Annotated in this window: 45 protein-coding genes, 1 tRNA gene and 1 pseudogene; 23 read left to right on the forward strand and 24 right to left on the reverse strand. The window is 70.2% G+C overall.

What is annotated here, in order from left to right; genetic code table 11:
- The first annotated feature begins 41 nt into the window (after positions 1–41).
- Complete coding sequence (locus ACLF6P_RS01105) at positions 42–455, forward strand: DUF3151 domain-containing protein (RefSeq protein WP_415947365.1); 414 nt, start codon at positions 42–44, stop codon at positions 453–455.
- 89 nt (positions 456–544) lie between these two features.
- Here ACLF6P_RS01105 and fbaA read toward each other — a convergent pair whose 3' ends face one another.
- The 6 genes from fbaA to ACLF6P_RS01135 form a co-directional block, all read right to left on the reverse strand.
- Positions 545–1,567, reverse strand: a complete 1,023-nt coding sequence (gene fbaA / locus ACLF6P_RS01110) for a class II fructose-bisphosphate aldolase (RefSeq protein WP_415947366.1) — start codon at positions 1,565–1,567, stop codon at positions 545–547.
- 196 nt (positions 1,568–1,763) lie between these two features.
- On the reverse strand, positions 1,764–2,312 hold the full coding sequence (pyrE, locus tag ACLF6P_RS01115; RefSeq protein WP_415947367.1) for an orotate phosphoribosyltransferase: 549 nt from the start codon (positions 2,310–2,312) through the stop codon (positions 1,764–1,766).
- 161 nt (positions 2,313–2,473) lie between these two features.
- Positions 2,474–3,271 (reverse strand): aldose epimerase family protein, encoded by a 798-nt coding sequence (locus ACLF6P_RS01120; RefSeq protein WP_415947368.1) that lies wholly within the window; start codon positions 3,269–3,271, stop codon positions 2,474–2,476.
- Between the two features lie 96 nt (positions 3,272–3,367).
- Complete coding sequence (locus ACLF6P_RS01125) at positions 3,368–4,246, reverse strand: SRPBCC domain-containing protein (protein WP_415947369.1); 879 nt, start codon at positions 4,244–4,246, stop codon at positions 3,368–3,370.
- A 160-nt stretch (positions 4,247–4,406) separates the two neighbouring features.
- Complete coding sequence (locus ACLF6P_RS01130) at positions 4,407–6,017, reverse strand: polyamine aminopropyltransferase (protein ID WP_415947370.1); 1,611 nt, start codon at positions 6,015–6,017, stop codon at positions 4,407–4,409.
- 49 nt (positions 6,018–6,066) lie between these two features.
- Positions 6,067–6,600 (reverse strand): DUF2617 family protein, encoded by a 534-nt coding sequence (locus tag ACLF6P_RS01135; RefSeq protein ID WP_415947371.1) that lies wholly within the window; start codon positions 6,598–6,600, stop codon positions 6,067–6,069.
- A 951-nt stretch (positions 6,601–7,551) separates the two neighbouring features.
- Here ACLF6P_RS01135 and ACLF6P_RS01140 point away from each other — a divergent pair.
- On the forward strand, positions 7,552–8,736 hold the full coding sequence (locus ACLF6P_RS01140) for a pyridoxal phosphate-dependent aminotransferase (RefSeq protein ID WP_415947372.1): 1,185 nt from the start codon (positions 7,552–7,554) through the stop codon (positions 8,734–8,736).
- Positions 8,737–9,063: 327 nt separating this feature from the next.
- On the opposite strand, the gene ACLF6P_RS01145 is transcribed toward ACLF6P_RS01140, so the two are convergent.
- Complete coding sequence (locus ACLF6P_RS01145; protein ID WP_415947373.1) at positions 9,064–9,660, reverse strand: TetR/AcrR family transcriptional regulator; 597 nt, start codon at positions 9,658–9,660, stop codon at positions 9,064–9,066.
- Between the two features lie 105 nt (positions 9,661–9,765).
- Here ACLF6P_RS01145 and ACLF6P_RS01150 point away from each other — a divergent pair, with 105 nt between their 5' ends.
- The 5 genes from ACLF6P_RS01150 (at position 9,766) to ACLF6P_RS01170 (ending at position 15,047) form a co-directional block, all read left to right on the forward strand.
- The gene (locus ACLF6P_RS01150) at positions 9,766–10,689 is read left to right on the forward strand and encodes an SCO6745 family protein (RefSeq protein ID WP_415947374.1); all 924 of its coding nucleotides are present in this window, start codon (positions 9,766–9,768) and stop codon (positions 10,687–10,689) included.
- Positions 10,690–10,893: 204 nt separating this feature from the next.
- Positions 10,894–11,436 carry a GNAT family N-acetyltransferase gene (locus ACLF6P_RS01155; RefSeq protein ID WP_415947375.1) on the forward strand — a complete coding sequence of 181 codons (543 nt, stop codon included), beginning with the start codon at positions 10,894–10,896 and terminating at the stop codon, positions 11,434–11,436.
- Between the two features lie 418 nt (positions 11,437–11,854).
- Complete coding sequence (locus ACLF6P_RS01160; RefSeq protein ID WP_415947376.1) at positions 11,855–12,418, forward strand: GNAT family N-acetyltransferase; 564 nt, start codon at positions 11,855–11,857, stop codon at positions 12,416–12,418.
- Positions 12,419–13,012: 594 nt separating this feature from the next.
- Entirely contained in the window at positions 13,013–13,678 is a 666-nt protein-coding gene (locus tag ACLF6P_RS01165) for a DUF3105 domain-containing protein (protein ID WP_415947377.1), read from the forward strand.
- A 340-nt stretch (positions 13,679–14,018) separates the two neighbouring features.
- Positions 14,019–15,047 (forward strand): trypsin-like serine peptidase, encoded by a 1,029-nt coding sequence (locus ACLF6P_RS01170; RefSeq protein WP_415947378.1) that lies wholly within the window; start codon positions 14,019–14,021, stop codon positions 15,045–15,047.
- 131 nt (positions 15,048–15,178) lie between these two features.
- On the opposite strand, the gene ACLF6P_RS01175 is transcribed toward ACLF6P_RS01170, so the two are convergent.
- On the reverse strand, positions 15,179–15,736 hold the full coding sequence (locus ACLF6P_RS01175) for a type III secretion system chaperone family protein (protein WP_415947379.1): 558 nt from the start codon (positions 15,734–15,736) through the stop codon (positions 15,179–15,181).
- A gap of 159 nt (positions 15,737–15,895) precedes the next feature.
- On the reverse strand, positions 15,896–18,502 hold the full coding sequence (clpB, locus tag ACLF6P_RS01180; RefSeq protein ID WP_415947380.1) for an ATP-dependent chaperone ClpB: 2,607 nt from the start codon (positions 18,500–18,502) through the stop codon (positions 15,896–15,898).
- A gap of 231 nt (positions 18,503–18,733) precedes the next feature.
- Between clpB and ACLF6P_RS01185 the strand changes: the two genes are divergently transcribed.
- Positions 18,734–19,138 carry a pyridoxamine 5'-phosphate oxidase family protein gene (locus ACLF6P_RS01185; protein WP_415947381.1) on the forward strand — a complete coding sequence of 135 codons (405 nt, stop codon included), beginning with the start codon at positions 18,734–18,736 and terminating at the stop codon, positions 19,136–19,138.
- A gap of 135 nt (positions 19,139–19,273) precedes the next feature.
- Here the strand turns inward: ACLF6P_RS01185 and ACLF6P_RS01190 are convergent, their stop codons facing one another.
- Both ACLF6P_RS01190 and ACLF6P_RS01195 read right to left on the reverse strand, forming a co-directional pair.
- The gene (locus ACLF6P_RS01190; RefSeq protein WP_415947382.1) at positions 19,274–19,609 is read right to left on the reverse strand and encodes a hypothetical protein; all 336 of its coding nucleotides are present in this window, start codon (positions 19,607–19,609) and stop codon (positions 19,274–19,276) included.
- Positions 19,610–19,612: 3 nt separating this feature from the next.
- On the reverse strand, positions 19,613–19,855 hold the full coding sequence (locus tag ACLF6P_RS01195) for a hypothetical protein (RefSeq protein WP_415947383.1): 243 nt from the start codon (positions 19,853–19,855) through the stop codon (positions 19,613–19,615).
- A 144-nt stretch (positions 19,856–19,999) separates the two neighbouring features.
- Here ACLF6P_RS01195 and ACLF6P_RS01200 point away from each other — a divergent pair, with 144 nt between their 5' ends.
- On the forward strand, positions 20,000–20,980 hold the full coding sequence (locus tag ACLF6P_RS01200; protein WP_415947384.1) for a helix-turn-helix transcriptional regulator: 981 nt from the start codon (positions 20,000–20,002) through the stop codon (positions 20,978–20,980).
- A 211-nt stretch (positions 20,981–21,191) separates the two neighbouring features.
- Here ACLF6P_RS01200 and ACLF6P_RS01205 read toward each other — a convergent pair whose 3' ends face one another.
- From ACLF6P_RS01205 to ACLF6P_RS01235, 7 genes are all read right to left on the reverse strand, one after another.
- Positions 21,192–22,088 (reverse strand): RpnC/YadD family protein, encoded by an 897-nt coding sequence (locus tag ACLF6P_RS01205; RefSeq protein ID WP_415947385.1) that lies wholly within the window; start codon positions 22,086–22,088, stop codon positions 21,192–21,194.
- Between the two features lie 202 nt (positions 22,089–22,290).
- Entirely contained in the window at positions 22,291–22,746 is a 456-nt protein-coding gene (locus ACLF6P_RS01210) for a heat shock protein transcriptional repressor HspR (protein ID WP_415947386.1), read from the reverse strand.
- A 3-nt stretch (positions 22,747–22,749) separates the two neighbouring features.
- Positions 22,750–23,937: a molecular chaperone DnaJ gene (gene dnaJ / locus ACLF6P_RS01215; RefSeq protein ID WP_415947387.1), complete on the reverse strand. Its 1,188-nt coding sequence runs from the start codon at positions 23,935–23,937 to the stop codon at positions 22,750–22,752.
- 39 nt (positions 23,938–23,976) lie between these two features.
- Positions 23,977–24,645, reverse strand: coding sequence for a nucleotide exchange factor GrpE (gene grpE / locus ACLF6P_RS01220; protein ID WP_415947388.1), 669 nt, complete (start codon positions 24,643–24,645; stop codon positions 23,977–23,979).
- The gene (gene dnaK / locus ACLF6P_RS01225; RefSeq protein WP_415947389.1) at positions 24,642–26,504 is read right to left on the reverse strand and encodes a molecular chaperone DnaK; all 1,863 of its coding nucleotides are present in this window, start codon (positions 26,502–26,504) and stop codon (positions 24,642–24,644) included. The genes grpE and dnaK overlap by 4 nt, the downstream gene beginning before the upstream one ends.
- A 281-nt stretch (positions 26,505–26,785) precedes the next feature.
- Positions 26,786–27,619 carry an FkbM family methyltransferase gene (locus ACLF6P_RS01230; protein WP_415947390.1) on the reverse strand — a complete coding sequence of 278 codons (834 nt, stop codon included), beginning with the start codon at positions 27,617–27,619 and terminating at the stop codon, positions 26,786–26,788.
- A gap of 2 nt (positions 27,620–27,621) precedes the next feature.
- Positions 27,622–29,091, reverse strand: coding sequence for an MraY family glycosyltransferase (locus tag ACLF6P_RS01235; RefSeq protein WP_415947391.1), 1,470 nt, complete (start codon positions 29,089–29,091; stop codon positions 27,622–27,624).
- Positions 29,092–29,422: 331 nt separating this feature from the next.
- Here ACLF6P_RS01235 and ACLF6P_RS01240 point away from each other — a divergent pair, with 331 nt between their 5' ends.
- The 5 genes from ACLF6P_RS01240 to ACLF6P_RS01260 all read left to right on the forward strand — a co-directional run bounded on the left by ACLF6P_RS01240 (position 29,423) and on the right by ACLF6P_RS01260 (position 36,244).
- On the forward strand, positions 29,423–31,705 hold the full coding sequence (locus tag ACLF6P_RS01240) for a (Fe-S)-binding protein (RefSeq protein WP_415947392.1): 2,283 nt from the start codon (positions 29,423–29,425) through the stop codon (positions 31,703–31,705).
- A gap of 188 nt (positions 31,706–31,893) precedes the next feature.
- Positions 31,894–32,946, forward strand: coding sequence for a Yip1 family protein (locus tag ACLF6P_RS01245; RefSeq protein ID WP_415947393.1), 1,053 nt, complete (start codon positions 31,894–31,896; stop codon positions 32,944–32,946).
- A gap of 248 nt (positions 32,947–33,194) precedes the next feature.
- Complete coding sequence (locus tag ACLF6P_RS01250; RefSeq protein ID WP_415947394.1) at positions 33,195–35,309, forward strand: TerD family protein; 2,115 nt, start codon at positions 33,195–33,197, stop codon at positions 35,307–35,309.
- A complete protein-coding gene (locus ACLF6P_RS01255; protein ID WP_415947395.1) occupies positions 35,203–35,526 on the forward strand; it encodes a DUF5959 family protein in 324 nt (107 codons plus the stop codon). The genes ACLF6P_RS01250 and ACLF6P_RS01255 overlap by 107 nt, the downstream gene beginning before the upstream one ends.
- Before the next feature lie 34 nt (positions 35,527–35,560).
- Complete coding sequence (locus ACLF6P_RS01260) at positions 35,561–36,244, forward strand: hypothetical protein (RefSeq protein ID WP_415947396.1); 684 nt, start codon at positions 35,561–35,563, stop codon at positions 36,242–36,244.
- 21 nt (positions 36,245–36,265) lie between these two features.
- On the opposite strand, the gene ACLF6P_RS01265 is transcribed toward ACLF6P_RS01260, so the two are convergent.
- On the reverse strand, positions 36,266–36,925 hold the full coding sequence (locus tag ACLF6P_RS01265; RefSeq protein ID WP_415947397.1) for a DUF998 domain-containing protein: 660 nt from the start codon (positions 36,923–36,925) through the stop codon (positions 36,266–36,268).
- A gap of 164 nt (positions 36,926–37,089) precedes the next feature.
- Between ACLF6P_RS01265 and ACLF6P_RS01270 the strand changes: the two genes are divergently transcribed.
- Positions 37,090–38,256, forward strand: coding sequence for an esterase-like activity of phytase family protein (locus ACLF6P_RS01270; protein ID WP_415947398.1), 1,167 nt, complete (start codon positions 37,090–37,092; stop codon positions 38,254–38,256).
- Positions 38,257–38,351: 95 nt separating this feature from the next.
- On the opposite strand, the gene ACLF6P_RS01275 is transcribed toward ACLF6P_RS01270, so the two are convergent.
- Positions 38,352–39,470, reverse strand: a complete 1,119-nt coding sequence (locus ACLF6P_RS01275; RefSeq protein WP_463315314.1) for a DNA polymerase III subunit beta family protein — start codon at positions 39,468–39,470, stop codon at positions 38,352–38,354.
- Positions 39,471–39,600: 130 nt separating this feature from the next.
- On the opposite strand from ACLF6P_RS01275, the gene ACLF6P_RS01280 reads away from it, so the two are divergent.
- Positions 39,601–40,182 (forward strand): SMI1/KNR4 family protein, encoded by a 582-nt coding sequence (locus tag ACLF6P_RS01280; protein WP_415947400.1) that lies wholly within the window; start codon positions 39,601–39,603, stop codon positions 40,180–40,182.
- Between the two features lie 529 nt (positions 40,183–40,711).
- Here the strand turns inward: ACLF6P_RS01280 and ACLF6P_RS01285 are convergent.
- Both ACLF6P_RS01285 and ACLF6P_RS01290 read right to left on the reverse strand, forming a co-directional pair.
- Positions 40,712–41,029 (reverse strand): Imm51 family immunity protein, encoded by a 318-nt coding sequence (locus ACLF6P_RS01285; protein ID WP_415947401.1) that lies wholly within the window; start codon positions 41,027–41,029, stop codon positions 40,712–40,714.
- Positions 41,010–41,465 (reverse strand): hypothetical protein, encoded by a 456-nt coding sequence (locus ACLF6P_RS01290; RefSeq protein ID WP_415947402.1) that lies wholly within the window; start codon positions 41,463–41,465, stop codon positions 41,010–41,012. The genes ACLF6P_RS01285 and ACLF6P_RS01290 overlap by 20 nt, the downstream gene beginning before the upstream one ends.
- 803 nt (positions 41,466–42,268) lie before the next feature.
- On the opposite strand from ACLF6P_RS01290, the pseudogene ACLF6P_RS01295 reads away from it, so the two are divergent.
- The 3 genes and pseudogenes from ACLF6P_RS01295 to ACLF6P_RS01305 form a co-directional block, all read left to right on the forward strand.
- Positions 42,269–42,487: pseudogene (locus ACLF6P_RS01295) on the forward strand (esterase-like activity of phytase family protein); the annotation flags it as partial.
- A 190-nt stretch (positions 42,488–42,677) separates the two neighbouring features.
- Positions 42,678–43,583 (forward strand): formylglycine-generating enzyme family protein, encoded by a 906-nt coding sequence (locus ACLF6P_RS01300; protein WP_415947403.1) that lies wholly within the window; start codon positions 42,678–42,680, stop codon positions 43,581–43,583.
- A gap of 161 nt (positions 43,584–43,744) precedes the next feature.
- Positions 43,745–44,140 (forward strand): hypothetical protein, encoded by a 396-nt coding sequence (locus ACLF6P_RS01305; RefSeq protein WP_415947404.1) that lies wholly within the window; start codon positions 43,745–43,747, stop codon positions 44,138–44,140.
- A gap of 188 nt (positions 44,141–44,328) precedes the next feature.
- Here ACLF6P_RS01305 and ACLF6P_RS01310 read toward each other — a convergent pair.
- Positions 44,329–44,402: transfer RNA gene (locus ACLF6P_RS01310), tRNA-Gly, on the reverse strand.
- A gap of 252 nt (positions 44,403–44,654) precedes the next feature.
- Between ACLF6P_RS01310 and ACLF6P_RS01315 the strand changes: the two genes are divergently transcribed.
- From ACLF6P_RS01315 to ACLF6P_RS01330, 4 genes are all read left to right on the forward strand, one after another.
- Positions 44,655–44,816, forward strand: coding sequence for a hypothetical protein (locus ACLF6P_RS01315; protein ID WP_415947405.1), 162 nt, complete (start codon positions 44,655–44,657; stop codon positions 44,814–44,816).
- 87 nt (positions 44,817–44,903) lie between these two features.
- Positions 44,904–45,479 carry a dCTP deaminase gene (gene dcd, locus ACLF6P_RS01320; RefSeq protein WP_415947406.1) on the forward strand — a complete coding sequence of 192 codons (576 nt, stop codon included), beginning with the start codon at positions 44,904–44,906 and terminating at the stop codon, positions 45,477–45,479.
- A 32-nt stretch (positions 45,480–45,511) separates the two neighbouring features.
- Complete coding sequence (locus tag ACLF6P_RS01325; protein WP_415947407.1) at positions 45,512–46,009, forward strand: phosphoribosyltransferase; 498 nt, start codon at positions 45,512–45,514, stop codon at positions 46,007–46,009.
- 55 nt (positions 46,010–46,064) lie between these two features.
- Entirely contained in the window at positions 46,065–46,415 is a 351-nt protein-coding gene (locus ACLF6P_RS01330; RefSeq protein WP_415947408.1) for a L,D-transpeptidase, read from the forward strand.
- On the opposite strand, the gene ACLF6P_RS01335 is transcribed toward ACLF6P_RS01330, so the two are convergent.
- The gene (locus ACLF6P_RS01335; protein WP_415947409.1) at positions 46,318–46,875 is read right to left on the reverse strand and encodes an isochorismatase family protein; all 558 of its coding nucleotides are present in this window, start codon (positions 46,873–46,875) and stop codon (positions 46,318–46,320) included. The genes ACLF6P_RS01330 and ACLF6P_RS01335 overlap by 98 nt on opposite strands.
- Positions 46,876–47,040 lie beyond the last annotated feature (165 nt).

Genomic DNA, 47,040 nt, shown 5'->3' on the forward strand with positions numbered 1-47,040 from the left:
ACCTGCCTGGTCACAGCCGCTGTGCTGGCAGACTGGCCGCCATGGACACGCATCAGAACCTGCTCGGCGGCCCCGGCCCCACCCACCTGCCCGAGAACGAGGCCGCGAAGGCCCAGCTCGACACGGCCACCCCGGCCGAGGTGGCCGCCGCCCACCCCACGTACTCCCTGGCCTGGGCCCTGCTCGCCGACGAGGCCTTCGCCGGCGGCCGCACCGTCGAGTCCTACGCCTACGCCCGCACCGGCTACCACCGCGGTCTCGACGCCCTGCGCCGGTCCGGCTGGAAGGGCCACGGCCCGGTGCCGTGGAGCCACGAGGCGAACCGCGGCTTCCTGCGCTGCCTCGCCGCCCTGGCCCGCGCGGCCGGCGCGATCGACGAGAAGGACGAGCACGAGCGCTGCTGGCAGTTCCTGCGGGACAGCAGCGAGGAGGCCTACGAGCAGCTGAAGGCCTGACACATACGCGAAAGGGCCCGGGTTCCCGCCGTGGAGAGCATCTCCAGTCGTGGAACCCGGGCCCTTCGCGGCCCCTCGGTGCGAGCGGCCTACTTCAGCTTCGTACCCGCCGAACGCAGCGCCTGGCAGGCCTCGACGACACGGGATGCCATGCTCGCCTCGGCCAGCTTGCCCCAGGTGCGCGGGTCGTAGGTCTTCTTCGAGCCGACCTCGCCGTCGACCTTCAGGACGCCGTCGTAGTTGCGGAACATGTGGTCGGCGACCGGACGCGTGAACGCGTACTGGGTGTCGGTGTCGAGGTTCATCTTCACGACACCGTTCTCCAGGGCGGTGCTGATCTCCTCGGCCGTGGAGCCGGAGCCGCCGTGGAAGACGAAGTCGAACGGCGAGGTCTTGCCGTACTTCGCGCCGACACCCGCCTGCAGCTCCTTGAGCAGCTCGGGCTTGAGGACGACGTTGCCCGGCTTGTACACGCCGTGCACGTTGCCGAAGGAGGCGGCGAGCAGGTAGCGGCCCTTCTCGCCCAGGCCCAGCGCCTCCGCGGTGCGCAGCGCGTCGTCGACGGTGGTGTACAGCTCGTCGTTGATCTCGTGGCTGACGCCGTCCTCCTCGCCGCCGGTCGGGGTGATCTCGACCTCGAGGATGATCTTCGCGGCGGCGGCCTTCGCGAGCAGCTCCTGGCCGATCGCCAGGTTGTCGGCGAGGGTCTCGGCGGAGCCGTCCCACATGTGCGACTGGAACAGCGGGTTCTCACCGCGGGCCACGCGTTCGGCGGAGATGTCGAGCAGCGGACGGACGTACGTGTCCAGCTTGTCCTTCGGGCAGTGGTCGGTGTGCAGCGCGACCGTCACGTCGTACTTCTTGGCGACGACGTGCGCGAACTCGGCGAGCGCGACGGCGCCCGTGACCATGTCCTTGTTGTGCTGGCCGCCCAGGAACTCCGCACCGCCGGTGGACATCTGGATGATGCCGTCGCTCTCCGCCTCCGCGAAGCCGCGCAGGGCAGCGTGCAGCGTCTGCGAGGAGGTCACGTTGATGGCCGGGTAGGCGAACTTGCCTGCCTTCGCCCGGTCGATCATCTCGTTGTAGACCTCGGGGGTTGCGATGGGCATCTGCCGCTCCTTGATGTACGCGGTGTGGGTGCTTGGCGTCCCCGGCAGTCGGCCTGCCCGGAACCCCGTCACTGAGGGGATGACGTCATCGTCGACCCCATCTTTCCAGACTTGCCGAATTGCTCCAGCCCGCCCGGAGACGGGAAAAAGAGGAAACAGGGGAACAGAGGAACAGGGGAAGGGGTCGGCGGATGCCTCAGTCGAGCCCGAGCTCGTCCTTGCCGTACGCGAAGAGGTACGGCACGTCGGCGCCGGCTCGGATCTTCTCGGCCGCGCCGGTGGCCCGGTCCACGATCGTGGCCACGCCGACGACCTCGGCGCCTGCCTCCCGTACCGCCTCGACGGCGGTCAGCGGGGAACCTCCGGTGGTGGAGGTGTCCTCGACCACGAGCACGCGGCGGCCCTTGATTTCCGGCCCCTCGACTCGGCGCTGCAGGCCGTGCGCCTTGGCGGACTTGCGCACGACGAAGGCGTCGAGCCGCTGACCGCGGGCGGCCGCCGCGTGCAGCATCGCGCCGGCGACCGGGTCGGCGCCCATGGTCAGGCCGCCCACGGCGTCGAAGTCGAGGTCGGCGGTGAGGTCGAGCAGCACCTGGCCGACGAGAGGGGCGGCCTCGCCGTCGAGGGTGATGCGGCGGAGGTCGACGTAGTAGTCGGCCTCGATCCCGGAGGAAAGCGTCACCTTGCCGTGCACGACGGCCTTGTCCTTGATCTGCTGCAGCAGCGCCGCGCGTACGTCACTCATGGTGGCCAGGGTATCCGGCACCGTTCGCCCCTGCGTGGGTGCCTTCGCGGGGCTGCGCCCCGCGGGCTGCTCCGCGGCGGTCCGGGACTCCGGGGCTGACGCCCCAGGCCCCAGGCCCCAGGCCTCAGGCCCCCGGTCCCGGTCCCGGTCCCGGACCCCGATCAGAGCCGGCGCCAGCTCCACGTCATCGATGCCTCCAGCGGGTCGATCGGGGTGACCAGGCGGGGGTGGGTGTTCAGGCCGTTGGGCGGTCCCGTCTGGGGCTCGACGCAGAGCGCCTCCGGCTGCTCGTCGTAGAGCACGACCCACTGCTCCCGGCTGCGCACCCGGAGCTCCAGTTCCTCCGGCCACGTCACCGTGACGTCCACCCCGTCCGGCATCCCGAAGCAGTCGTCCCAGGGCCCGGGCTGCGGGCTGATGCGCTTGCCCGTGGGCAGGTGGTTCTCGCCGCGTTCCTCCTGCCAGGCCGCCTCGAAGGCGAGCGAGGCCTCGGCGCCGCCCTCGCGCAGGGCCCGCCTGAACCACGGGTGCCAGCCGATCTGCGCCGGGAAGGACTCCCCGTAGGTCTCGATCCCCATCGTGACCGTCAGACCGTCCTCGGCCAGTTCGAAGATCTGCGTGACGCGCCCGTCCCACGGCCAGGGGTCGGTCAGGTCGTATGTGAGGACGGCCTCGGTCGCCGAGGAGCGGGCCAGGCGCCAGGCCGCGTTCCGTACGGTGCCGTGGATCGCGTGCGGCGGGTTGTCGACGGGCAGCTGGTAGGTCTGGCCGCCGGAGAGGAAGCGGCCGTTCTCGGTGCGGCCGCACCACGGGACCATCGGGAAGCAGCCGTAGTGGCCGCCCTGCCGCAGCACCTCGGTGCCGTCGATCCGCAGCGAGCCGATCCGGCATCCGCCCGCGCCCTGCACGGTCAGTTCCGCGGCGCCTGCGACCAGTGTGATGTCGTCCTTTGTTGTCACGCCCCCGACTCTAGGCCGTGGGTACGAGGCAATGCCCGGCGGTCGGCGGCCGTCGGCGGTGAGCAGCCGTCGGAGGGCGTCGGCGGTCGGCGGCCGTCAGCGGCGACGGCGCAGGATGCGGCCGACGACGACGGCCGAGGCCACGACGAGCGCGGCCGCCGGGGCCACCCACCGCAGGGTGTCCGCCGCGGAGCCGCTGTCCGGTGCGGGTACCGGGGCGTAGCGGCCGCGCGGCGGGGCGTGGTCGACCTCCTCGGCGCTGCGGCCGATCATCGTGCGCCGCGCGTGCGTGGCCTCACCGGGCACATCGCCGAACACCTCGTCGAGCTCGTCGGCCAGGGCCTCGTGCTGGTCGCGGGCGAAGGCGGGCGGGGGGACCTCGCTGTCGAAGGCGGAGGTGGGGGTGTCGGCGGACTCGGCGGACTCGGCGGACTCGCCGGACTCGCCGGACTCACCAGGTCCGGCCGACTCGCCTGGCTCGGCGACCCCGCCGTCCCTGGCCGCAGCGGAACTCGCTGCTGCAGCGGAGCCCCCTGCCGCTGCCGAATCCGCCTCCGCCGCCACCTGTCCCAACCGCTCCGCGAACCGCCGCAGCAGCCGTCGCGCGGCCGAGTCCGCCGCGTCGGTGTCGGCCTGAGCCGCCCGCCCCTCGGTCTTCGCCCCGCCGCTGAACGCCAGTGTCGTACCGCCGTCGCCCGGGACGAGACGCAGCTGGAGGGCGAGCTGCACGGATCCGGAGCCGCGTACCTCGGTGGCGTCGCCCTCGATGGCGTAAGCATCACCGCGTTCCGTGAGCTGTGCGGTGCCGCGGTAGGTGATGGTGTGACCGCCGATCCGTACCTTGAGGCGGCCTTCGAGCGGGCCGCCGTCGGCCGCGCGCTGCAGCCCGGGAACGGACCGGGCGACCGCTTCGGGGTCCCCCAGGGCATGCCGCAGTTCGGCTTCGGGCACCGGAACGAACACCTCGGACTCCATGCCTCGCGAGCCTACCGGCGGGGTTCTCGCGGGGGCAGTGGTTCTGCGCGTTCGGGGCAACACCCGCCCCGGAACGCCACCCGGAGCGCCCCCGCAGGCGCGAACGCACAGCCGCCCCCCACCACACCGCACCCGCGCCGCACCCACCCGCACTCCTCCCTCAGAACCGCGGATGCACCAGCGACGAGGGCTCCACCGCCACCCGTGTCCGCTCCACCTCCCGCGCCCCGTCCCGCAGTGCTCCGGGGCTGACCGAGCGGTAGCGGTGGCCGGGATCGAGGGTGAGGGCCGGTTTCGCATGGCCGGCGAGGACGAAGCCCCAGTCGCGCGGCTCGGAGGGCCCGGCCGCCACCCGGTCGGGTCCGACGGTGTAGCCGGAGGGCCGGCCGTCCGCGCCGTACGGGACGGTGACGAGTCCGGCCGCCCGTACGCTCGCCTCGACCGTCCAGTACGTACGCGGCCTCGTACGCGCCGGACCCGCGTGCACCACGAAGCGGCCGTCCGGGGCGAGCAGCTGCCCGGCGAGGCCGAAGAACTCGCGTGAGTAGAGCTTGGTGGAGGCGGTGATCCCGGGGTCGGGCAGGTCGGAGATGACGACGTCGTACGCGGGCCCCGGTGCCGTACGCAGCCATTGGAAGGCGTCCGTGTGCAGGACCCGCACGCGGGGGTCGGCGAAGGCGTCCCGGTTGAGGGCGACGAGCGCGGGGTCGTGGCGGGCCAGGTCCACCACGGCGGCATCGCGTTCGACGACGTCGACGGCGATGACGCCCCGGTGGCGCAGGACTTCCCGCAGGGCCAGGCCGTCCCCACCTCCGAGCAGCAGCACACGCGCGTGCGGTCCGCTCATCGCGGGCTGCACGAGGGCCTCGTGGTAGCGGTACTCGTCGCGGCCGCTGACCCGGAGGCGGCCGTCGAGGAAAAGGTTCAGGGGGCCGTCGGCCGGGCCGGTGAGGACGACCTCCTGGACGCCGGTCTGCAGGGCGACGCGGATGTCGGGCCCGTAGACCGCGCGCCGCGCCGCCCGCTCGAAGTCGTCGACGAGGACGGCGGCGGTGGCGAGCAGGGCGAGGACGAGGGCGTTGGCGAGGAGCAGCAGGCCGCGACTGCGGCGGCTGAGATCACGCCGGAACAGGCCGAGGACGAGCGCGCCGCCCACGACGGCGTTGACGGCGCCGGTGAGCAGCGCGCCCGTCAACTGTCCGAACAGCGGAAGCAGCAGAAAGGGGAAGGCGAGCCCGCCGGCCAGCGCACCCACGTAGTCCGCGGCGAACAGGTCGGCGACCGCGCCGCCCGCGTCCTGCTGCCGGATCCGCTGGATCAGCGTCATCAGGAGCGGCACCTCGGCGCCGATGAGTACACCGATCGCCAGGGAGAAGGCCACGAGCAGGGCGCGCGATTCGCCGCCCCAGACGAACCCGGCGTACAGCGCCATCGCACTGCACCCGCCGACCAGGGCGAGCACCGCCTCGATCATCCCGAAACCGGCCGCGGCGCGGCAGCGCAGGCGCTTGGCGGCGAGCGAGCCGATACCCATCGCGAAGACCATGACGGACAGGACGACGGAGGCCTGGGTGACGGAATCGCCGATCAGGTACGAGCCGAGGGCGACGAGTTCCAGCTCGTACACCAGTCCGCAGGCCGCACAGACGAAGACGCCCAGGAGCACCAGGAACCGGGCGGTGCGCGTGGACACCGGCAGCCGCACGGCACGGGCCGGCGCCTCCCGGGGCACGGACACGCCGGGAGGTGCGGGCGCGGACGGTTCGATCACGCTGCGAACGCTACGTCACGACCTGTGGACAGCCTGTCACCCACACGGCTCAACTCGCGGCGGCCGCCGGCTGCCGGACCCCGACCCGGGTGCGGGTCGCGACCAGCTGCCCTTCCTGGGGATACGCATGCCACGTACGCCAGTGCACCTGTGCGGGATCCCCGGGCAGGCGCTGTACGAGCAGGGCGGTGAACGCGTGCGGGCTGCCCGGGAACACGCCCACGAGCCCGTTGGGGTGATCGGACACCAGCGCGAGCAGCTCCTGGGCGCGCCCGGCGAAGGAACCGCGGCCGAGCGTCTCGACGCGCGCGGCGAACTCGTACTCCCAGTCCCCCACCTGCTTGGCGACCCCCAGCGGCAGCGGTGTGCTGCTGCCCGGCATACAGGCCACAGTCTCCGAACAGGTGCCCCCCTCCTGGTCGAGAAGGACCTGGTGCGAGGCGCCGAGCAGACGTAACTGCACTTTCACGTCCGCCAGTTCGAGATCGAGCTCCGCGAGGGCCGGAAGCGGCTCACGGCCCAGCGCCCAGGCGAGATCGGAGGCGCGTGTATCGGTGTAGGTGGTCTGGAGGGTGGTGAGCATGGGTCGGCTCCGCAAACACGCAGTGGGAAGGGGATCGGACCTGGCATTCGGCGCGGCACTTGGGCTGGCTCTCGGGTCCGGGCTGCGTCAACAGGTGAAGGGAATCATGGAGGGGAGCGATACCACAGCGTTTTTACCCAACTTCGCCGGGTTTCCATCCCCCCGAGGGCCCCTCAGTTCACCTGTTCTCCACTTTTCAACAAGCAGGAGCCCGCCGGGGCCTTCCTCCGCCCCGCCGGACTCCCGCCTCCCCGTGCCGGACGCCGGACGCCTACCGCGCGCCGCGGGCACCCGGGCCGGCTGCCCCGTGTCAGCCGCCCCCGGATCACCCGCGCCGCGCCGCCTGCTTCCGCCGCCACATCCGCCGCGTCAGCCATATCCGCCGCGTCAGCCGCGTCAGCCGCCAATCCGGCGCGTCAGCTGCTCCCGCCACCGCATCCGCCGCCCCCGCCGCCACTGCTGCCGCCACCGCAGGACGAACCGCTGCCGCCACCGCAGGAGGACCCGCCGCCACAACCCCAGCCGCCCGATCCGCCCGAACTGCCGTCGGCACCACGACCGGCCCAACCGCTGCTCCGCCCGCGCCGCCTCGACTCGCCCCTCAACTGCGCGCCCCTGACCCCCACCAGCATCACCACGATGAGCACCGCGCCCACCACGATCACGAAGTCCATGAAGATCCCCCCGTCCTTCTGCTCTCTGCTCTCTGTCCGGTGTCCCCCGGCCCGGCAGCTCGCTTCTCACGTGCGGGGGAGATGCCCGGAGCCGCCGAACACGAAAGCGGAATTGAGCAACTTCTGAGCTTCAGCAGACGACAACCGCCGCCGCCCACCGGCTTGAGCGATCCGAGTCCCCCTCCCACCGGCTTGAGCAATCCGAGCCCCTCCCTCCCACCGGCTTGCGCGAGGCCTTCTCCCAACCGCTTGAGCGAACCCTTCTCCGCCCCGCAGGATGACCGTCATGACCGCACCCGCAGCGCGCCCCCTCCTCAACGCCCGCCTCGCCGAGTTCGGCACGACGATCTTCGCCGAGATGTCGGCCCTGGCCGTGAAGACCGGAGCGATCAACCTGGGCCAGGGCTTCCCCGACACGGACGGCCCCGAGGCCGTACGGGAAGCGGCGGTGCGGGCGCTGCGCGAGGGCCGCGGCAACCAGTACCCGCCGGGCCCGGGCATCCCCGAACTCCGCACCGCCATCACCGCCCACCAGCAGCGCTTCCACAACCTGGCCTTCGACCCCGACACCGAGGTCCTCGTCACCGCGGGCGCCACCGAGGCCATCGCCGCCACGATGCTCGCCCTGCTCGAACCCGGCGACGAGGTCATCGCCTTCGAGCCGTACTACGACTCGTACGCCGCCTCGATCGCGATGGCCGGTGCCAAACGCGTCCCGCTGACCCTGCGTGCCCCGGACTTCCGCCCCGACCTCGACGCGCTGCGCGACGCGGTCACCGACCGCACCCGCCTGCTCCTCCTCAACTCCCCCCACAACCCGACCGGCATGGTCCTCACCCGCGACGAGCTGACGGCCATCGCGGAACTGGCGGTCGAACGCGACCTGCTCGTCGTCACCGACGAGGTCTACGAACACCTCGTCTTCGACGGTGAACACATCCCGCTGATCTCCCTCCCGGGCATGCGCGAACGCACGGTCTCCATCTCCTCCTCCGGCAAGACCTTCTCGTTCACCGGATGGAAGGTCGGCTGGATCACCGCGTCCGAATCGCTGGTGTCGGCCATCCGCACGGCCAAGCAGTTCCTGACATACGTCTCGGCGGGCCCGTTCCAGTACGCGGTGGCCGAGGCCCTGCGCCTGCCGAACGACTACTTCACCGGGTTCCGCGAGGAGTTGCGCGCGAAGCGCGACATCCTCGCCGACGGGCTCACCTCGGCGGGCTTCGAGGTCTTCCGGCCCCAGGGCACGTACTTCATCACCACCGACATCAGACCCTTCGGCGAAAAGGACGCCTACGCCTTCTGCCGCGCCCTCCCCGAACGCTGCGGCGTCGTCGCCATCCCCAACTCCGTCTTCTACGACGACCCCGACGCCGGACGCAGCCAGGTCCGCTTCGCCTTCTGTAAAAGGGACGGCGTTCTCACCGAAGCAGCCAGTCGACTGCGAAGCCTGGCCGAGTGAACTGACGCCGAGCTACGACGCATTGATGTGGGAAGGGCAGCGTCTCGTGCTCGTCGGGGGCGGGTCCGGCCGGGCAGTCGAATGCTGCAGACGCCTCGGCTCAGGTGGGGAATGCGCCGAGCCATGCCCGGTTGAGCCGGTCTTACGAGTCACTCGCCTACCTCGAGATCCACACGAGCCTCAAGAGGTCAGGCCGCTCGATCGACCCGACCGCTGCCCTACGAGCTCATGCCCTGGGCCGGTGCTCGGACTGACCGGACACCACGGCCCGCCGTACGTGAACGACTGCTGAGGCAGTGGGCCGGGGCATGAGGCGTGCGCTCTGGGCTATTCCCGGCCGCCGGAGAACAGCAGCTCGGTCAGCGCGCGGAACACGTCCTCCGGATCCCGCTCGCCCACCGGCCCCCGCAGGTTCTCGGCAAGGAGCAGCGTGGTGAACCCATGGGCGAGCGACCAGGCGGCGATCCCCGCGAGCCGGGCGCTGTCGCCACGCCCGGCTTCCGGCATCCCGGCGACGCCGGCGACGCCGGCGACGCCGGCCCGCAGTTCCGCGCCCGCGCGGGCGCGGGCCGCGAGCAGGGCGGTGTCGTCGCCGTGCAGCAGGTCCGGGCGGAACATGACCTGGAAGTGCGCGGGGTGCTCGATCCCGAACCGGACGTAGCGCACCCCGCGTTCGCGCAGATCGGCGGCGTCGGCGAGGGCGTCCGCAAGCAGCCCGTAGCCCTCCTCGGCGATCGCGGTGAGCAGTCCCGTGCGGTCCTTGAAATGGTGCGCGGGCGCCGCATGCGAAACCCCGGCGCGACGGGCGAGATCGCGCAGGCTCAGGGCGCCCGGGCCCTCGGCGGCGATCACGTCGAGGGCCGCGGTCAGGACGGCGCGGCGCAGATCGCCGTGATGGTACGCGCCGCTCTTGGTGGTGGTCATGCCCAGCAGACTACGCCTCATCTAGTCATTGACAAGTTGGGGTGGAGGTCGCAATCTAGGCAGTGTCAAGTTTGTGGGCATGGGTGGCGCAGGACGGAGAGGGCCATGTCGGATCAGAAGGATCAGGTGGGTCAGGTGGATCAGGTGGGTCGGAAGAGTCAGAAGGGTGAGATCGAGGTCGGGCGCGTACGGCAGTTGTGGCATCTGCTGGAGCCGCTGCACGCGGTGGCCTATTTCGCCCCGGAGGCCTTCGACGAATCGGGGCGGCTCGGCATCGGGTCCGGCCGTTGGCCGACCTACTTCGCCTGGCGGGCCGCACCGCTCGGGGCGGTGGGGTGCGAGCAGGTGACGTCCGCCTTCTACAGCTTCAGCCCGGGGACGGTCGGGGAACACATCCCCTCCGTATGGGACGCCGCGGACCCCGAGGCCGTCCTGGCCGCACGCCATCGCGCCGTCGACCGCGCGTACCGCGCGCTCTTCGGTGACCTTGTCGACTCCCCCGAGCTGGCCGAGGCCGCCGCCCTGGCCCGCCGCGCCGCCGCGGCCGCCGTACACGCGGGCCGGCCGCTCGCTGCCGCCAACGCGGCGCAGCCCTGGCCCGAGGCTCCGCATCTGGTGCTCTGGCAGGCCGCGACGATCCTGCGCGAGCACCGTGGGGACGGTCACCTCGCGGCGTTGCTGACCGCGGAGCTCGACCCGGTGGAGTCACTGGTGTCGTTCGCGGCGATCGGGGCGGCGCCCGAGGAGACCTTCGCCAGCCGGGGCTGGAGCAGGCAGGAGTGGGCCGCGGCGCGCGAACGGCTGTCCGGGCGCGGCCTGCTGGAGCCGGACGGCACCGCGACGGACGCGGGGCGTGCGCTGCGCGCCGAAGTCGAGCGCCACACGGACATGCTGGCGGCACCGCCCTGGCAGGCACTGGGCGCGACGGACATGAACCGGCTCGGCGACCTCCTGGGGGACTACTGGGTCGCGGTCATCGGATCGGGAATGCTGCCCGGCACGAACACGCTGGGCATCGGCAAGGTGTGACCGACGGCCTGCCCCGCGCTGCCGTTGGACGCCGCTCAGCCGCCCGGCCGCCACGACCCCGTGCCGACCAGGTGCCGAGCAGGTGCCGACCAGGTGCCGAGCAGGTGCCGAGCAGATGGTGCCGACACCACGGTGCGGCGGCCGGCGTCACCCGGAGGCTCGGCGAGCCTTGTCCGGGCGGCCCGTACAGCAGAATGCTCGGGCATGACCTACACAATCACCGCCGCCCGCCCGGAAGACGCAGCGACACTGGGCCCCCTCCACCTGCACAACTGGCTGCGGAACTACCTCGATCCGGCCGCGGGCATCGACGAGGCCTGGATCCGCGAACACCGCGGTTCGTCCGCCACCGCCGAAGGCATCGCGCAGTGGCGCGACTTCATCGAGGCGGCGAACCGGCACCCGGACGCCCCGCACTTCTGCCGAGTCGTCCGGTCCGACACGGAGATCGTCGGCTACCTCTGCGGCCACTGGGAGGGGTCGGAGTCCATCACCCTCGGACCCATGTATCTCCTGGACGACGCCCAGGGCCACGGCCTCGGCACCCGCATGATGACCGACTTCCTCACCTGGGCGGGCTCCGCACGGATCCGCCTGGGGGTCGTCGACTGCAACAAGGGCGCGATCCGGTTCTACCGGCGCCACGGTTTCGATATCGCAGGCGAGCGCTACCTGTGGCGCGACCGACTGCCCACCATGCCGATGATGCGCGAGCCCCTGTCAGCCTCCGCCGCCACCTCCGACTGAGCGCAGCGCCGGGCCCAGCACGGGAACGTGCCCGGAGCGGTCACCCACTCCCAACTCGTCGCGCGGTGTCGCCGTGGCCGTGATCATGGAGTGGGCGACGGTGCGACCGACCCGCTCCCGGGTGCGCGGCTCGAACGAAAGGTGTTCAGTGGCCTCGGGGTTGCCGTAGATCGCGTGGACGGCGCCTGCGTCGTCGATGCCGATCTCCCGCAGGAGCAGGCGAAGGGACCCGTTAGGCGGAGAGGAAGACTCTTCGATGCGCATCCGGCGCAGCGCGCGCACGCGTCGGGGTGGTCGGAGCGGTCGGGGTGGTCGGAGCGGTCGGAGCGGTCGGAGCGGTCGGAGCCTGACCCGGAGAGCGCCTGTATCCGAACAATTCGCTTTCCGGCGCGCTGGATCGAGACGCACCATGGTGCGCATGACGCTGACCACACCCACCCTGCACACCGACCGCCTGCGACTGCGGCCCTTCACCGACACCGACGCCGGGCAGCTCTTCAAGCTGCACAGCGACACCCGTGTCATGCGGTACATGGACTCCCCGCCATGGGACGACCCGGCGCGGGCCGGGCGGTTTCTCGCGAAGTGTGCGGAGATGGCCGAGGAAGGCACGGGGGCCCGGGTGGCCATCGAGCGGGTTTCCGACAGGGAGTTCGAGGGGGAGTTCGTCGGGTGGTGCGGGCTGTTCGGCTGGAATCCGGACTACCGCAGCGCCACGTTGGGTTACTGCCTCGGCGAGGCCGCGTGGGGGCACGGATACGCGACGGAGGCGGCGCGTGCGTTGCTGACGTGGGGGTTCGAGACGCTGGACCTCAACCGGGTGCAGGCCGAGGCCGATACGCGCAATGCGGCTTCCGGCCGGGTGCTGGAGAAGGTCGGGTTCGTGCGGGAGGGGACGTTGCGGGAGGACTGCATCGTGAACGGCGACGTCTCGGACTCGTGGGTGTACGGGCTGCTCAGGCGGGAGTGGCGCACAGGTTGATCTGGTAGGTTCGCCGCCGATATCACCTAGGGAGGTTAGGTGATGGCGGTGGAGGGGGTGGCTGGGTGCGGGTGAATCGCCTGCTCGTGGTCGTCCTCACGGTGCTCGCCACCGCCACGTTCCTGTGCGGGACCGCTTCGGCCGCCGCCGATGCGCGGATGCCCGCCGCTGCCGTGAGTGCCGCCGGTGCGGCCGGTCCCGCCGGTCCCGCGAGTCCCGCAGGTGCTGCCGGCATCGCAGGTGCTCCCGGCGTCGCCATCTGTGAGCGGTGTCCGGGCGAGGGCGGGCCGCCGTACTGCGGTGATCTGGATCATCAGGCGGTACGGGCCGCGTCCGGCGAGGCGGCACCGAGGGGCGTCCCGGGGCCGGAATCCACAGGTGTGTGCGCGTGTGCGCCGGATTCGTCCGCCCATGCCGTCTCCGCCGTCTCCGCCGTTTGCCTGCGGGGCTCTCCGGCGACCCGCGCACCCGACCTTCATCTGCTGCAGCTCTGGCGCGTGTAGAGGGAGCGAGCGACCACACGCCCAGCAGCCACCCATCAGCAGCACCGTCGTGCCGTAGTACGTCAGCGGCGCGGCGGGAGAAGGACATGCCATGGCAGCAAACGCCCGTTCCAAGAACCAGAGCGCAAAGGCGCAGAAGGAGGCCCGGCGGGCCCGGATCGAGGAGATGCGGCGGGCCGAGCAGGCCCGTGACCGCCGTAACCGGATCATCGCGATCACCGCTTCCGCACTCGTTCTCGCCGGGATCGCCGGAGGCGGCGGGTACCTCTTCCTGTCCGTCGAGGAGCAGGAGCAGGCGCGGGAGAAGGCGCGGGCCGCGCCGGTCCGGGGCGAGAAGACCTGGGCGGATCTGAGCCAGAACCATGTCGAGACGGAGGTCGACTACCCGATGGCCCCGGCCGCGGGCGGCGACCACCGGCCGGTCTGGCTCAACTGCGACGCCCAGGTCTATACGGAGGAGGTCGGCGAGGAGAACGCCGTGCACTCCCTTGAGCACGGCGCGGTCTGGATCACGTACAACGGTGACGCCTCCGAGGCGGATGTCGAGAAACTCGGCGAGAGGGTGGCGAAGACCCCGTACACGTTCCTCAGCCCGTACAAGGACCAGTCCTCGCCGATAGCGCTCACCGCCTGGGGCCGTCAGCTGAAGGTCGATTCGGCCGATGACGACCGAGTGGGCGCGTTCCTGGAGAAGTACGTCCAGGGTCCGCAGACACCTGAACCGGGTGCGGCCTGCAGCGGCGGGAGCATGGCGTGAGGGATGACGGTACGAGGGGTCACGGCGTGAGGGATGACGGCGTGAGGGGTGCCGTCGTGAGGGATCACCGCGTGAGGTGAGGTCGCCCGTGTCAGGTGCGGCCGGGCGCGGCCATCGTCGTGCCCGGCCGCCGCGACCGTTGCGGCAACTCACGCATCAGCAGGCCCTCTTGACGGCCCATCAGAGCGTCACCACACTCACCTGAGTGAGACGGCAGCGGCCGCACCCCGTGTCGTTCACCGCGCACGCACCACGCTCCACAGCACGGCCGGGACGCGCACCCGCGCGCTCCCGTACGCAGCCGGGCAGCATCCCCGCCCGGCCCAGCCAAGGAGTACGAGTGAGACGCACCCCCACAGCCGGCCGCACACTCGGGACCGCCCTCGGCGCCCTGGTCTCGGCCGGAGCTCTCCTCTTCGCCGGATCCGCCACCGCGACCGCCGCCGCGACCGCCGCCGCGGAACCTGCCGCCGGCACCCCGTCCGCTGCCGTTCACGAGCAGTCGGCCTCGGCCGAGTCACTCGCCTCGTTCTGGACGGCGGAGCGGATGCGTTCCGCCGAGCCGCTCGACGTACTGCCGCTCGGCGCGAGCGATCTCGCGCGCCTGGGTCCGCAGTCCGTCGCCAAGGGCGAGAAGTCCACGGTCGCCCCCACCTCCGCGGACCGTACGGCGGTCGGTCCGACGGCGTTCCCGCAGCAGGGCGGGCCCTGGAGCGGCGGCGGCGCCGTCGTCCAGACCTCCGGCCGGGTGTTCTTCAGCTTCGACGGCCGTACGGCGTCCTGCTCCGGCAACGCGGTCACCAGCGCCAACGAGAGCACGGTCATCACGGCCGGGCACTGCGTGAAGTACCAGGGCAGCTGGCACACCGACTGGGTCTTCGTGCCCGGCTACCACGACGGCCAGGCGCCCCACGGCCAGTGGAGCGCGAGCCAGACGCTGACCACCCCGCAGTGGGAGGCCAGTGAGGACATGAACTATGACATCGGCGCGGCGGTCGTCCAGCCCCTGAACGGCAGCACGCTCACCGACGTGGTCGGCGGCCAGGGCCTGCAGTTCAACGGCGGCTACAACCAGGACATGTACGCGTTCGGCTTCCCCGCCGCCGACCCGTACGACGGCGAGAAGCTGATCTACTGCAGCGGCGCCACGTCGAAGGACTGGCTCTTCTCCAACGACCACGGCATGAGCTGCAACATGACCGGCGGCTCCAGCGGCGGCCCCTGGTTCGCCCAGTTCGACGAGGGCTCCGGCACCGGCCTGCAGGCCTCGGTGAACAGCTTCGGCTACGTGTTCTGGCCGAACCGGATGTTCGGCCCGTACTTCGGCAACGAGGCGCAGAGCCTGTACCAGACCGCCCAGAACTCCTGATCGGTCCGACGGCTACGGCGAGAGCCCGGCCGGGACACGCGGGCATGGTGCTCGCGTGCCTGGCCGGGCTCTCGCCGTACGAGGCTGCTGCCTGCTCCTCGTCGCTGCTGCCTGCTCTGCGGCGCTACTGCCTAGCCCTCGTCCTCGGGCTTGTCCTCCTGCGGCTTGTCCGCCGAGTCGACGTCCTTGACGAGGCCGAGGTGCTCGACCAGCCAGCGGTCGAACTCGATGGCGGCGCGCACCCAGCTGACCGTGGAGGACACGAAGTGCTCCAGGTGGACGCCGGTGCCGATGAGGGTCTGGGCCTCACCGATGAGGCGGACGGTCGCGGTGCCGTCCTCGTCCTCGTGGGTGTGGCTGTAGACCTTGGGCCACAGGGTGCGGCGGTTCCAGTCGTCGATGGCGTCGAGGATCTGGGTCTTGGACTCCATGGCGTGCGGGCGGTCGTAGAACGTCCGCACCGAGAACACGGCCTGGTCGCCCTCGCCGCGGAACATGAAGTACGTACGGAACTCCTCCCACGGCGCGACGAGGTCACCCTCGTCGTCCACACCGTGCTTGAGCTCCATCTGGTCCAGAAGCTGCTTGACCAGATCCTGGTCCGGGACGACGGCACCCGCCGGTCCTTGGGCCTGCTGCTTCTTGGGCTGGCCCCCGAAGTTCGGAATCGAGGACGGGTCGATGCTCACGCGGGATTTCCCTTCGTACGGATTGACCCATCCTCCCCCATGCCGGGCGGGGCTTGTAAAGCCCCGCCCGGGGCGGGTCCGGAGGTTCCGCTGCGGGCGGACGCGCACAGCGCGTCCAGGGCGGCGGTCCCGGCCTCAGGTCCTCAGGGCCTCAGGGCCTCACGCCGAGGCAGGCCCGACGATCAGGCCGTCCGCCGCCGTGTCCCCGGCCACGTCCACCCGTACCGTGTCGCCGTCCTTGACCTCCCCCGCGAGGATCTCCTTCGCGAGGCGGTCGCCGACGGCGGTCTGGATGAGGCGGCGCAGGGGGCGGGCGCCGTACGCCGGGTCGTTGCCCTCCTCGGCCAGCCAGGCGAGGGCCGCCGGGGTGACGTCGAGGGTGAGCCGGCGTTCGGCGAGTCGCTTGGCGAGACGGCCGATCTGCAGCTCGGCGATGTGCGCCAGCTCGTCCTTGTCCAGCGCCGAGAAGACCACGAGGTCGTCGAGGCGGTTCAGGAACTCCGGCTTGAAGGAGGCCCGCACCGCTTCCAGGACCTGCTGCTTCTTCTGCTCGGCGCCGGTCGTCGGGTCGACCAGGTACTGGCTGCCGAGGTTCGAGGTGAGGATGAGGATGGTGTTGCGGAAGTCGACGGTCCTGCCCTGGCCGTCGGTGAGGCGGCCGTCGTCGAGGACCTGGAGCAGGATGTCGAAGACCTCCGGATGCGCCTTCTCGACTTCGTCGAGCAGCACGACGGAGTACGGACGCCGGCGTACCGCTTCCGTCAGCTGTCCGCCCTCCTCGTATCCGACGTAGCCGGGAGGCGCACCGACGAGCCGGGCGACGCTGTGCTTCTCGCCGTACTCCGACATGTCGATACGGACCATCGCCCGCTCGTCGTCGAAGAGGAAGTCGGCCAGCGCCTTGGCCAGCTCGGTCTTGCCGACACCGGTCGGTCCCAGGAACAGGAACGATCCGGTGGGGCGGTCGGGGTCGGCGATTCCGGCGCGGGTGCGGCGTACGGCGTCGGAGACCGCCTGGACGGCCTCGGTCTGGCCGATGAGCCGCTTGCCCAGTTCGGATTCCATCCGGAGGAGTTTCTGGGTCTCGCCTTCGAGGAGGCGTCCGGCCGGGATGCCGGTCCAGGAGCCGACGACCTCCGCGATGTCGTCGGGGCCGACCTCCTCCTTGACCATGGTGTCCTTGGCCGCCTCCTGCTCGGCCTCGGCCTCGGAGGCCTCCTGGAGTTCGCGCTCCAGGGTCGGGATCTCCCCGTAGAGCAGCTTGCTCGCGCTGTCGAAGTCGCCGTCGCGCTGGGCGCGCTCCGCCTGGCCGCGCAGGGCGTCCAGCCGCTCCTTCAGCTCGCCGACGCGGTTGAGGGAGGACTTCTCCTTCTCCCAGCGCGCGGTGAGCCCGCGCAGCTCCTCCTCCTTGTCGGCGAGGTCGCGGCGCAGCTTCTCCAGGCGTTCGCGCGATGCGGGGTCGGTCTCCTTGTCGAGGGCCAGCTCCTCCATGCGGAGGCGGTCGACGGCGCGTTGGAGTTCGTCGATCTCGACGGGCGAGGAGTCGATCTCCATCCTGAGCCGGGAGGCGGCCTCGTCGACCAGGTCGATGGCCTTGTCGGGGAGGAAGCGGGAGGTGATGTAGCGGTCGGAGAGGGTGGCGGCGGCGACGAGGGCCGAGTCGGCGATGGCGACCTTGTGGTGGGCCTCGTAGCGGCCCTTCAGTCCGCGCAGGATCGCGATGGAGTCCTCGACGGAGGGCTCGGCGACCAGGACCTGCTGGAAGCGGCGCTCCAGGGCCGGGTCCTTCTCGATCCGCTCGCGGTACTCGTCGAGGGTGGTCGCGCCGACCATCCGCAGTTCGCCGCGCGCGAGCATCGGCTTCAGCATGTTGCCGGCGTCCATCGCGGAGTCGCCGCCCGCGCCCGCGCCGACGACGGTGTGCAGCTCGTCGATGAAGGTGATGATCTGCCCGTCGCTCTCCTTGATCTCGGAGAGGACGGTCTTCAGGCGCTCCTCGAACTCACCGCGGTACTTGGCGCCCGCGACCATGGCGCCCAGGTCGAGGCTGACCAGACGCTTGTCACGCAGGCTCTCGGGGACGTCGCCCTTCACGATGCGCTGCGCGAGCCCCTCGACGACGGCGGTCTTGCCGACGCCGGGCTCACCGATGAGCACGGGGTTGTTCTTGGTACGGCGGGAGAGGACCTGGACGACGCGGCGGATCTCCTGGTCCCGGCCGATCACCGGGTCGAGCTTGCCCTCGCGCGCGGCGGCGGTGAAGTCGGTCCCGAACTTCTCCAGGGCCTTGTACGAGCCTTCGGGATCGGCCGTGGTCACCCGTCGGGTACCCCTCGTCTTCTGGAAGGCGTCGAGCAGCCGCTTGGCGGTGGCGCCCTCGTTCGCGAGGACGGTACCCGCCTGGCCGCCCTTCTCGGCGGTCCCGATCAGCAGATGCTCGGTCGACAGGTACTCGTCGCCGAGCTCCTTGGCCTGCTTCGCGGCCTCCGCGATCACCGCGAGCAGCTCACGGTTGGGCTGCGGCGGCGAGACGGTGGAGCCCGTCACGCTGGGCAGGCCCGCGAGGACGCGCTCGGCGCCGGAGCGTACGGCCGCCTGGTCGGCGTCGACGGCGGCGAGCAGGTCGGTGATGTTCTCGTTGTCCTGGCCCTCCAGCAGCGCAAGCAGCAGGTGCGCGGGGGTCAGATCCGGGTGTCCGGCGGACACGGCGCGGCTGGTCGCCGCATTGATCGCGTCCCGGCTCCTGTTGGTCAGCTCGGCGTCCACGTGGGGCTTCTCCTCCTGTTGGGGGTGGATTCGGACTCTGACTCATACAACGTGCACAAAGTTGAGTCTATTCCACTCAAGGTGGTGGGGGAAGCGCGGACAGGTCCGCGTTCCCCGGGGCGGGTCCGCTTCCCCGGGCCCGCGGCCCCCGGATCCGCATTCCCCCGGTACGCGTTCCCCGGGCCCTCATTCCCTGGGTACGCGCCGCACCCATGGCCTAGATTCCGGAGCATGGCCATCGACCCGCGCAGCCCCGACCCCGCCTACCTCAGCTTCTGGCGTGAGCGGCACATGTGCACCCTGACAACCCTGAGGCCCGACGGCACCCCGCACGTGGTGCCGGTCGGCGCGACCTACGACCCGGAGGCGGGTGTCGCACGGGTGATCACCAACAAGTCCAGCAGAAAGGTCGCCAACATCCTGGCGGCGGGCCGGAGCGGAGCGCGCGTCGCGATCTGCCAGGTCGACGGCGGCCGCTGGGCGACCCTGGAGGGCGTGGCCCGCATCCGCACGGAACCGGATCTCATCGCGGACGCGGTCCGCCGCTACGCCGAGCGCTACACCCGCACCCCGGCGCCCAACCCGGACCGGGTGCTCATCGAGGTGACGCTTTCGCGGGCGATGGGGCGAGCCTGAACACGTGAGCGGGCGGGCGGCTCCGTGGGCGTGCGGGCGGACGTGGAAATGACAGCGGCGCCACCGTGTTCAGGTCCACGGTGACGCCGCTGTTGGGGGGAGCGCCTGAGCGATGTCTGACGACGGGGGATCGCTTCAGGCGCTGCGGGGGGTGGCGGGGATGTGTTCGGGGTCGGCCAGCGGCTCCACGAGCTGGTGGTCGCGCTGGTCGAGGTTCACGAAGACCATTCCGTAGCGCACGACACACCGCACGGGCTGCGGTGCGCCACGGGGCCGGCGCAAGCACCGGAAGGCCCGGACGTCGTCGTCCTCCGCGTCACGCACCACCACCACGGGCTCACCGAACAGCGTGACCATCAACGAGTCGCCGGGCCGGGGGATGGCCGTGACGAGGTCGACGAAGTGCCAGCCGGAGCGGTAGGCCGTGGCCATCTCCCGGCGGAAGGTTCGGTCGTCCGGAGGGGTGGTCATGGATCAGCTCCAGCCGGGATCCGCGGGCTGCGCGGCGATGGTCTCGGTGACAACGTGCCAGCCGGGATCGGCGGGCGGTGCAGCGACGGTCTCCGTCGCGAAGTGCCAGCCCGGGTCGGCCAGCTGCACGGAGCCGTTCTCCGGGGGGGTGTGCCAGCCGGGGTCGTTGGCCGCGCCGGCGATCCCCGCTGCGGCGGCAGCGACGAAGGCAAGAGCAACCATTGAGCGGATCAGTCTTTTGGCCATGGCCCAGCAACCTCACTTGAAGGTGATGTCTTCGGTGATGTCTTCTTCCAACCCCAACGCTGAAGACGATGACTCAGTCTCGACCCCAGCACCACAGGGACCAGGCATCATGTTCCTGATATGCAGGAGCCTGGGGGTGTACACATGGGGACAAAACCGGAGGAAATCGGTCACCCTCACTCGCACACGGAACTGTGCGATGCCGGAGTGCGGTTGTACGCGAGTGCCCTCCGCACGGGTCGAATCGCCCGGTCAGAAGTCTCACCGGCGCCCTGTCTCGTCGATCTGGCGCTATTGCACCCCGATCCCGATGACGCACGCTGGTTCCGCCCGGTTCCCCCTTCGGCCGCGCTGGCACAGCTGCTGCAGCCCATCGAGCGCGAGATACAGGAGCGTAGGCGACTGACCGCCGAACTGGCGGACGCTTTCGAGCCGTTCATGGCCATCAGCGCCCTCGATCCGCCGACGACCCACTCGATCACCGTCCTCGAAGGCATCGGCCTCATCAACGCCACGCTGGACCGGGTGATCGCCACGTGCTCCGAGGAGCTGCTGACCGTCCAGCCGGGCGGCGGGCGCCCGGTGAAGGCGCTCAAGGAGGCCCTGGAGCGCGTACAGCCGCTTCTCGGGCGCGGCATCAAGATGCGCACCCTCTACCAGCACACCGCGCGCCACACCGAGCTCACCCTGAACTACCTCGACGAGGTCGGCCCGGAGGTCCAGGTCCGCACGCTCGAGGAGATCATCGACCGGCTGATCATCGTGGACCGCAAGGTCGCCTTCATACCGGCGCGCAGCGACCGGCAGATCGCCCTGGAACTGCGCCACCCCGGGCTCGTCGCCTACCTGGTGGGGGTCTTCGACCACTTCTGGCAGCTCGCGGTCCCCATCCGGGAGGAAATACCGTACGACCTCAAGACGGACGAGATCACGGGCGTCCAGCGCTCCATAGCGCGGCTGCTCATCGAGGGCCATGTGGACGAGAGCATCGCGCGCCGCCTGGGAATGAACGTCCGCACCTGCCGCGCCCACATCGCCAAGCTCTCCGCCGCCCTCGGCAGCACGAGCCGCACCCAGCTCGGCTACCTCATCGCCCAGTCCGGCATCCTCGAACAGGATCAGTGACCGGGTCCACGAGGCTCAGGAACCCCGCTGCCCGGCAACCCATCCCGCCAGGCCGCCCAGCCGCCGAACAGTCCGGTCTCGTCGACCAGCGTCTCCCCGACATCGAACACCACAGCCCGCACCATGCATACGGCGCTGGCCGCCACCCCGGGCGGCGCCGGCAGGCACGCGCTCGGCTGCCTCGCCGCACCGAAACCCGGCACGTGCGCGGTCACTCCGCTGCGAAGATCTCCTCGGTGCTCACGGCGGTCACGGAGCGGCGGAGCCACGTGCGCAGCAGCTCCAGGTCCTCGCAGCCGGTGATCCGCTCACGCGCCTCGTCGGACACCTCGACGCCGCGCTGCTCGAGGATCGTCAGGATGTCCTCCGCACGGCCTTCCGCACGGCCTTCCGCACGGCCCTCCGCACGGCCTTCGTCCCGGATCTCCTCCGAGATGTACGAGGTGTAGAAGGAGAGATCGACAGCCACCAGATGCCTCCAGATTTCCCTGGCCGGGCGCTTGGCCAAGCCCTGTGCGGTGAACTCGATGATCGGATCGGCGACCCCCTCGGGGACACCTTGCAACGCGGTGGACAGGGCTTTCAGTATCGCACCGATGCCCGGGTCCGCGGCGTGGGTGACAGCGGAGAGAGCCGCAAGGACGAGGTCCGCCCGAGCCTCGGCCGGGTCGGTGATCACCGGCATGCTGTCCGGCCCGGCCACCAGGGGTGTGAGGGTGAGGGTGGGCAGTTGCGGCGGGCCGCAGCTCACCGGTCTCCTGGCCCAGCGGGCCGTGGCCCGGTCCTGACAGACGACCAGCAGGGCGGTGGGCAAGCGGTACTTCGTCCAGAGGTACGAGGTGTAATACGCCCAGCTCGCGGGCTTGTCCGGGTCCTTCTTCCCCTGGGACTCGATCGCGATGAGGAAAGCCTCCCCGTCCGCCGCCTCCATCCGGAGCAGTGTGTCCACCCTGCGTTCGACGGGGCTCACCTCCGTGAGGTCGGTGGGCATGACCATGACCTTGACAGGCGTCGGGATATCGATGCCGAGGACACGTGACACGCGCTCGAAGAGCCTGGGGTCATGCTGGAAGATCCGGTGCATCGCCTCGTGCGGGGAGCTGACCATGGGAGTGAGCGGAGTCCTCTCGATACGTGGGTAACGCAGTGAGGAGTCCATCGCACGCCGGAGGCATATGCCATGCGAATGGGAAGCGTTCACCCGAACGGGTGACCGTGGGACGCATCCCTCCGCCAGCACCGTGAGAGCCCCTTCCCGGGTCAGGGAAGGGGCTCTCACGGTGGAACAGGAGCGGTGGCCGCGGGCGGCCTCAGTCCGTGGGCTTCTTCGGGCGCCAGACCACCAGCGCCGAGGTCTGCTGGACGTCCTGGTACGGGACCAGGTCACGGCGGTACGAGGCGTGGACCGCCGCCTCGCGCTGCTGAAGCGTGGCGGCCGCGCCCTCCAGCGCCGCGGAGAGCTCCGCGACGCGGGACTGGAGCGCGGCGACCTGGTTCTCCAGCTCGATGATCCGCTTGATGCCGGCCAGGTTGATGCCCTCGTCCTGGGACAGCGCCTGCACCTGCCGGAGCAGTTCGATGTCGCGGGCCGAGTAGCGCCGCCCCCGGCCCGCGGTGCGGTCCGGGGAGACGAGGCCGAGGCGGTCGTACTGCCGCAGCGTCTGCGGGTGCAGGCCGGACAGCTGGGCCGCCACCGAGATGACGTAGACCGGCGTCTCGTCGGTCAGTTCGTAGGGGTTACGGCTGCGCGGTGGCCGGCGGTCCATGTCTCATGCTCCCTTCGCGGCCTGGAACAGTTCTGCCCGCGGATCGTGCCCCTCAGTCGCCTTCGCGTAACTCTCCAGAGCTTCGCGGGCCTCGTCCGGGAGATCCTTCGGCACGGCGACTTCCACGGTCACGAGGAGGTCGCCACGGGTGCCGTCCTTGCGGACCGCGCCCTTGCCGCGGGCCCGCAGGGTGCGGCCACCCGGCGTGCCCGGGGGCAGCTTGAGCGTGACCGGCGGTCCGCCCAGGGTCGGCACCCTGATCTCGCCGCCGAGCGCCGCCTCGGTGAACGACACCGGGACGCTCACCGTGAGGTTGTCGCCCTTGCGCCCGAACACCGGGTGGGCGTCCACGTGCACGACGACGTACAGGTCGCCCGCCGGTCCGCCCCGTTCGCCGGGTGCGCCCTTGCCGCGCAGGCGGATCCGCTGGCCGTCGGCGACGCCGGCGGGGATGCGTACCTGCATGGTGCGCGAGGACTTGGCGCGGCCCGAACCCTTGCAGACCTCGCAGGGGTTCTCGGCGATCAGCCCGCGGCCCTTGCAGTCCATGCACGGGTCGGTGAGCGAGAAGCCGCCACCGCCGCCGCGCGAGACCTGCCCGGTACCGACGCAGGTCGGGCACACGCGAGGCGTGCCGTTCTTGTCGCCGGTGCCGGAACAGGCCTTGCAGGGCTGCTGCGAGGACATCCGCAGGGGCACGGTCGCGCCGTCCACCGCCTCGGTGAACGACAGGGTGACCTCGGACTCGATGTCCTGGCCGCGGCGCGGCTGGGTCCGCGGACCCGCTCCCGCGCCGCCGCGGTTGAACAGTCCGCCGAAGACATCGCCGATGCCGCCGCCGAAAGTGCCGCCGGCCGTGCCCTGGGCACCGCCGGGGCCGCCGAAGAGGTCGCCGAGGTCGAAGTTGAAGCTGCCGCCGCCCGCACCGCCGGGACCGGGGCGGAAGCCGCCGTTCCCGAAGAGGGTGCGCGCCTCGTCGTACTCCTTGCGCTTCTTCGGATCGCCGAGGACGTCGTTCGCCTCGGAGATCTCCTTGAAGCGCTCCTCCGCCTTGGCGTTCCCCGTGTTGGCGTCCGGGTGGTTCTCGCGGGCCAGCTTGCGGTACGCCTTCTTGATCTCGGCCTCGGTGGCGTCCTTCGGGACGCCGAGGACCTTGTAGTAGTCCTTCTCGATGAAGTCCTTTGTACTCATCCCCGGCGTCCCTCCTCACGTTTCCCGGTTCTGGTGATGTCAGCCCTCGTCCGGGCCACCGCTCTCCTTGCCGGAGCCTTCCTCAGCGGCCTCATCGGCCTCCTTGGTCTGCGCGCCGGGCTGCGGTTCGGCGACGGCCACCCGCGCGGGGCGGATGGTGCGCTCGCCGATCCGGTAGCCGGGCTGCAGGATCGCGACGCAGGTCGTCTCGGTGACGTCCGGCGCGTACGAGTGCATCAGGGCCTCGTGGACCGTCGGGTCGAAGGGCTCGCCCTCCTTGCCGAACTGCTGCAGGCCCATCTTCGCGGCGACCGTCTCCAGCGATTCGGCCACCGACTTGAACCCGCCCACCAGCTCGCCGTGTTCCCGGGCGCGGCCGATGTCGTCGAGCACCGGGAGCAGTTCGGTCAGGAGGTTCGCCACGGCGACCTCCTTGACCGAGACCCGGTCCCGCTCCACGCGGCGGCGGTAGTTCTGGTACTCGGCCTGCAGCCGCTGGATGTCCGCGGTGCGCTCGCTCAGCGCACTGCGGGCCTGGTCCAGCTGTGCGGTCAGTGCCACTGTCGTGTCCCCGGCCGGGGCCGCCCCCTCCTTCTCGGGAGTGGGGGCGGCCTTCGGCTCGGCGGCCTCGGGGGTGTCGCCGGTGTCGCCGGAGGAGACGTCAGTGGGCTCGTTCTGCTCGTCGAAGCCCGGGGTCTCCTCCGTCACGCGGCACCACCCTTGTCGAAGTTGGGCTTCTCGTCGTCGACGATCTCGGCGTCCACGACATCGTCGTCGGCCTTGGCCTCGCCCTGCGGCGCGCCGGCCTCGGGGCCGCCCGCGGCCTGCGCGCCCTGGGCGTCGGCGTACATCGCCTGGCCCAGCTTCTGCGCGACGACCTGGACCTTCTCGGTGGCGGTGCGGATCGCCGCGGTGTCCTCGCCCTTCAGCGACTCCTTGAGCTCGCCGACGGCGGTCTCCACCTCGGTCTTCACCTCGGCGGGAACCTTCTCCTCGTTGTCCTTGAGGAACTTCTCCGTCTGGTAGACGAGCGCCTCGCCCTGGTTACGGGACTCGGCAGCCTCCTTGCGGCGGGAGTCCTCGTCCGCGTACTGCTCGGCCTCCTGGCGCATCCGGTCGACCTCGTCCTTCGGCAGCGAGGAGCCGCCGGTGACGGTCATCTTCTGCTCCTTGCCCGTGCCCAGGTCCTTCGCGGTCACGTGCATGATGCCGTTGGCGTCGATGTCGAAGGAGACCTCGATCTGCGGGACGCCGCGCGGGGCGGGCGGCAGACCGGTCAGCTCGAACATCCCGAGCTTCTTGTTGTACGCCGCGATCTCGCGCTCGCCCTGGTAGACCTGGATCTGCACGGACGGCTGGTTGTCCTCGGCCGTCGTGAAGATCTCGGAGCGCTTGGTCGGGATCGTGGTGTTGCGCTCGATCAGCTTGGTCATGATGCCGCCCTTGGTCTCGATACCGAGGGACAGCGGGGTCACGTCGAGGAGCAGGACGTCCTTGACCTCGCCCTTGAGGACACCGCCCTGGAGCGCGGCGCCGATGGCGACGACCTCGTCCGGGTTGACGCCCTTGTTGGCCTCCTTGCCGCCGGTCAGCTCCTTGACGAGCTCGGCGACGGCGGGCATACGGGTCGAGCCACCGACGAGAACGACGTGGTCGATCTCGGAGAGCTGGATGCCCGCGTCCTTGATGACGTTGTGGAACGGCGTCTTGCAGCGCTCCAGGAGGTCGGACGTGAGCTGCTGGAACTGGGCGCGCGTGAGCTTCTCGTCCAGGTGCAGCGGGCCCTCGGCGGAAGCCGTGATGTAGGGCAGGTTGATCGTGGTCTCCGTGGAGGAGGACAGCTCGATCTTCGCCTTCTCGGCGGCCTCGCGCAGGCGCTGGAGCGCCATCTTGTCCTTGGAGAGGTCCACGCCGTGGCCGTTGTTGAACTGCTTGACCAGGTAGTCGACGACGCGCTGGTCCCAGTCGTCACCACCGAGGTGGTTGTCACCGTTGGTGGCCTTCACCTCGACGACGCCGTCGCCGATCTCGAGCAGCGAGACGTCGAAGGTGCCGCCACCGAGGTCGAAGACGAGAATGGTCTGGTCGTCCTTGTCGAGACCGTAGGCCAGGGCGGCGGCCGTCGGCTCGTTGACGATGCGAAGAACGTTGAGACCCGCGATCTCGCCGGCTTCCTTCGTCGCCTGGCGCTCGGAGTCGTTGAAGTACGCGGGCACGGTGATGACCGCGTCCGTGACCTTCTCACCGAGGTAGGACTCGGCGTCCCGCTTCAGCTTCTGCAGCACGAAGGCGCTGATCTGCTGCGGGTTGAAGTTCTTGTCGTCGATCGCGACGGACCAGTCGGTGCCCATGTGGCGCTTCACCGAGCGGATGGTCCGGTCGACGTTGGTGACCGCCTGACGCTTGGCGACCTCACCGACGAGAACCTCGCCGTTCTTCGCGAAGGCGACGACGGACGGCGTGGTCCTGGCGCCCTCGGCGTTGGTGATGACGGTGGGCTCGCCGCCTTCAAGAACGCTGACGACCGAGTTAGTCGTGCCCAGGTCGATGCCGACCGCACGTGCCATTTCATTTCCTCCTACGGACTTGAGTGGAACTGACTCAAGGATGCATGACGGATGGCAACGCGTCAACAGAGCTGAGTCAGGCCGACTCAACTTTTATCCGCTCCTTAGGTGCAGACAGGTTGGCTGCACCCCGCTCTATGGGGTGTGACCTGCTGATTTTCGGAACAGTGCGGCCCGGCGGTCGGCGCCGGCGTATCCGGTCACCGCAGACCTGGCGGGTGTGCGGGTGGCGGGCGTGGCGGATGGCGGGCGTGGTGGATGGCGGGCGTGGCGGGCGTACGTCAGACGTCGGTCCGCTGTTCGCGGAAGCACACGAGGGAGCACTGCAGCAGCCGCCCCGAACGCGGGTCGGTGAGGCCGGGGACCACCGAGGCGAGGCCGAGGCCCAGTTCCTCGCGGGCCAGTCGCAGCGCCTCGTCGAAGCCGAGGCCGCCCGCGTACAGCGGCACCAGCGAGGCCGCCACCTGCAGCCCGGCGATGTCATCCGCGTACTCCCCCAGACCGCGCAGCACGTGGGCCTCGTAGCCCTGGACGCCGAGCTTGAGGAAGATCCGCTCGCCGGGTGCCGTGACCCGCTCCCAGAGCCCGTCGAGGCGCCGCACCTCCACGCCCTGCCGAGCGACGTACGCGGAACCCGGCACGGCCTCGCGGTGCCGCGGCAGCATCGGCAGCACGGAGCTCGCGGCGCCTTCGTCGCCCGCGACGTTCAGAAGGGCCGGGCCCGGGGTGTCGCCGAGCGCGTACGGCTCGACCGTCCAGGCGTCGTCGGCCTGCGTGCGGTGCAGCAGGGCGGCGCGGGGCGCGGGCAGCGGCTCGAACGACACGATCCGCCCCCGGAAACCGCTTCTGCGCAGCAGGTTCCCGTACGCACCGGTGTACGCGCCCACGTCGATCACCGTGTCGACCTCGTTGGCCCTGAGCAGCCGGACGAGCCGCAGCCCGGTGGGGTCGGCCGGATAACGGCAGACATCGATCCCGAACTCCTGCACGGCGGTGCGGATGCGGTGGAGGAAGGCGGCGGGGCGGGTGGCGGCGGGGGTGTCGGGGCGGGCGGCGGCGGTGACACCGGGACGGGTGCGGCGGCCGGGGTGCGGGCCGTTCCTGAGGATGGTCACGGTCAGCCCCTCGCGAGGTCGGCGGCTCGCACACGACGCTCGCCGCGCGCGGGATGGGTACGGGCGGTACCGGCGGCGGCGGCACCGGCGGGGGCGGTGGTACGGGCGGGGACGACGGTGCCCGACGCCGGTGTGCCGCTGCGGCGGGTGGCCGGGACCGGCTGGGTGCCGTGGGGCTTCGTGTCGTAGGACCGGGTGCCGCGGGGCTTCGTGCGCAGGGCCAGGGTGCGCGGTCCGTCAGCGGGGCGGGCCGCCGAGGCGACGCCCCCCGGAACACCGGCCGCCCGTCTGCGGACCGCGGCCGTACGCGCGCCGCGCACCGGAGCCCGCACACCCCCGGCAGCCGCACCCGCGCCGCCCGCCGCACCCCATACACCCCCCGCAGCCGTACGCCCGGCTCCCCCGCCCGGCCGCCCCCGCTCCCCGTACACCGGAACCCTCAGGAGCGCCCAGCCCCCGCCGATCACCGCGAGCAGCAGTGGAGCCGCGGCCTTCGGGGAGGCCGTGCCGGTGTGGAGCAGGACCGTCGTCAGGGTGCCCGCGAACGTGAGGATCGCGAGGACGACCGCCGCGCCCGGGACCGTGAAGCCGATGCGGCGCAGACGGTGGGGCACGTGGTCGGGGGCGGGGCGGAGCAGGGGGCGGGCGGCGCGGTGGCGGGAGAGGAGGACGAGCACGGTGTCGGCGGTGGCCGCCAGGGTGAGGGTCAGCAGGCCCGCCACGGTCGGCAGCGCCTCGTGCCCGGTGTGCACGGCGACCGCGGCCGAGGCGAGCAGGAAGCCGGTGAAGTGCGCGCCGCAGTCGCCGAGGTGGGCCCGGGCCGGATGCCAGTTGTGCCCGAGAAAGCCGCCGAGGGAGGCCGCGAGCACGACGAGGACGAGCGCCAGGCCGGGCCGCCCCTCCGCCGCCGCGCACAGCGCGAGCCCGAGCGCGGTGATCACCCCGACCGTGCCCGTCACCCCGTCGGAACGGTCGAGCCAGCGGAAGGCGTACGTGACGAAGACGATCCAGACGACCGCGGCGGCTGCCGCGAGGACGCCGAGCCCCGTGCCGTACACGACGAACAGTGCGGCCCCGCCCGCGACGGCGAGCCGCACCCGTACGTCGAAGGGCCGCCCGGGCCGCAGATCGGCCGCGAGGCCGAGCAGGGCGACGGCGGCCGCGGCCCACAGGAGCCGTTCCGTGCCGGGCCCGAGCCCCGCGTACCCCGTACAGCTCACCAGGAGCGTGCCCGCGAACACCGCGGCGCCGCCGAGGCGCGACGCGGGCGGGCGCAGAGCCGCGCCCGCGCCGGTCCGGGCGGGCCAGGGCGAGGTCCCGGCGGGCCGGCCTGCCGCAGAGGGCGATACGGCCGCGGAGGGCGATCCGCCCGCGGAGGGCGATCCGGCGGGCCGGGCGCAGGTGCGGGCGAGGCGGGTGAGCAGGGCGGTCAGAAGGACGGCGGCGGCCGCCGCCACGACGGCGTAGAGCATGACCGCAAGCTAGTTTGTAATCTCGCAATATGTGGTGAATAACACGACTAGCCCGATTCAGCACCCGACCGGCCCCCTCCCGCCATCCCGAGAGAACTCACGGCACCCCACCGAGAGGACCCGCCCCGCACCACCCGGAGTCACCCGGCACCACCCGGCGCCCTACCAAGGCTCACCTCAGCGACGCAGATCACCGTGAGCCTGGCTACATTGCGGCATGGGAAGTGGGTAGGCTCGGACGAGCCGGGTAAGTTACCGCTTAGTAATCTCGCTGTCCCTGACCGAAGCCCGACCCCCGAAGCCCCCGCCTCGCAGGCCCGAGGAGCCCTCAATGCAACTCGCCGCGATCATCGTGTCGTTGGTACTGACCGTGGTCGGCGTCGCCCTGTTCGCGCGTGCCATCGGCCAGTTCGTCCGCTACTTCATGCTGGGCCAGCCGGTGCCTGCGGGCAGCAGGACCGACAACCCGTACGCACGCACCGTGACGCTGGTACGGGAATTCCTGCTGCACACCCGTATGAACCGCTGGGGCATCGTGGGCATCGCCCACTGGTTCGTCGCGATCGGCTTCTACACGCTGCTCCTGACGATCGTGAACGCCTTCGGCCAGCTCTTCAAGGCCGACTGGATCCTGCCGGTCATCGGCACCTGGGCTCCGTACAACATGTACGTCGAGTTCATCGGCACCATGACCGTGGTCGGCATCCTCGCGCTGATCCTCATCCGGCAGCTGAGCAACCCCGACAAGCCCGGCCGCAAGTCCCGCTTCCAGGGCTCCAAGACCGGCCAGGCCTACTTCGTCGAGGGCGTCATCCTCATCGTGGGCGTCTGCATCTTCATGCTGCACGCGCTCGAGGGCGCGATGCACCACGTGGACGGCTACGAGGCGTCGTTCTTCATCTCGTACCCCGTGGTCTCCGCGCTCGAAGGCCTGGACCTCTCCACGCTGCAGAACCTCACCTACCTCTTCGCCGGCCTGAAGATCTCGGCCTCCTTCACCTGGATGATCGTGGTCGGGCTCAACACCAACATGGGTGTGGCCTGGCACCGCTTCCTCGGCTTCCCGAACATCTGGTTCAAGCGCAACGCGACCGGTGAGACGGCCCTCGGCGCGCTGCTGCCGATGACCTCCGGCGGCAAGCCGATCGACTTCACCGACCCGGGCGAGGACGACACCTTCGGCGTCTCGCAGGTCGAACAGTTCAGCTGGAAGGGCCTGCTCGACTTCTCCACCTGCACCGAATGCGGCCGCTGCCAGTCGCAGTGCCCGGCCTGGAACACGGGCAAGCCGCTCTCCCCCAAGCTCCTGATCATGTCGCTGCGCGACCACGCGCACGCCAAGGCGCCCTACCTGCTCGCAGGTGGCGGCAAGAACATGGAGGGCGAGGAGAAGGCCTCGGCCGAGCAGCTCGCCGACGTGCCCGCCGAGGCCCTCGCCGAGGCCGAGCGCCCGCTCGTGGGCACCCTCGAAGAGAACGGTGTCATCGACCCGGACGTCCTGTGGTCCTGCACCACCTGCGGCGCCTGCGTCGAGCAGTGCCCGGTCGACATCGAGCACATCGACCACATCGTCGACATGCGCCGCTACCAGGTGATGATCGAGTCCGCGTTCCCGTCCGAGGCGGGCACGATGCTCAAGAACCTGGAGAAGAAGGGCAACCCCTGGGGTCTCGCCAAGAAGCAGCGCCTCGAATGGCTCAAGGAAGTCGACTTCGAGGTGCCGGTCGTCGGCAAGGACATCGAGGACCTCACCGAGGTCGAGTACCTGTACTGGGTCGGCTGCGCGGGCGCCCTCGAGGACCGCGCCAAGAAGACCACCAAGGCCTTCGCGGAGCTCCTGCACATGGCGGGCGTCAAGTTCGCCATCATGGGCGGCGACGAGAAGTGCACCGGTGACTCCGCCCGCCGCCTCGGCAACGAGCCCCTGTTCCAGGAGCTCGGCATGGAGAACGTCATGTCCCTGAACATGGCGTTCGGCGAGGAGATGGACGACGACGGCAAGGTGACCGACGAGTCCCGCAAGCCCAAGTCGGCCAAGAAGATCGTCGCCACCTGCCCGCACTGCCTCAACACCCTCGGCAACGAGTACCCGCAGCTCGGCGGCGACTACGAGGTCATCCACCACACCCAGCTGCTCCAGTACCTCATCGACGAGGGCAAGCTGATCCCGGTCACGCCCGTCGAGGGCCTGATCACCTACCACGACCCGTGCTACCTGGGCCGCCACAACAAGATCTACACGCCGCCGCGCGAGATCATGGACGCCGTCCCCGGCCTGCGCCAGCAGGAGATGCACCGCCACAAGGAACGCGGCTTCTGCTGCGGCGCCGGCGGCGCGCGGATGTGGATGGAGGAGCGGATCGGCAAGCGCATCAACACCGAGCGGGTGGACGAGGCGCTGTCGGTGAACCCCGACATCGTGTCGACCGCCTGCCCGTTCTGCCTCGTCATGCTCACGGACTCCGTGAACGGCAAGAAGAACGACGGCGCGGCGAAGGAGTCTCTCCAGGTGGTCGACGTGGCGCAGCTGCTGCTCGACTCCGTGAAGACGCCGGTGGACCCGGCGGGCACGGACCCGGCGGCGGATGCTCCGGAGCCGGTGCCGGTGAAGTAGGGCCGCCACCCGGAACGTACGACCCACACCTGAGGGGCCGCGATCGCGCGGCCCCTCAGGCCGTTCACGGGAGCCGCCCCGCGGTCCCGTAGGTGACTCCCGCAGGGGTTGTCACAGCTCAGCCGCAAAGGGCCGGTAATCGACCCGCCCCCGCCACCCGCCCGGCGGAACCAGGTACGTTCGATGACGTGGCTGGATTCAGGATGGGCCGCGGCAACCGGGACAACCGCCCCGGCTCCCCGCGCCCGCAACACGACCCGCAGCAACCGCCGTACGGACAGCAGCAGCAGCCGTACGGCCCACCCGCCGCGCCCCCGCACCCACAGCAACAGCGGTACGGCGGCGGCCCGCAGCAGGGCACCGCGCACCAGGGCCACCCCCGGCAGGGCGGCCACCCCGGCCGGCCTGCCCAGCAGTGGCCGCAGGCCGCCGGCGGCCACGGCGGCGCGCAGGGCGAGCCGGAGTACTTCGGCGACCCCGGCCACTCCGCCCCCACCGGCCGGCCCGGCAACCCGCAGCCGTACGGTCCGCAGGGCGGCGGGGGCCACGACCCGTACGGTCCTCAGGGCGGCGGGAGCCACGACCCGTACGACCCGTACGCCGCGAACAACCCCGGCCACACCCGCGCCTTCTCCATCAACGAGGACCCGTACCACGAGGGCGACACCTACCGCGCGGGCTCGGCCCCCGCACCCGTCGGCCCGGCGCTGCACTGGAAGCAGCTGCTCAGCGGCGTGATCCTGCGCCCGGGCCCGACGTACCTGCAGATGCGCGACCACACCATGTGGCGCCCGGCCCTCCTGGTCACCTTCGTCTACGGCCTGCTCGCCATCTTCGGCTTCGACGGCGCCCGCGAGGACGCGCTCGGCGCGGCATTCGCGACGAGCGTCCCGATCGTCCTGACCACCGGCGTCGCGATCGTCCTGAGCGCCTTCGTCCTCGGCGTCGTCACCCACAGCGTCGCCCGCCAGCTCGGCGGCAACGGCGCATGGCAGCCGACGGTCGGCCTCTCGATGCTCATCATGTCCCTGACGGACGCGCCCCGTCTGATCTTCGCCATGTTCCTCGGCGGCGACGCCACCCTCGTCCAGATCCTCGGCTGGGCCACGTGGCTCGCGGCGGGCGCCCTCCTGACGACCATGGTCTCCAGATCCCACGACCTGCCGTGGCCACGCGCCTTGGGCGCCTCGGCAATCCAACTGATCGCCCTGCTCTCGATCATCAAACTCGGCACGTTCTGAGGCAGTTTTCGCCGCGTCGGGTGCCCTGCCGCACCACCCTTGTCACCGGGTGCGCATCCGGCCCTTGTCACCGCCTGCGCGCCCCGGCCTTTCGTCCGGTACCGCCCCATGCGGTGCAGGTCCGGCACTATAGTGCCGCTGTTCATCGAGTGTGCAGCACGTCACACCGGGTGGCGGCGCGCGTCAAGAGGCGGTGCACGTCGGGAGACAGCCGCCCACCGTGCGCGTGCGTCATAGGGGTGGGGGTTATGCACGAGTTGATCAAGGGTGCCAACGTAGGTCTGGCGGCCCTCAGTGAAAGCGTCGAATCCGTCATCATCAGCCTGGACTGGACCAGCCCGACGGGTGAGGGCGACGCGGACGTCTCCGTGCTGCTGCTGGACGCGAACGGCAAGGTACGAAGCGACGCCGACTTCTACTTCTACAACAACCCGGTCGCCCCGGACGGAAGCGTGCAGCTCCTGGGCAAGACGCCGACGGGCAGCGGCAACAGGGACCGGATCAGCTTCGACCTCACCGCAATCCCGGAGGACATCGACAAGATCGTGGTGTCCGCCAGCCGCTACGGCGGAGCCCACTTCGGGGAACTGGACGACCTGCAGCTGACGTTGGCCGACGGCTCCGGCGAAAGCCTGCTCCGGTTCGCGATCGAGGATGCCGGACCGGTGTGCGCCTTCATCTTCGGCGAGCTGTACCGCCGCGGCGGGGAGTGGAAGCTACGGGCCATCGGACAGGGCTACGAATCCGGACTGGCGGGCCTCGCAACGGACTTCGGTGTCAACATCGAGGACGACGAGGAAGCAGAGGAAGCCCGCGACGCGGCAGCGGAGAAGGCCCGCGATACGACAGCCGAGGAGGCGCTCGACGCAGCTGCGGGGACGGCTCCGGGCACAGCGACGGGCGAAACACGACCGGAGATGACCGGGTCGAAGATCGGCGCCGATCGCGAAGTGGAAGCACCCTCGCAAGCCGTACCGGCACCGCGGCAGCCCGAGAAGGACGCCGAATCGAAGAAGTCGGCCGCACGGCCCCGCACCGCCAGGAAGAAGGTCACCCTGCCCAGGACCGCCAAGAAGTCCTTGGCGGAGAACGAATCCTGGAAGGATGCCAGGCTCTTCCCGGTCTCGGCGCTCAAGAGCGACCGGGACCGCGAAATGCGGGCCACCTCCGTACTGTTGTCCGTGATGACCCAGATCCCGGAGTTCGGCCGGCGGCTCACCGCCGCGTTCGGTGCACCCGCGGGCCGTATGGAGGCGTTCACCGAGGTCTCGCTGCCGCACGGCGACAGCCCACGGCGCCCCGACGGCGTGATCCGCGTCGAGAGGGCCGGGAAACTGTGGACGGCGCTCCTCGAGACCAAGACGAACGGGAACGCTCTCAAGGCCGAGCAGGTGCAGGCGTATATGGACATCGCCGCCCGCCGAGGCTACGAGGCCGTCATCACCCTGTCGAACGACGTCGCCTTGGAAGGCAGCCCGCTGGTCGACGTCAGGATCGACGGACGGCGCAAGCACAAGGTCGCTCTGTGGCACCTTTCCTGGGCCGAAGTGGCCCATCAGGCCCAGATGTTGATCCGCCACGAGGGCGTGGGCAACATGGCACACGCCTGGCTGCTCCAGGAACTGCTGCACTACCTCCAGCACGAGAACTCCGGATGCCACGGCTTCCAGAACATGGGCGCCGCCTGGGTCCCCGTACGCAACGGAATCGACGACGAGACCCTGTGCCAGGGAGATCCGCGGGCCCTTGAGGTCGTGGAGAGCTGGGAGCGGCTCGTCCGCCAGGTCTGTCTGCGGCTCGGCGGCGAACTCGGGCACAGGGTGCTGCCCGTCCAGCGCACCAAAAGGGGAACAGATCCAGGGACCCGCCGAACCCTCCTCGCCGATCAGCTCTGCCTCGAAGGCAGGCTCCGGGCCGAACTGCGCATCGAAGGCACCCCCGGCGTTCTCGCGATCGTGGCGGACCTTCGTACCAGCAAACTCCGCACCTCCATCGAGATTCCGGCGCCCGAGCAGGGCTACCCCCTCTCCTGGGCCAAACGGCTCGTCCGGCGCCTCGCGGAAGCGCCTGCCGATCTCCACGTCGAAACCCTGGTGGAGGGTGAGACCGGGGGCCCGCGCGGCACGCTGGAACGCCTGCGCCCGGAGCCGGCGGACATGCTGCCGAAGCACGGCACACAGATCACCGGCTTCCGCCTGTCCCTCTTCAAGGGCATGGGCAGCAGCCGGGGCAATGCCGAGTCCGGCTTCATCCGCAGTGTGGACGACGCAGTCCACCGGTTCCACGCCACCGTGGTATCCCACCTGGACCGCCCGGCCGCCCGACGCACACAGTCCGCGCCGCAGCCATCTGCCACGGGCTGAGGCCGACTCGGTCGGACACAGAGTCCATTGGCTGCGCTCACCTGGACGCCGTCGAGGAAACCGAAGGAGAAGACCCCGACGACCCATACTCGTCGAAATCCACGACGGGACCGGCACGGGTATCGTCGTCGCCGTGCCGCTCGACCTACGCGAAGGGTGGACAGCCGAAGCCAGGGAACGCCTCGCCGCGGCGCGCGTCGCGCTGGGCGAGACCTGATCTGTGCCGCAGCACGAACCAGGGGGCGCTACGCGTGAGCAACGTACTGACCATGAACGACGGTCCCAGGAAGAAGGACGACGACCGTGGCCCGGCGAGAGTGGGGGCCACGATCTGCTTCACCGACACCTCGGGACCTGCCCCGTCGGTCGTGTACGTGGAGCGCGAGTTGCCGTCGGGAGGCATACCCGCGTACCGCAAGGCGCGGGAGAGCGGGGCCCGTTCCCTCGTTCTGTGGGCTGACGACCTGCGTGCGGCGCGGGTGGCGACCGTGGTGACCCGGTCGGCCCGCCACGGTGTCGCGACGTTCCAGGTGCTCGGCGCGCACGGCGAGGTCGTCGGCACGCTCAAGCGCGAGAAGGCACTGCGCGGCAGAGGCCTGCGCACCCGCTGGACCGTGCACCCGACCGGCGCCCCGCAAGCAGTCGGCTTCAAGGGGCGGATCGTGTGGTGGTGGATGTGGTGGCTGCTGCTTCCCCTCATGGCGGTGGTGTCCCTGATCAGCATCTTCGACGCCGCCGCGGGCAACGAGGTCGGCGTCGCCCGTGCGCCGCGCCGCATCCGGTGGCGTGCGAACGGGCAGGTCCCGCTGGAGTTCCGCTCCAAGGACGACAAGCTGCACCTCCACGCGCCCGGCGTCGACTGGCGGCTCGCGGCCGCGTTGCTCGCCCTCGTACGCAGCTTCAAGGTCGGCGCGTGGGACTCCACGAAGAAGTAGTCCCCCCGTTACAGGGATCTCTCACCTCCCCGTACGGGGCAGGTCCCCCTCCTGCCCGCCTCCCTCCTGTCCGCCTCCCGCCTGTCCGCCTCCCGCCCGTGCGCCACGGTGGATGAGGCAGGAGGCGACGACCACGAGCGGCCACAGGGACTGGAAGGACGTCACCACGCGTTCGGCGACACCGTCGGCACCGCCGCGATGCATCTCGAACATGAACCAGGCCGCTCCCGCGCCCATCGACGCGGTCGCCGCGAGACAGGGAGCAGGCCGCAGCCCCCACGGTGCCGCTCCGCTGCGATCGGCGGCAAGAACCGGCCAGACCGCCAGGAGCACGAAGCCGACCGCGGCGGCTGAACCATGGCGCAGGGAACCTCCACTGCTCGGTGCCGGAACCAGGGCCACCACCAACGCCGCCACACCGCCACCGCCCAGCGCCAGGCGTCCCGCGAGCGTGGCCGCACGCAGCCCGCAGGCCGTCAGCAGGTGACAGACACCCACGGCGAACAGCGCCCCGGTCATCGGCCAGAATCCCGGCGCCCCATAGGCCGCAAGCACGCTGATCGTCTGAGCAGCAGGGTCGTAGTCGGGCCCTTCGAGAAGCGCCGCGATCGTCCAGCCGCCGATCAGCAGGACGGGCGCGCACCCCGACGAAATCAAGGCCCACCAGGGCACACGTCGCACGGTTTCACCGTAGAACGCCCGGTACTGCGTGCGACGGCGCCGCGCCCACCGTACGGGTGGCGCAGGGTGATGTTGAGTCACATCATCGGTGCGGATGTCTCGTTGGGGGCATCACGCGCGTGGCTGCCCCTGTCGCGGGCGAGGGCAGAGCCATGATCACCAGCATGAGGAACTCCCTGCTGCGCCGCGCGTGCACCGCCGCCGCCCTGCTCCTGACGACGACACTGATCCCCTCGGCCGCCGCAGCCACGCCCCAACCCGACTCCCCGGCAGGGAAGTCGGCCTCCGCCGCCCGTCTGCTCGGCGAAACGACCGTCCCGCACAAGATGGACTTCCGAGGCACCACAGTCGGCGGCCTGTCCGGTATCGACCGCGACAGCTGCACCGGCGGCTACGTGTTCATCAGCGACGACCGCTCGTACCTGCAGCCCGCCCGCTTCTACACCGCCGAAATCGACGTCGACGAGGACGGCGTGCACTCCGTCGACTTCACGGACACGCACCCGTTCCGGCAGCCGGACGGATCCGTCCACCCCTCCCCGGCCGTCGACGTGGCGGGCGCCGTCGACCCCGAGGAGATCCGCGTCGACCCGCGCACCTGCCGCTACTGGTGGGGCCAGGAAGGCAACCGTCCCAAGACCGCCGACGAGCCCGTCGTACAGCCGTCCCTGCAGTTCGCCTCCCGCAGCGGCGCCTACCGGGGCCAGTTGCCGCTCCCCCGCAACTACACGATCACACGCGACGAACAGGGGCCGCGCCGCAACCAGAGCATCGAGGCGTTCGCCTTCGGGCTGCGCGGCAGGATCGTGACCAGCGTGCTCGAAGGCCCGCTCATCCAGGACGGACCGGTACCCGACACCGAGCACGGCGCACTCGTCCGCCTGACCCGGCAGACCCGCACCGGCCGCGTCCTCGGCCAGTACGCCTACCCGATCGAGAAGATCTTCGCCGAGTCCGACCCCGACAGTCCCTGGGGCCCCGACACCGGCGTCCCCTCCATCCTCGCCTTCCCGGACGACCCGCGGCGCTTCCTCGTCCTGGAACGCACCTGGGTCGCCGGCTCCGGCTACAAGATCCGCCTCTTCGAGGCCACGACCCGCGGCGCCACGGACGTACGGGCCGTGCACTCGCTCGGCGACCACCCCGTCGTCCCCATGCGCAAGAAACTCCTCGCCGACTTCGACACCCTCGGCCTGTCCACCGTCGACAACACCGAAGGCATGACCTGGGGCCCCGAACTCGCCACCGGCGAACGCACCCTGATCCTGGTCAGCGACGACAACTTCGCCCCCGAAGCGGTCACCCAGATCGCGGCCCTCGCGGTGCGCTGAACGACGAGGCCTCCGGGCTGTGTTGACGCGCGACCGTCGGCCCGGACCGCCAAAGCGGTCCCGGCCGACAGACCTGAAGCCGGAGGAAGCAGAGCCTAGTTCCCCAGACGAACCGGCATCAGGATCGAGAACGTGTCCTCGGTGTCGGGCCGGCGGATCGCGAGGGGCGCGGTGGCGGCGCCGAGCTCCAGGATCAGCTGGTCCCGGGATGCGGCGGCCAGCGCGTGCAGCAGGTAGTCGCGGTTGACGGCGACTTGGTCCGGATCGTCGTCATCGTCCCCGCAGATGGTCACCGTGTCGTCGGCCGTCACCTTGAGCACGCTGAGGTCACAGGACACCTCGCCCGGCTTGCACACCTCGCTTGCGCGGATCGGGCCGGTTTTCAGTGCGTCCTGAAAGGCCGGGACATCGACGAGGGCACGGCGCCCGGCCGGCAGGCGGACGAGGCGACGATAGTCGGGGAAGTCGTGGTCGAGACACTGACCGGCCGCCTGCCGGCCCGCGATCTCCAGGGTCACGCGGTCACCGTCCACAACGAGTTCGGCCGCTGCTTGCTCGTTCTCCGCGTTCTCCTCGCTCTCCTCCTCCATGCCGCCGAGCAAGGCCCGCATCGCGTCGGCGAGCGGAACGGGTACGACGGCCTGCACCCGGGTCCCTCCGTACCCGCAGGTACCCGCTCGCGCGACGGCCATCCGGTACCGGTCGGTAGCCACAACCTGGAGTGCCTCGCCCTCGATGTCGAACAGGACGCCCCCGAGCATCGGCAGCTCCGGATCAGCACCGGCGGCGAAACGTACCGCGTCCAGCGCTGCGGCGAGGTCGGGGGCGAAGACAGTCAGTCGGACGGCAGTGGTGCTCGGCAAAGCCATGGGATTCTCCTTGCGTTCAAGTAGCTCTTGGACCGTGGAGAACTCGCTACGGGCGTCGGCCAGACCACGTTCAAGCCGACGCAGATGCGTCTGAAGCAGTCGCCGCACCAGATCGGTGTTCGCACTCGACCAGCCCGCCAGGACCAGCCGGATATCCGCCAACGGCAGTCCGGCTCGACGCAGCCGGGCCAGCAACCGGGCCTCCTCGACTTGCTCAGGCCTGTACCAGCGGTAGCCGCTCACCGGATCCACCCAGGCAGGAACCAGCACGCCCGCACGGTCATAGAACCGCAGGGCACTCACGCCGAGCCCACTGTCCCGGGCCACCTCACCAATGCTGCGCATCTCGCTCGCCACACCCAGAACCCTGGGCCCTCCACCAGGTCGAGGGTCAAGCTGCGAAGACGGTGGACCGAAGGACGGGTCGGTTCGTGGCGGTGGGGCGATGTCAGACCGTATGGACATGATGCTCACCATGACTGACGACCTGATCGGCACGCAGACTCCGCTATGCAGGATCCTGAACCCGGAGGAAGCGGTCGCCGCGCTGGAGCGTGCCGTGCCGGGACTGGACGACCACCGGAGGCCGCAGCCTGCCGTGCTCGACTGGGAGTCGCTTGAAGGGGAGCAGGGCCTGGGAACAGAGCTACCGGCCGACTACAAACGCCTCGCCGAGTGGTACCCCACCTTCGCCCTCGGCGACTTTCTGCTGGTGGGGCTTCCAGAGCCGGGCGAGGAGCAGTCGTGGCTGCGCGGCACACGCAGTGAGCTGACCGGGGTCGTCCAGGACTGCTGGGAGAGGGAAGCGACGGTTGGTCTCCCTCCGCACCCGGCGGCGGGGGGTCTGCTGCCGTGGGCGGGGTCGAACGAGGGCGACGGATTCCTGTGGACCACGGCAGGGGACGGACCCTGGCAGTGGCCGGTCACCATCGCCTCGCGCAACGGCGGCTGGTGGCACTACGAGGCCGGCGCCGTCCAGTTCCTCACCGACTACTGTGCCGGCACGCTGGAACCCTGGGGCCTGCCTCCGATTCATCCGGAGGTCACCCCGTGCTGACAGCGGCACCGGTGTCTCGTTATGACTGTGGTGGAGCCGTTGGTGTGACAACTCTTCCATGGTGGCGACGCCAGCGCATTTGACCAGAAGGAACGCTCGGTGCCGCCCGTCAGGCCAGTCCTCGGAAAGATCTGCAGGAGCAGGACTTCAGGGTCACCACAGTCGCGGATCCGGCCACCCTGCCGGTCCGCCGACTGACGGACTCGGCAGGGCACGGCATCGCCTGCTGCGTGGGCGGGATGGAGCGCGCGTGCCGCTGATATCGGAATGCGCACAGGCGCGGGAGAGTGCCACAGTCGACGGCGTGACCTTGATGAACGTGCGCGTCGACTTCGCCCGAACCGGCCGGATCGGGCCGCCTCACTGCGGTCTGCGCCGTCTTCTGCCTGCCCGGCTGGGATCACCGGGTCCGGCACCGCGATCGGCACCACCTCGACGTGATGCACAAGCAGGCCGCTTGATCAGGCATGCCGCGAACCCCCCATGGGCACGCACCCCCGCTCGACATGGCGGGGGATACGTCGAGTCCTCAGTCGTCGAACTCGAAGCCGGAAGCCTTCGCGCGGGCAATGATGTCGCGGACTGCCTCGGGACTTGTGATGAGAGCCTCCATGGCGGCTTTGAGTTGTGTGAGGTCGCTTGAGCTACCGAGTGCGCAGAACATGCCGCTCTCGCTGTCGAATTCAAGTCGCTCGGCAATCTCTGGCCAGACGAACTGGACGAGTCCTTCCCAGAAGTACCCGTTCGGCTCGTGACCGGCGGCCACTACCGCGGCATCCGCGACCTGGCCACCGGCAGTCAACGTAAGCGAGTACTCGCCGTCGAAGTCACGCAGATTCATGGTCATGGCGGGACTCTCCCACCCGGCGTGGAGGAGCTGTTCGGCGGGCAGCGTCTTCGACGTAGATCGGTGCCGGTGACCAGCCTGACGGCAGGTCTCGCCCCAGCTCGCCCGTGATACGGCGTGGATACCGGCTGTGCCACCACCGGCCGTTCCTCGTGAACGGCGAGCCGTCGGCCCGCAGTACTGGCAACGTGGCCGCGATGAACCGCCGGTCCCAATCGGTCAGGAACAGGTGGCGCAGCTCGCGCACGCGTGGTTTCAGAAGCGGCCAGGCCGCATGCAGCCAGTCCCGTGGGACAAGCTCGTCGTGGTACTCCCAGATCCACTCCGTGTCGAAGCTGCCTTCGAGCTCGATGACCGTCAGGCGCCATCTGCTCAGAGCCTCGTTGAGTGTGCACCTGCCGTAGGTCCCGGAAAGACTCTCGGTCGCTCCGAGCACGGACGCGTAGTCCTCAGCGGTCAGCCCTGGGCCCTCCGCCTCGTCGCCCCCTACCTCGTCGCTCCCTCCATCGCCACTCCTCACACGAGCACCGTAGCGCCGAGTCGGAGACATCGCGACGGACCAGAACGGCGAAGGCGCACCTCCCCTCATGGCCATCACGGAACGACCGACCGATACCGCACAGGAGAAGGGCCCGAGTCGTGTCGGTGGCAGGCCTTCGTCGCCGAGCGGATGACGAGGATCGAACTCGCGCTCTCAGCTTGGGAAGCTCAGGCGAACTAGGGGCTGTTGGGTCCCTGACCTGCGGCAGAGCCCGTTCGAGCTCTATCGTCACGCTCATCGGCGTCCTCTTGTTCCCCGTGGTTCCCCGCTCAACCTGGCACGTTTCTGGCACAGGGGGTCAGCGTCGGGGCGCGGAGGGGGAAACGCCTCCTCGTACCCCCACTCGTACTTGCAGTCGAGGCACACCAGGTGTGTGGGGCACGACTCCGTTTCGCTATGCGCGAGCCGCCATAGCTCGTGATCGTCAGACGTCTGTGGTTCGAAGACTGTCAGACCTCGGTCTATGCCCGCGCCGCAGTTCGGGCAAGGAGTTGGCGGACTGGTGCGAGGCCTCATTCTTCCCCCTCGGATTTGAGGCTCCTCCTCGGCTCTACGAGCTTGGCGCACGCTATCGCAAGGTCGGTGTAGCGGCTTTGGGCTGAAGCTGCTTTGGGGCGGGTGATCACGGCCCCTTACGCTGACCCGAGAATCGGGCAGGCTCGTGGACCTCCCACAGCGGGTGTCGCCCACCTGATGCCCGCACACGTGAGCGTGCCGAGCAGGCGCCGCGCCGCAACCAGAGCATCGAGGCGTTCACCTTCGGGCTGCGCGGCAGGATCGTCACCAGCGTGCTCGAAGGCCCGCTCGTCCAGCACGGCCCGGTGCCCGACACCGAGCACGGCGCACTCGTCCGCCTGACCCGGCAGACCCGCACCGGCCGCGCCCTCGGCCAGTACGCCTACCCGATCGAGAAGATCTTCACCAAGTCGCCGAAGCGGTCACCCAGATCGCGGCCCTCGCGGTGCGCTGAACGACTACTGGGCCCGGACCGGGGCCGGGCTCACCTCGCTCACCTCTCCCCACCCTCAGCCTGCCCCCCCAGCCACCCAAGCCACCCCCGCCACCCCAGCCACCAGCCGAAGCGCCCGGCTGCTAGCGTCCGGCGGCATGTGGGCTCAGGAGATCGTCGCCGGCCGACCGGCCTGGCGTCATGTCCCCTCCGGTGTGGTCTTCCGGGCTGTTCCGGGCGGGACGTTCCGGATGGGGCTGTCCGACGCCGAACTGGACGCTGTTCGTGCCATCGAACGGGCCGACGGCGCCGCCGACAGCCTCGAAACGTTCTACGCCGAGGCGGCGCAGGCCCGTCCGGTGCGCGAAGTGCGGGTCGAGCCGTTCCTCATCGCCCGGCATCCGCTGACAGTGGCTCAGGCACGGCACTGGCTGCCCGAGTACGAGGACAGCTTCGCCGCGGCGGACGGCAACACGGCCCGCTTCGAAGGTGACTTGGACGACCTGCTCGACGCAATGCCCTTCCGGCTGCCCAGCGAAGCGGAGTGGGAGTACGCGGCCAGGGCGGGCACGACCACGCTCACCTTCCGCGGTGACGGGCAGCCGGACGAGGACGACATACTCGCCGACTTCACCGACGACGCACGCGTCGCCGCCGCCGAGAACGCCTTCGGACTGGCCGCCATGGGCTCGGCGAACGAGATCTGCGCCGACGTGTGGATCCCCCACTTCAACGACGCCCCGCTCGACGCACGCCCCCGCACCGGGGACGGCCCACGGGTGGCGCGTGGCGGCGCGGGCGACCTGTCCCCCTGGCAGGGCTGCGACGAGTGGCTCCTCCTGCTCTCGGCCACCCGGTACGAGTCCCACGACTTCACCTCGGTCCGCCCGGCCGCACCCGTACCGGTACCAACACCCAAACCCACACCCACACCCACACCCACACCCACACCCACCGGCGGCATGCCCGACCTCGGTGACCGGACACCGCACTCCGCAGGCAGCGCCAGCGCAGAGCCCCTCCCCCGTGCCACCCGGCGACTGCACAAACCACCCCGCCGGTGATCAAGCCACCCCCGCAACACCTCAGAACCCGGCCCCATGCACCGTCGCCGACCTGCGGACCCGCAAACCCGTGTGCGCCAGACGAATTGAGCACCCGTACTCAGGCCTGGTTGAGCAGCATCCCGGAACCCCGAAGCCTTCCGTTCCCCTTGAATCAAGGCATGGAGACCGCCACCGCCACCGCCACCGCCACCGCCACGATCACCGACGCACACACCGATGCGACCGACGACGACCAGACCCACACTGCACACAAGTCCGGCCACACCCCCGCTTCAGGAGCCGGCGCACGCTTCCTCGCAGGAATCGGATGGCCCCTGTGGGCACTCGCCTGGGTCGTCAGCCTCTCCGCAGTACTCGACAGCACACTTCACGGCGGCGGTGCGGTGTCCGATCCCCTGTTCCGCTCCGGCGCCTGGACGCTGAACCTCTCCCTCGCCGCCGGCCTGGTGGGCGGCTTCGCCGCACGTGAGGCTCCGCGCCTGGGCCGCACGATGGTCGGCCTCCAGTACGCGATGCTGTGCGCCGGCACGGGCATGCTCGTGGCCTCCGCCTGACGCTGCACGGCCCGGGCGGGCCGTCGGCGTGACCTTCCCTCGGCGGGTGCTCAGCGGGTTCCGTTGCGCTGCTTCGTGCAGGTGAGGCGGCCTTCCGGCCTCGGCTCAGGGCACGCGGAGGGCACGTCACCTCTCAAATCGGACTGGACAACAAACAAACCCCAGGCCACTGACCTGGGGTTTCATCATGGAGCGGGTGACGAGAATCGAACTCGCGCTCTCAGCTTGGGAAGCTGATGTTCTACCATTAAACTACACCCGCGCGGTACACGGTCGTTGACCGGTGCGCCGTCGTCACACTACCCCATCGAAGGCCCCCGGTGCAGAGACCCGGGGGCCTTCGGCTGTGAGGGGGTGCGTTGAAGGGGTGCGTCGGAGGCTGCCGAAGCGGGTGTGGGGCAGTGGAGTTGAGGCGTACCGTGAGCGTGCGGAGTGCCGCCTGGAGGGGCGTCCCTTTCATCCCGTAATGTGAGCTTTCGCCGTCTTCGACGTGGGGAAGGGAACCGAGGATTTGATGGAGCGCACTGTCGTCCGCTGTGCCGAGGGGCACGTGTTCAGCACCGTTTCGTTTCCGATGCAGCAGGCCGACCGGCTCGGTCCGGGGCGGCTGATCCGCTGTCCGCGCTGCGCCCGGCTCAGGCATGCGGTGCCGGTGGAGCCCGCCCAGCGGCACTGACCAGGTGCACTGACCAGGTGTACGGACGCAGCGCGCGGGTGGTGGCCGGAATTCGGCGGGCCCGCGCGCTCTGCGTATCCTCGGGACGTGCTTCTCTCAGACAAGGACATCCGGGCCGAGATCGACGCCGGCCGGGTACGGATCGATCCCTACGACGATTCCATGGTGCAGCCGTCGAGCATCGACGTGCGCCTCGACCGCTACTTCCGGGTGTTCGAGAACCACCGCTACCCGCACATCGACCCCGCCGTCGAGCAGGCCGATCTGACGCGGATGGTGGAGCCGGAGGGTGATGAGCCCTTCATCCTGCACCCCGGGGAGTTCGTGCTGGCTTCGACGTACGAGGTCGTCTCACTGCCCGACGATCTCGCGAGCCGCCTGGAGGGGAAGAGCTCGCTGGGCCGGCTCGGGCTTGTCACGCATTCGACGGCCGGTTTCATCGACCCGGGCTTCTCCGGGCACGTGACCCTCGAGCTGTCGAACCTCGCCACGCTGCCGATCAAGCTCTGGCCGGGCATGAAGATCGGCCAGCTGTGCATGTTCCGGCTGACCTCGCCGTCCCAGTTCCCGTACGGCAGCGAGCGCTACGGCTCCCGCTACCAGGGGCAGCGCGGCCCGACCGCCTCCCGCTCCTTCCTCAACTTCCACCGCACCCAGGTTTGAACAGGTCAGAGATCAGAGGGTCAGAGATCACCATGAGCAACGTACGAGAGAACCTGACCTACGAGCGCTTCGGCGCGGCCGTGCGCGAGCTCGCGCAGACCATCGCCGACGACGGCTACCAGCCGGACATCATCCTCAGCATCGCGCGCGGCGGTGTGTTCGTGGCGGGTGGCCTGGCCTACGCCCTGGACTGCAAGAACATCCACCTGGTCAACGTCGAGTTCTACACGGGTGTGGGCACGACGCTGGAGATGCCGGTCATGCTGGCACCCGTCCCCAACGCGATCGACTTCACCGACAAGAAGGTCCTGATCGCGGACGACGTCGCCGACACCGGCAAGACCCTCAAGCTCGTCCACGACTTCTGCCTCGACAAGGTCGCCGAGGTCCGCTCCGCCGTGATCTACGAGAAGTCACACTCGCTGGTGAAGTGCGAGTACGTGTGGAAGCGCACGGATGACTGGGTGAACTTCCCGTGGAGTGTCGAACCGCCGGTCGTGCGGCGTGCCGGGCAGGTGCTCGACGCCTGAGTGGCGCCGGTCTCCGGGGCCGCCGGGGCCGCCGGGGCCTGTGCGCCAGGCGCCCGTGCCCTACGCGCAGTTCTTCTCCGGCGGCCAGGCGTTCCACGGCCGCTACGCCACCATCTACTACGAGCCGGGCTCACACGGCTGCGTCAACCTCTCGTACCGCGATGCGCAGGGTCTGTGGAAGGTGCTGCGGAAGGGGACACCGTGGTGGTTCACGGGAAGAAGCCGCCTGCCGTGGAGTAGGCGCTTCGGGTCTGGGCGCGCTTCAGGCCGGAGCTCACTTCAGGTCTGGGCTCGCTTCAAGCCGGGGTTCACTTCGCGTCGAAGTGAACCCCGTCCGATGTCGCCGTGCCCGCCGTCTTGCCCGGGGCCGTCTGATAGGCCCAGTACAGGTTGGTGTGGGCGATGACCTGGGCCGGGGGCGGGGCTCCCCAGGCGGTCTTGTCGTTGGTGGTGTGGGCGTCGGTGATCAGGGTGGTGTCGTAGCCGCGGGCGAACGCGCCGTGGAGGGTCGAGCGGATGCAGGCGTCCGTCTCCGCTCCGGAGACGAGCAGGTGGCCGATGCCCAGCTCCGCGAGGGCCGTTTCGAGGGTGGTGCCCTCGAAGGCGTCTCCGTGGTGCTTCTCGATGAGCGGCTCCGTGGGGTCCGGTTTCAGTTGCGGGACGAGCTGCCAGTCCTCGCTGCCGTGGACGAGGCCGTCGTCGGAGTGCTGGATCCAGACGACGGGGGTCTGTTCGCGGCGGGCCCGCTCGACGAGGCCGGCGATACGGGCGACGACCGCATCGCGCTCGTGGGCGTCCGTGACGACGCCGTGCTGTACGTCCACCACCAGGAGTGCGGTGTGCGGGCGGTTTTCCAGGGTGGTCATGTGCGGCTCCTCGTGCCCGGCCGGGGCTGCATGGTCCCTGGCGGGATGGCATGGTCCCGGTGCGCCTGGCCCCGGGCGTCACTGAGATGACGTGGACCACGTTAGAGCGAGGCACTGACATTTAGCTTTGCCCGTAGCTCTCCGGGATCTTCGGGGGCTGCGTAG

This window comes from Streptomyces lothianensis, assembly GCF_047779955.1.
Classification (GTDB): domain Bacteria; phylum Actinomycetota; class Actinomycetes; order Streptomycetales; family Streptomycetaceae; genus Streptomyces.

Excerpts from the sequence above, each read along its gene's own strand:
- ACLF6P_RS01105 (WP_415947365.1), top strand. The coding sequence starts at position 42 with ATGGACACGCATCAGAACCTGCTCGGCGGCCCCGGCCCCACCCACCTG.
- fbaA (WP_415947366.1), bottom strand. The coding sequence starts at position 1,567 with ATGCCCATCGCAACCCCCGAGGTCTACAACGAGATGATCGACCGGGCG.
- pyrE (WP_415947367.1), bottom strand. The coding sequence starts at position 2,312 with ATGAGTGACGTACGCGCGGCGCTGCTGCAGCAGATCAAGGACAAGGCC.
- ACLF6P_RS01125 (WP_415947369.1), bottom strand. The coding sequence starts at position 4,246 with ATGGAGTCCGAGGTGTTCGTTCCGGTGCCCGAAGCCGAACTGCGGCAT.
- ACLF6P_RS01135 (WP_415947371.1), bottom strand. The coding sequence starts at position 6,600 with ATGCTCACCACCCTCCAGACCACCTACACCGATACACGCGCCTCCGAT.
- ACLF6P_RS01140 (WP_415947372.1), top strand. The coding sequence starts at position 7,552 with ATGACCGTCATGACCGCACCCGCAGCGCGCCCCCTCCTCAACGCCCGC.
- ACLF6P_RS01145 (WP_415947373.1), bottom strand. The coding sequence starts at position 9,660 with ATGACCACCACCAAGAGCGGCGCGTACCATCACGGCGATCTGCGCCGC.
- ACLF6P_RS01150 (WP_415947374.1), top strand. The coding sequence starts at position 9,766 with ATGTCGGATCAGAAGGATCAGGTGGGTCAGGTGGATCAGGTGGGTCGG.
- ACLF6P_RS01155 (WP_415947375.1), top strand. The coding sequence starts at position 10,894 with ATGACCTACACAATCACCGCCGCCCGCCCGGAAGACGCAGCGACACTG.
- ACLF6P_RS01160 (WP_415947376.1), top strand. The coding sequence starts at position 11,855 with ATGACGCTGACCACACCCACCCTGCACACCGACCGCCTGCGACTGCGG.
- ACLF6P_RS01165 (WP_415947377.1), top strand. The coding sequence starts at position 13,013 with ATGGCAGCAAACGCCCGTTCCAAGAACCAGAGCGCAAAGGCGCAGAAG.
- ACLF6P_RS01185 (WP_415947381.1), top strand. The coding sequence starts at position 18,734 with ATGGCCATCGACCCGCGCAGCCCCGACCCCGCCTACCTCAGCTTCTGG.
- ACLF6P_RS01190 (WP_415947382.1), bottom strand. The coding sequence starts at position 19,609 with ATGACCACCCCTCCGGACGACCGAACCTTCCGCCGGGAGATGGCCACG.
- ACLF6P_RS01195 (WP_415947383.1), bottom strand. The coding sequence starts at position 19,855 with ATGGCCAAAAGACTGATCCGCTCAATGGTTGCTCTTGCCTTCGTCGCT.
- ACLF6P_RS01200 (WP_415947384.1), top strand. The coding sequence starts at position 20,000 with ATGGGGACAAAACCGGAGGAAATCGGTCACCCTCACTCGCACACGGAA.
- ACLF6P_RS01205 (WP_415947385.1), bottom strand. The coding sequence starts at position 22,088 with ATGGTCAGCTCCCCGCACGAGGCGATGCACCGGATCTTCCAGCATGAC.
- ACLF6P_RS01210 (WP_415947386.1), bottom strand. The coding sequence starts at position 22,746 with ATGGACCGCCGGCCACCGCGCAGCCGTAACCCCTACGAACTGACCGAC.
- dnaJ (WP_415947387.1), bottom strand. The coding sequence starts at position 23,937 with ATGAGTACAAAGGACTTCATCGAGAAGGACTACTACAAGGTCCTCGGC.
- dnaK (WP_415947389.1), bottom strand. The coding sequence starts at position 26,504 with ATGGCACGTGCGGTCGGCATCGACCTGGGCACGACTAACTCGGTCGTC.
- ACLF6P_RS01235 (WP_415947391.1), bottom strand. The coding sequence starts at position 29,091 with ATGCTCTACGCCGTCGTGGCGGCGGCCGCCGCCGTCCTTCTGACCGCC.
- ACLF6P_RS01240 (WP_415947392.1), top strand. The coding sequence starts at position 29,423 with ATGCAACTCGCCGCGATCATCGTGTCGTTGGTACTGACCGTGGTCGGC.
- ACLF6P_RS01250 (WP_415947394.1), top strand. The coding sequence starts at position 33,195 with ATGCACGAGTTGATCAAGGGTGCCAACGTAGGTCTGGCGGCCCTCAGT.
- ACLF6P_RS01270 (WP_415947398.1), top strand. The coding sequence starts at position 37,090 with ATGAGGAACTCCCTGCTGCGCCGCGCGTGCACCGCCGCCGCCCTGCTC.
- ACLF6P_RS01275 (WP_463315314.1), bottom strand. The coding sequence starts at position 39,470 with ATGCGCAGCATTGGTGAGGTGGCCCGGGACAGTGGGCTCGGCGTGAGT.
- ACLF6P_RS01280 (WP_415947400.1), top strand. The coding sequence starts at position 39,601 with ATGACTGACGACCTGATCGGCACGCAGACTCCGCTATGCAGGATCCTG.
- ACLF6P_RS01285 (WP_415947401.1), bottom strand. The coding sequence starts at position 41,029 with ATGACCATGAATCTGCGTGACTTCGACGGCGAGTACTCGCTTACGTTG.
- ACLF6P_RS01300 (WP_415947403.1), top strand. The coding sequence starts at position 42,678 with ATGTGGGCTCAGGAGATCGTCGCCGGCCGACCGGCCTGGCGTCATGTC.
- ACLF6P_RS01305 (WP_415947404.1), top strand. The coding sequence starts at position 43,745 with ATGGAGACCGCCACCGCCACCGCCACCGCCACCGCCACGATCACCGAC.
- ACLF6P_RS01315 (WP_415947405.1), top strand. The coding sequence starts at position 44,655 with ATGGAGCGCACTGTCGTCCGCTGTGCCGAGGGGCACGTGTTCAGCACC.
- ACLF6P_RS01325 (WP_415947407.1), top strand. The coding sequence starts at position 45,512 with ATGAGCAACGTACGAGAGAACCTGACCTACGAGCGCTTCGGCGCGGCC.
- ACLF6P_RS01335 (WP_415947409.1), bottom strand. The coding sequence starts at position 46,875 with ATGACCACCCTGGAAAACCGCCCGCACACCGCACTCCTGGTGGTGGAC.